Source organism: Enterococcus sp. AMC1086 (genome assembly GCF_058216575.1).
The window spans coordinates 807,399-865,069 of record NZ_CM177100.1 but is presented as its reverse complement, the minus strand read 5'-3'; the positions used below and the strand labels follow the sequence as shown (position 1 = coordinate 865,069).

Genomic DNA, 57,671 nt, shown 5'->3' with positions numbered 1-57,671 from the left:
AAGCCATCACGCAACCATTGAATAGCTGAACCAGCCACAAAAATGCTTCCTTCTAATGCGTAATATACTTTACCGTTGATCCCATAACCGATCGTTGTTAGTAAATTATTATCAGAAAGCTGAGGCTTTTCCCCTGTATTCATTACAATAAATGAACCTGTCCCATACGTATTTTTGACCATTCCAGGTTCAAATGCCATTTGTCCAAATAGTGCTGCTTGTTGATCACCAGCCATCCCTGAGATAGGAATTTCGCTACCATAAAAATGATAGTTCTTTGTTAATCCATAAACTTCAGAATTTGATGTTGCTCTTGGGAGCATCGCACGAGGAATATTTAAAATATCTAAAATATCTTGATCCCAATCCAACTCATGGATATTGAATAACATCGTACGACTTGCATTAGAATAATCCGTTACATGGGTTTCTCCGCCGGTCAATTTCCAAACAAGCCATGAATCAATTGTTCCAAACAATAACTCTCCCTTTTCAGCTCGTTCTTGTGCTCCTTCTACATGATCTAAAATCCAACGAATCTTCGTTGCGGAAAAATAAGCATCTACAACTAAACCCGTTTTTTCATGAATCATATCCCCGTGACCCTCTTCTTTTAATTGATCAGCAATTGGCGACGATTGACGAGATTGCCAAACGATTGCATTATAGATTGGCAAACCTGTTTGCTTATCCCAAACGACCGTTGTCTCACGTTGGTTCGTAATACCGATTCCTACAATATCTGAAGGTTTGACACTCGATTCGATCAAAGCACCTGCGATAACGGATTGAACTGAATTCCAAATTTCATTTGCATTATGCTCGACCCAACCTGCTTTAGGAAAAATTTGCGTAAATTCTTTTTGAGAACTACCGATGTTAGTGCCTTTTTTATCAAAAATAATTGCTCTTGAACTCGTTGTTCCTTGATCGATTGCCATAATGTACTTTTGTTCTGCCATTGTCGTTTCCTCCTTGTTTTAAAAGCGTAACGGGTCATTTAACCTCGACAGGAAAATAAAAAATGGACTGAGGTATTTTTCATCTCACTGCATTTTTATCATTTTTCGAGAATTAACCGTTTTTTTTGTAAACGCTTTATATCTTATGTGTTTATAATAATCGTAAATCATTTCAGAAAAACGTCATCTTTTTTTTAAATTCAAAAATAATTGAAAGTTTTTCGATAAAATCTTGTTCTGACAACAAAAAAAGACCCAAAGAAAAACAACTCTCGTTTTACTTTTGGACCTTTTTATTTAATTCATCTTTCCTTATGTAGTTCCCGGATCTTCATTCTAATTTGATTAATATCATAAGCTGAACCCAATTCTGATAAAACATAAACCTCTTTGACAGCACGATAAGCATTTGCTCTCATAACATTTGTGATCATCAAATCATACGTTTTTTTGGGATTATAAGGTTCGATCATTAACCCATTCAAATTTTTCAAACTCAAGACTAAGACCTGTGTCATTACCTCTTTATATAAATGGTCCATCTTCAAATCAATCCCAATTCGCGTTTCACCAACAATTTCAAAATCAATGATTGCCAACACACTGAGATATTTTACAAGCGACCATTCATATAAGCTATTGTTCGTTTCATAACGTTGCCCAAAACAGTCTAAACTTTTCTCTAAAAGCACACGAGAAAAATCCGCCAGTTGATGACTAGAAAGATTTTGTTCCTTTTGCCAAATATTCTCACGATCGAACAATTCCAGTTCACCTTTAAAAAAATACAATCGACTATGGATCTGTGAAAAATAATATAGAATCTTCTTTTCCAATTCAGGAAAAAATTTTTGCGGACGATAATATAAGATCACATGTTCCAAAACAAACGTATCAGCTAATGATGTAGGTGTACGTCTCCCTCGAATCAAATTATACTCAGCAAAATCCGATTCCGAAAAAACAGACATACTCATCAAAAAAATAAAATGCAGTAGACTTTCTTCTTCATCAATTTCAAGTGGATACCGACTAAAAAAACGTAAAACAAACGAACGTAATGTTTTGAAAAAAGGATCTTGTTCATACACCTGACTCTTGCGATATAATTCTTTAAACATTTTTGGTTGAACCGAAACTCTTTTCTTACTTATTGTCAACCATAAACTGATTTTTAATTTACTATGTTCTTCAAAAGAAAGAGCCAACGCTTTTTCCAATGCCTCGATGATCCTCGAATTTTGAACTATTAGTGTTTTCTCTTGATGGTTCTCATAGGGTGTTAAAAACCAATAAATTTGAAAATAAAAATAGCGGATTTGGATTTCTTCCCCTTTTAATTGACCATTGCTAATTTTCAGAGCAAATTCTTTTAATAGTTGATTCAGTTCTTTGATTTTTCGAAATAACGAAGACTCACTGATCATAAATTTAGTCGTCAATTGGGCAATAGTAAATTCACGATAACGAAATAAATAATCGATCAACTGAAACTTGATTGATGCTCGAATATAGTCATCTAACACTTTATTAATCGAAAACTGATCCGACATCTGAATGGCCAACCATCGTCCATCATAAAATAACGTACAATCTTGATCATAAGGCTTCAAGTAATAACTTAGCTCCTTTAAATCACTTTCAAAAGAAGCCTTTGAAACGCCTAAATAATCAATTAATTCAGTATCTTTAATACGACCTCCAGCTAAAATGACTTTCTTTAAAATCCTAACTTCTCTCGCTTCTTTTTTATCCAGCAATCCTTCAATTTTCATTTGCGACGCTCCATAGACCTTCAAAACCTAGCTGATTCGTGATCTCGATCACATTAGAATAATAAGGATGATATAAAAAGTCTTTTTGATAAAATTCCTCAAGCGTCTGCCCCATTTGAACTCCTAGCGCTAAGGTATTGATTTTCTCTAAGATATCAGCTTTTGAAACTAGCTGTGCGCCTAGAATTTTATGGCTTTCTTTTTCAAAAATAATTTTTCCGCAAATTTTTTCACATCCTGAAGACAAAGAACTTTTTTGCTGAACATGGGCGACAGAAATTGACTGTTCATGAAATGATCCTTCCGCTTCAGTCAAACCCGTGCTTGCCACATAATAATCAACAAGTTTTGTCCCAATCGTGCGAATCGACCCAGTAAATGGCGTAGTAGGCTCCACCAGATTTTGAGCTACAACTAATCCTGTTCTCACAGCATTATTCACCAGTGGGATGTAAAAGGATTCCTTCGATAAGCTATAGGGTACTTGGATGCAGTCGCCGATTGCAAAAATATCTGCTTGAGATGTCTGTAAATACTCATTTACAAACACAGTATGATCTGTGTGAGTCTGAATATTTTCATCTAAATAATCTAAATTTGGCCGAACATTCATTGCAAAAATAGCACTGTCACATAATAGTTGAGACTTTTTTGTTTCGATTAGAAGTCCTGCTTTTGTGTCTGTTACTTTTTCAACGGTCTCATCAAAATGGAAAACAACACCGCGAGAGACCATTTCAGCTTGCACAGGCTGGATCATCTCTTCATCAAAATACTTAAACAATAAATAGTCCATACGTTCAAAGAGATGCACTTCTTTTCCTTTTTTTAGCAAGGTATCTGCAGCTTCTCCACCAATTTGACCACCGCCGATCAACGCTACTTTATCACTATTTTTCAAACGTTCGATTGCGTTAAAAACGCCAGGTAAGAATTTATATTTTAAAACCTTTTCCGAATCACTTCCTAGAATCTTTTGCGACCATTGACTAGAACCCGTTGCCAATATCAGTTTATCAAAAGACATTAAAAATTCAGATTTTTTCTTTTCATATTTAATGATATGTTGTTTTGAATCCATACTAACCACTTTTGAATTCAACATCAAACAAATATCACGATCTATTAGATGTTGTTCTGACATAAACTGAGCCTTTTCGATAGGATCGATCGCTTCATTAAAGTAAAGATTGATGCCACCAGGTAGGTAACCAATTGTTTGCTGCTTCTCTATTAAATAAATTTTAGCAGTAGGGTATTTTTTTCTGATAGCCAAAGCAGCTGATACTCCAGCAAATGACGCACCAATGATCACAACTTTCACAGTAAAACCTTCCTTCTAAATGAATAAAACGTTTGCTTAAAGCATAGCACAAGCCTTGTCCATTCGTATAGAAATACACTAATTTTTTTGTACTAAAAAAATAACCCATACACTCCTCTAAAAGAGAATAGACAGGTTATTTTATTTATATAATCAAGTTTTAATTGGCTTTCAAAAACGCTTTGATCGCTTCAGCATTTTTTTGTTCATCCAGTTCGATTACGCTTCCTGATTCAGTATAATCATTAAAGTTCCATGAATCTTCGACAGGAACAGATAGTGATTCTAAAGGTTTTACCTTTCCAGTAAGGAAATCCTTCGCTAAATCAATCAATAAACTAGTTGGTACATTTGTATCGATTTTCCCTACCATCTTACCAGCCACTTGAGGTAATTCCCAAATTGGAATCAAATCTTTAGACTGTGCGATTAATGCATCCATCACTTGTTGCTGACGTCTGATACGTCCAAAATCGCCTTCTTCATCCATTCTAAAACGAGCGTATTGCAATAAGCTATTTCCGTGCAATGTTTGTTCTCCTTTAGGAATATCCACACCATCCAAATTAATATCTTTTTCAGAATCGATCTTAACTCCTTTTGGATAAAGTTCATCAATGATATCACTAAACTCTTTAAAATCCATAACAACATAATAATTGATTGGCAAATCAAAGTTCGTTTTCAGCACATCTTTTGTCATTTGCGCGCCACCATATGCGTACGCTGCATTTATTTTATCTTGTCCGCCATCAGGAAATGTTACATAACTGTCTCTCATGATCGATATCAATTTAGGCTGTTTTGATTTTCCATCATAGTGCGCCACCATCAACGTATCTGAACGTCCTTGATCTTCATCATCATCCCTCGAATCATTTCCTATGACCATAACCGTCAGCTCTTTATCACTCGTTTGTTCATCACCAGTAAAATTTTTATTTATTGTAGGAAGTTTTGATTCACTTTTTTCTTTTGCTGCTTGGAATGAGACTGCAGCATAGCAGGCTGCACTTACAATCACAAGAAGAATCGATAGTAAGGTAATCGTCACTATTTTCACAGATTTTTTCATTATTTGTTCCTTTCTAAACTTAAAATTGAATGGCTTGTTTCCAATTAGAGTATCGCTTATGAAACTGGGTAGCTCTTGAGTAAAAAGAAAAAATCCCTCACCAAGAATACTCAGCGAAGGGATTAGATTATAGGGACTAAGCACATGACACTGGTCATGGATTTCCAACGTATCTATATCTTCTCTTCGTTGAGTTTTAGCACTATATAACGTAAAAAGCATTACTTTTAGCTACTTTGAAAAACGCCTTAATTCGACGAAATTTGTCCTACCCATACCTGTCTTTCGACATTTTTGAGCAGTAGCTTGTGTTTATATAGGAGCCTCACCTAACAAGTATTTAATTCAGTATAAACTATAAGCGTATCGTATCACAAAGTCAAATGAAATTTTGGATAAATTAATCAAAGTCGTAACGCTGTTATTAAAAAAATCACTTTGTAGTCGCTCTTACAATGGAAAAAGGCGATAAAGACAACTATTTTCGAATAAAGAATCTTTACATTTTCTTAAAAAATAGTGATTTTTCTATAAAAATCAACTTTAGATAGACTTTCCCAGTGATATCTGTTTCAATGTTTAAAAGACAGAATACCTGGAGGGAACAAATGGAACACTTTTTAGAAAAACAACAAGAATTCTTTTTCAACTTTTTAACAGACAGCATCGAAAACTTTTTATTAGATCATTCTGATGAAACATTCTACGCATTTGCTTTAAACTGCAATATTCATGAAGAAGGTGAAATCAATCTTTGCTTTAATACTGTGGAACTTTGGCAAGAAACAACAAGCTATTATACAAGTAAAGGCCATAGTAAATCACAGTTAGAAGAAATAAAATACAATTCAAGCGATTGGGATGAGACACAACAGTTTGCTTCTCTCTATTTATTTGACGATTGGGTGGAAGACGAACAAGATATAGAAACTGTTCTTGAATGGCTTTGCCAGCAACTGATTCTCTTCATTGATAGTGAAACATTCAAACGTATCCCAAAAACAGAGGATTTCAAACTATTAGTCTGTGATCAAAACGAAAATCCTTCCGACTCACAAGAACGATTTGAAAAATTTGGAATGTCAGAAATTTTTCAAATAGAATAACTAAAAACATACCCTGTAATCTCAGTATGTTTTGTATAATTTTTTATAAACTAAAATCCAATTCTTCTACATAAAAAAGAGTGGATAAGATTTGATTCACTATCTTCACTAATTCTTTCTCATCCCTGATTTGATCTTTGGTTTCAATTTTAATTGTATCATTTGAATACGTCAGAAAATCATATTCTTCTTTAAGCGTGACTTGATGATCATTTTTTTTATACATCGTATAATCATCAATCACATCCATCTGGTACTCTCGTTTATAACCATTCTTTAAAACAATCGCTGTTATAAGTGCATTGACTGTCAATGATTCTATGGGGATCTTTTGCTCATCTATTGTCAACGTGTAATTTTCGTCCTCAATAATCCCGCAAGCATTACAGCCTCCGTCTAATAAATTAACCGTTTTAGTGATCGTTGCTTTTTTCATTGTTCCAAATCCTTTCCCTTCTTTTTGTTTCTTTACATATTATACCAAAAGTAATAGCACAATAAAGTGATTCTACTACTTTCAAACAAGCAAATTATAAATAAGTAATAAAAAAAAAATTCTCTGATTTTATTTCTAAAATAACAATAGATTTATCATTTAGTATATAATATCATAAAGAAAAATAGAGACGTTAATAAATTAAAAAAACTTTATAAACTAATTTTTTCTACTACCTTTCTCCATATTTTGATCTGCTATTTTTTTGTTAATAAGCCTATGAAAAAGATCAATTTTTCACAACTTATTTTAGAGAGGATGTACCATCGTGCATTTGAAATGAAACATCGTAATATTTTAGCTCGTTTTGATTGTTCACATCTAAATTAGAGTTAAGAATAGAGAATAAACTCAGCATAACCGGGTTTATCCTCTAATTTCAGTCAGATTCTTTAAATAATTTAACTCAAAAATTCCTTTTCAAAAAACTCAGCCACAACATCCATCATTTCGCCTTTGACTAGGTGCCCTTCGCCTTCACCAGTGATAAACTTACTACGGTCAGCATAAGGTTCTCCTTCGATCATTTGATAAAAATCGGCCATATCTTCATAAGGAATTTTAGGATCTTTAGTTCCGTGCCAAAATAATACTGGACGCTGTGCTAATTTTTCTGGCGCCTCTGAAAGATCATAATTCGCCACCCAACTAAGCAATAACGGTAAGTCCCTTGGCACAAAAAAGTCCATCTCAGCTGATCGGTCCATCACTCTCTCAATATAACGCTGCGGTGCTGGCGTTCCCATCATACAAGCTGCTATTTTTATTTCCGGATGTTGCGTCAATAATGCACAAGTTGTAATACCACCCATTGAAACACCACCAACGCCAATTTTTCCTGCTTCAATCAGCTGTTGTTTCTCAAAATGACGTATCAATTGAGCAAATTCAACAATATTATATTGAATACTTGACCAAAACGTCACTGATGGAATCGGAGATATCGGCCCTGTTTTTCGTTCCCCATGGTTCATCGCATCAGGTAAAATCACGCGCATTCCTTTTTTCGCTAATTTTCTAGCTTGAGTCAGTGATAATTCTTTCGCCGACTGCCATCCATGATAGTAAATGATTAAAGGCAAGGGATTATTCTTCTCTTCTTCTGGTACAATTTCCAGAACCGGAATCTTTTTGATATACCGATGCCTAATACTAACCTTCATCTTATTCACTCCTAAAAATAGTTTTTATTTATCAAGTATACACTTTTAGCTAAAATTCACTACTATAATATAAAGAAAAGAATAACTTGAAAATAATTATACTTTATGTCGTTTATTATTAAAGTTATTTATTCCTTACATTCATTTACATACCTAATCACTTTACTTTATAGCAACAATACTTTATATTTTATTTATAAATAAAATAACAAATTAAAAACAAAAGAATAATTAAACACTAAAATGAGGGATACCATGGAAACAAAAAATAAAGTAATACTTTACGATAAAGAGGTAAGAAATAAGCTACAAATTTTAGACATCTTAATAGAAAATAATTATACTGTCACAATAAACCACTTAAAGCACATTACTTCTTTTTCTGATATTACATTACGAAAATACATAGACTTGTTAAAGTTAGATATAGAGGCCTCTCAGCCTTCTGGTATGACTCTCTACTATGATAGTAAAGTTGTTACTTTTGAAATCGAAGATGCTAAACAATATATATTATTCAGAAATAGTCTAGTTCAAACATGTACATCCGTAAAATTGGGAATTCAACTTATTCTGGGATTCGAAATAAATGTAACAAACTTTTGTATCGAACATAACGTCAATCTAGCAACATTTCGTAGACGTTTAAAAGCGTTGAGAATGGAATTTTCTATCTATAATCTTAAAGTCATTTCAAGAAATGGCGTCTTACATTTAGCGGGGGATGAATCCACTATTCGAAAGTTAGCTTATTATTCTTTAACAGAAGTCTATTTAGGTCGTTTTTGGCCTTTTAAACAATATATCGATTATGACTTGCTAAAAAATGATGTTTATAATTTTTCAAAAATAACCATTGACGATGATATTTTTTTTAGGGAAATCATTTTTGATTTAGCTATTCAATTGATACGAATTCGAAACAATCGTCTGATAGAATTAGCTCCAGCTGTATTAACAGAAGGAAAGCAATTATTTCCTCATTTCTTTGAAAATAATAATTCGTCTAGACTTTTCTCAACTAATTATGAACATGAAGTTTCGTTCTTTTTATTCAATCTTTTGAGTTATGACTCATTTTATTATACTAAAGATGCGTCATTTACTTTTGAGATTATTCATACGCACAGTATCTATCTCTCACCACTAATAAAATCTGCTAGCATTGATTTTCTAGCATTAATTTCTAAAAAACAGGTTGATAATTTGACAAGATTAAAAGGGTATTTATATAGTATTTACTGTGAACAAATGATTTATCCCACTTGGTCTGATAAGTATATTGAAAAAAAATTGAACATTAATACACCCATTTTAGAGAAAAAAATAGCGTGTCTTTTAGAAAATGAACCTGATACTCCTCAAAAAGAAATTTTTTTTAATATCTCTCTACTCAAAAAGCGATACAAATTTCTTTTTGGTGAATACAGACCTTTCCCTTATTTTGAAAAAGAAATACGTATAAAAATTATAAATTTAAAGTCTGAATTAGAAAAATCAATGTTTGAAACGTTAATCGCTTATTCATTTCACTATTACTATAAATTCGTTTTTACTGGTCAAGATGCGGATATCACGATTAATACAAATTCAGATTTAATTTTTTCAACAAAAAAAACTGAAACAAAGCAAACGAGATTTATTTGTTACGTGAGTTCAGAACTAAACGGGCGTGATATAAAATTACTACATGATACATTTGAGAAATTCATTAAAATTAGTACCCTATAAAACTTAATTTCCAAGAATTTAAAGTAGCCGTTACTCATTAAAAAAAACAAAAAAAAGCTACCTCCTACTTAATGCATAATTAGCTGAAATTGATTTCGAACACTTTAGATTGTTCTTTCTATTTTGTAAATAACTTCCTCCAAGTTCATCATAGCGAGAATAATCGGAAAACAATCGATAAAAATGATCCGTAATAATAAATGAACAGTCGCAACAACCGATTTTTCATGTCCAACATTTCTTCTTATCTGAAAGAAAAATGCATGAATCCGATTACGTTTCACTTAGGAAATGACCAATATCCCTTATGCTAAGATCTTTTTAAATAAAAATTTTCTTTTCTTAAACGTTTACTTCGTGTCTTTCCGGTACTTTGATTGCCTCATGGACTCGCTCCTGTCCATGAAGCCAAATGTCCAGCTGAAGGGGATAAACAAACCTAACTATCCAAATTATGCGAGTACAACAGCCGCCGTTTCTTTGATAGATTCCCGTGATTACTTCTAAACGTTTGTCTATTCTTCATAAGGAACGAGATTGGGACAGGAGTTGCTTCAGCTCCCACCGTTTTTTCGAATTCCTTAAGGATGAGATGTGACTCGCAGAGTTATGTTCCAACCTCGGCTCAAAACTACTAAAGAATTTCCCTAGATATTTTCCCCTTAAACAGAAAGAATAGTACAAGTATCAATAACTTTTTGATGGATGTCTAATTCAGCACAACAAGAACGAAGTATATCTTCCATTTTCAACATTCCTTCTTGAAAGTAGTACCGAAGAGGCTACTCTACTTATAGAAACAATTTATTTTTATACACAGGTTCTAAGACCTAATGTTTGACACAAATAAGTAGAATTAGAATGATCTATTTTGTCCCTCAAGATTAAAACCTCAAAAAGCACAATCGACCTACAAGCCCCACTCTTGTCATCTATAAGTATGACAGAAAAAGCTTGTAGATCGATCACTTTCGTTTTCATTAGGTTTGGTGAGGGCAATAGCCCTCATAGGTGTTTGTTCCAACCTCAATTAACTATTTAGATTGTTATAACAGTTTATCAAATCAACCTGAATCAACCACTATTACCATCTAAATAATTTCTTCTATATTCTTATTCTTTATTAAATATATTATTGTGCTGCCTCACTAACTAATGACCAATTAATTGTCGTTTGATATTTTGTTTTAGTTTTAGCTGTTCCTCTAGGAATACGAATTGTTACTTTTGTCGGATCCCATTGGTAAGTACTAATATTTTTTCCAATACTATCATTACCGGTATCTCGTGCACCAAATAGTGTTGCACTTGTTCCAGAGAAAATTAAAGCTTCTTGGGCTATCATTTTCGAGTTCGAATCTTCTGTGTCGACAGATCCTGTCACTTCAGAATTATGGATAGTCCCCTTAGGAATAATCAATGTTGTTCCTTCTAACATATTTCCTTGATCATCTTCAAAGCCAGTTGTCTGCTCAGCTTTCACACTCCAACCATTCATATCTGAACGCTTATCTGATACTTGAATCCATTGTTTAACTAACGGTTTTCCTTCAGTATTGGTATTTGGCTTTGCTTGATATGTTGTATTAGAATAAGAGAATGATATGCTTCCAAAGTTGATAGAAGAAGGCGCATAATCCATTCTTAATACTCCTGTTGCACCTGTTCCACTATTCTCAGAACCACCAATCGGCGGTGTTCCAGATGCTGGATTATCTGGATCCACTGGATGTGTTGGACTTAAATCTCCAGCCTCAACAGTAACCTTCACTGACTTTGTCATGCCTCCAACTACTCCAGAATCTACTTGTGATAAAGTCATAGTGACATTATACTCACCTGCAATTTGATCTACAGTTGAAAAATCATAACTAATTTTATCTGTTAAGTCTGTGAAGTTGCCATCCATCAATGAATAAGCTGAAGCATCTATTTTTTGTTTTAGTAACGCTTCGAATTCAGTTTTAGATAATCCCTCAATCGTTACCATTTCTAGTGTGACATCTTGACCTGTCAAATCATGAGATTTATCTACAACGATCAATTTAGTAGGGAAAGTTGCTTCATTCCCTGCTTTATCAACTGCTCTTATCGTGATATCATATTCACCTATTGCTGAAAGATATTCACTTAATACCTCATTTGACTCTACATAATAAGCTTGAGGTTCTCCATTAGGATTGGAATCGGTTAAATTCTGAACAAAACGTTTAGCATCTGGAATAGCTGAATTCACCAATACTGTTTGTGGAATAGCAGTTGCTTTAGGGGCAGTAGTATCTGAAACAACTTTCTTAGCGGTGTCAGATTTGCCATCTAATAAAGCATAGGCCGTAATTATATTTCCAGCTACGAAAGGACTCTCACTACCATTTGGTACTTCAAATTCAAAATTACCTGATGGATCAGCCTGAGTCGTATAGTTTTTCCCTACACTGCCCGATAGGTTTTCTGCTGGATTAGGAATTTTATTGTTTTCTTCTGGAAAAGAGCTGTAGCCTCCAGCAATAACCTCATCCGTTAAACGAACATAGGCGCCTCCCTTGGTCGTTCCTCGTATAATTCTAGAATTTTCATCATTAGGATTATCTACTGGATTATTATCAATAGACACTGTCACATCTGGAATAAACTCAAAAACTAATCGCTGAAATCCATTTGTAGGACCTGTATTAAAATTCGTTTTAAAACTCTCAGCTATTCCTGGCGATGTAGATTTACCTTTAAGATTTGCAGTTGTTACCGTAGTGCCAGAATAGGGAATTTCAAGTCCGTACATAGGATTCCAATCAAAATCTGGTTTATCATCAACTAATGCTGAAGAACTTCTTTTCCAAGCTTTTATATGCTGAATATCAATTAAAAATTTCCCAGCACTTCCACTCATATTGATTAATGAACTTGACGGATCTGGTGTTTCAGTAAATCCAAAATCTGCAAATTTAGCATCAAAAAATTGAAACGTTGAATTTAAACCTACGGAAAATATATTTTTAGCTTTATTCGCAGACAATTTGAATGTTCCTAGTCGTTTAATTATAAATGTAGCATCGTTCCCTACCGAAACGACATTATTCACGCTATTTGTTCGTTTAGAAGAATCAATAGTTAAAGTAGCATCCTCACCAACCATAAAGAAAGTGTTAGCAGAGGCACTTCCAGCGCCTAAAGTGATTAGATTTGATTGATACCCTTTTGCTTGAATATCTAGAGTAGAACCCGAATTAACATTTAATTTTGATTGTCCACCAATATTTAGCAATGGGTTGGTTCCTGTCCCAGTATTTGTCATATTCAATTTCATTTTACTTTTATTTGCGATATTAAACTCAGAACCGATACTTGCTAAGCTAACAGCTGTTGCACCAGCATTTTTATCCTTGACATTCATTTCAATGGAACTACCACTATCTAAATTAAATATACCTTTTCCATAAAAATGGATCAATCCATTATTTCCTGAATGAGAATCTTTATTTACATACATTTTGGCGCCATCTTTCATGGTAAAGCTACTACCCTCTGATTGAAACCAAAGAATTCCAGTGTAATCCCTAACACCATTTCCGGGATCTTTATACATATAGGTTACTTCTGAATTCTTTTCCATAATAAACTTTGAAGCATACCTCGTACTAATAGCATATCCTTGAAACCCTTCTCCAGGATACGCATCTTTATTTGCTACACTTAAATGTAATTTAGCATTTTCTTCAACAATTACATTCCCAGCTGCAGTTAAATCAATGTTAGTACCATTATACGTTTCAAGAGTTGTTACAGAGTCGGCAAAGAACTCAATATTGGAAGATTCAAAGTTTTGCTGTCCACTATATTGTGTGGATACTGTGGTTCCATCAATTGGAGAAATATAACTTGTCGTTGAAAATCTACTAACAAAATCGCCAGATATTTGTACAGGTAATAACGCTGAACTAATTATTTGTGACCCATAATCATTCACATTATGAAACTTCAATACTGAAGTAGCTGCCGTTGGCAAGATTGCTCCATAATAATTTGCGTGATACATATTTAGATTTTGTATAGTTATATCTGAATTTTCTCCCCCAATGCTTGAAATACTAAGCCTAAAATCAATAAGCATCCCGTTACCTTCAAAAATAATTTTTCTATTGGCTCCTCCAAAATAGCTATTGTTTGAAACTGTAAAAGACTTCATAATACTAATTCCTTTGATGTTGGCATTACCAATAGCAGCGATAAATTCTGATTCATTTCTTACTAATGCAATTTCACTTGAATTCAATGTTCTTAAATCATTTTCTACAGATCTATATGCGCTTGTCACGCCTCCTTTTGGTAAATGAGGGTATGAATACTGTGCTAAATATTGTTCTAGCGTCATACTATCTGGAAAATCAGCAGATACAATCATCCCTTCAGCCAAAATAGCACCTGGATATAGACCTCTACTATTTTCTCCAGCTACTTCATTGACTTCTGTTTCTTCAGTCTCAGTATAGTTTGATTCTTCAGTTTCACTAGCAAAAGAATCATTCATTGTTTGGCTTTCAATATCTTCAGTCGTTTCAGTACCCAATTCTTCTGAAGTAGTTGATTCAGAGACCTCTTTTTTTTCAGCTGCTGTTAATGAAGAACTATCTGGCGTTTCTTGCGCAATTACAATCGAAATCGGCATTATAAATTGAATACTGATAAAAAGAAGTGTTAATAACAATGTAAAATTTTTTTTATTCATTTTATTACCTCATTTTTTGAAAAAACTAATCTTTTTCTACTGACCACAAAAAATAAAGCGAATATCAATAACGTAATTCCAGAATAGCGAAACAACAGATTTTGACTAGTATTTGTTTGGGGAAGTATCTTTCTTGTGCCAGTTCCTTCTGTATAGTCAGTTAAACTCGAACTCCCTTGAGGACCAGTCGGCATGTTAGATTCAATAGGCTCTTCTGCCCATCCATCTAGGATAAGGGAACCTTTTGTAGTTGCTGCAGTAGATTTTTCATTAGCTAATGTTTCGATTGGAAAATTTAGCGTAAAACCTCCTAATAGCATCATTGCAAATAATAAAGAAAGCATTCCTTTCATTTAATTCTTCCTTCCTTTCTGCTTATGGTCTGCATTTCTTTTTCTTTAGCTTGTTTGTTTTGCGTTGTTATTTTTCTGATTCTTTTTAAAGAACCATACTAGTCCAACGATAACAAGTAGTACTCCTAAAAGAATCAAACCATACAACCACCATAGAATTGGTTTTTCAGGGTCATTGATTGCCCCATCATTGATTTTTTTGACTTTATCAGATGTAATGGTAAAGTCTTTTGTCCATTCCCAAGTCTTAGACTCCCATTTAGGATCATCCGTTATCGCCGTCATTTTCAATGTGTAGTCTCCAGCCTTCATTTGCTGTTCACCTAAAAATATTGGGAAAGGAAAATTAGAATTTGGTGCCATAATCATATTTTTTGCATTATTCTTATATAAAACGTCAAACGTACCTTTTTTCATAACTTCAGCAGAAATTTCTATGTTAGAAACGATGGCCGGCTTGTTATTTTGTATATTTGCGTTGATAACTTTTCTGTAATTATTTAACCCTACCGTTACATTTAATAAATTAAGATTTGGTTCTTCAATTTCTTTATTTACAGTCAATTTCACTGCCATCGCATAGCTGTACTTATTTTTAATTACGATACCTTCATCGTCTTTATCTTTTTCTGCTTGCCCTAATTTTTCAAAGTACCAAGAACCTAAGATAACACCATCTGGTACATCTTTTGGAACTGCAATTGTAGCACTAATTATTTTATCCGAATTAGGAGAAATTGTTGTTTTAATATCTGAGGCAGTAATTTCACCAATATTTGAAAATTTGTATTTCAAACTTTTATCTGGTTTTTCTACCTCAGAAGTATAACTGATTTCACCATTTTGATTTGTCGACGTAGTAAAAAACTGGGACTCAATAGTTATTTCTTCATCGGAAGGATTAACTAACTTCGCTTCTATTGTAAATTCTTCCCCAGGCTTCACTGATAAATCATAAAATGAACTAGAACTATTCAATTCATTTTCAGGACTTATTTTTTGCACACTATAGCCAATAGAAGAATTTTTTTCCATCTCGTTTTGACTATCAGCGTATGCAATTGTTGCAGTTACTTGGACAAAGGAAAAAATGAACAATCCAAGCGCTATTAATTTATTTTTCCATCCGATCATATCTAACCATCCTTTTAATTGATAAAGTTATTTTACAGGTGTCGCATTTAATACCCAATTAATTGTTGAAGTAAACGTTCCTTTTTTCGCGCTACCAGCTGGAATAGAAAGTTTTTCATCTGATGCGTCCCAAGAATAAATAGTTGTGCCTTTACCAACTAAGTCTTCAATATTATCTGCAGCACTAAATAATGTACTTTCAGTTGTTGAAATTGAGTGCATTCCTTCAAAACCATTAACTTCACTAGTTTCACCTAACGTTATATTTGGATCAGCAATTGTTGAGCTAGCTGATAAGTTATTTCTAGCTATACCAGAAGGAATATAGAGTTGTGAACCGTTTAATGTATTTGCTCCATCTGTAAATTCTGTGCGACTCATACTAATTGACCAGCCACCTAAGTCATCACGATTATCTGTTACTTGAATATAATGCTTTATTCCAGCCGCTGCATTAGAATTATATATACCTTCTCCATAACTTATCACATGTGTTCCAAAGTTAAATTCATTAGGAACAACATCTAGAGAAAGTGGTCCATTAGCTCCAGTTGTTGTGTTATTTGAATCCGGTAAATTGGGATTAGGTTTTGTTGGATCTTCTGGATCTTTCGGGTCTGTCACACCAGTATTATCGGTAAATTCGATTGTAGCTGTTCCTTTTGCAGGATTTGCTTCTGTTCCAATTTCATCTGCTAATACTTGTTTTTCAAAGCTGGCTGTTAAAACACCTAACAAAGCTATACTAAAAAAAATATTTAATTTTTTCATGTTAATATCCCCTAATCACTATTTTTATTGAGAAACTTCTGCTGCCACAATCCAATTAATCGTTGAAGTAAATGTTCCTTGTTTTCCTGTATTAGCTGGAATGGTTAGTACCTCTTCTGACGCATCCCAAACGTATGTTGTAGTCTGTTTACCAACTGCTTCTTCACCTGTAGCTCCAACGACACTTACTGCTGAAGACTCACCTACTGGAATAGCAAACTTACCAGCTGTAAGTAACGTTCCATCTTCTTCAGAAGGTATTTCATTTAATGAGTTACGTGCGACACCCGCCGGAATCGTGAATGTTGAGCCTGTTAGTGCACTTGTTTCGTTTTCAAACTCCGAACGATACACTTTTACCATCCAGCCGTCCGCATTATCACGGTTATCCGTTATTTGTAAATAATGATTTCCTGACATATTAGATATATAATCTTTTTTACCCATTTCTACTTTATTAGAGCCAAAATCAAAACTACTTGGAGCAACATCTAAAGAAAGAGGTCCTTTTGCACCTGTAGTAGCATTATTTGGATCTGGCATCACAGGATTTGGTTTTGACGGATCTTTTGGGTCTTTGGCTTCCGTTGCATTATCATTTGCCTCAAACGTAACTGTTCCTGTTACCGATACGGAATTCCCTATATCCTCTGCAAATGCTGGAATTACAACACCTAAACTTAATGCTCCTAATATCACTGTACTAAATAATAAATTAATTTTTTTCATGTTATTTCCTCCTAAGTTTATCTAACTATTTACTATTCCATCCTTTTATTGAATTGTTTCTGCTGTTAATGTCCAAGTTATTGTATTCGTGTAATTACCTGCTTGAGCTGTATTAGCTGGAATTGTTAAACTAACATCTGCCGCTTTCCAAACGGAGGTACTTGTCGCTTTTCCACCTTTATTTGTTTCTTTAGCTGAAAATATTGTCTGTTCTGTCGTATCAATTTTTACAGCTTGCGTTGTCAATTTTAAATCTGGATCAGTCGCAGGAATATTCAACTCGTTACGTGGAATACCTTCGGGAATATTGATGGTTGTTCCCTTTAGCACTTTTTCTCCATCCGTTAGATAAGTATCTTGCTTAACCTTCACTACCCAACCATAAATACCCGCATCCCGATTATCTGTGATTTGTAAATATTGATTTTCTATCGGCTCACCTGTTACTGTCGATGCGTCTTCGTTTACAGCTAAATACGTATGTGCGGAGATATACATTTTTTGAGAACCAAAATCAAATTCTGCTGGTGCTACGTCAAGTGACAACGGCCCTTGATTCGACGTATTCATTCCTCCATTGTCAACTATACCTCCTGGTTTCGTTGGATCGTTTGGATCTCTAGATACTGTCTTATCATCATTTACTGTTAATTCAATTTGTCCTGGTGTTGTTGCAGTGGATTCTGCATCTACAAGTTGCTCTCCCACAAATAGAATTCCTCCAAAAAGGGTTATCGTTACAATTGTTAAATAAATATTTCCCCTCACTTTGATTCCTTCCTTTCTTAAAAGTTAGATTACTTCTATAAAATCCACCCTTTTCCATAGTTATTATATATATAAATCTCTCATTTCTTTTGTAACCAAAATATTATACGGTTAAAGAAATGTATAGAAAATGAGATTTCAAAAAAAAACAGAAAAATAATGTCAATATGAGCCTGTGACATAACTCAAAAAGTTTCTTTTTTAGGCTCTTAGTATCCGAATAAACGGCAGGCGCAGAAGCAAATCCTTCGGAAATAAACACTTTTGTCCCAACCTCTTTTTAATTGATAAGACACTGTAACTCTTTGAATAAAAAATCTTAGTCATTAATAATATTTACTGAATAACAATACAAAAAGTACTAACTACATTAATTATATATTTTTTATTTATATTATTGCGTTCTTTTTTTATCAAAAAAATAATAATAAAAGAACAGATTTTACATAAAAATTGAATTATCTCATATTTAGTCAAGAAATACCTATACAACTTTAAATAAGAATTATTTTTCACTTTTTACATAAACAAAAAAGGGCTCTATACTTTCTGATGTTGGTGAAAAATCACCGGCATCTTTTTTAATGCAAAATACTAGAAAAGACACCTTGATATCCTTTAGAATTAAGTCGTCTAAAACCATTCAAAAAGGAGGAAATCAAGATGCCCTATACAAATCTTATAAAAAATACCTTAGATATTCTAGACTTAAACATTACTTTTAATGAAAATTCTTTAAAAAGGAACGCATCAAAGGACGAATCTGCCACGTATTTTCTGGTACATTGGATTATTTCGCTCACTCCTGTCCTCATTGTGGTGCCAAAGAAGACGGCTCGATTATTCTTTGGAGCTTTACAACATGTCTTATTTTACTGAACGATGTGTCTGAATATCAAACGTATTTACGCTTGAAAAAGCGTCGCTTCTTCTGTCATTCCTGGGAAAAACCTTCGTCGCAGAAACTAGTCTGATTCAAAAATGTTGTTCGATTTCTAAGAAAGTAAAACTGTCTATTGCCGATCGGCTAAGAAAAGTCACGTCTATGAGTGAGATTGCGCGTCAAAAAAATGTTTCTGTTTCTTCTGTTTATCGCGTATTGAAACAATTTTATGAACCGAAAAAAATCAATCGCCTGACCTTGCCCGAAGTCCTTTGTTTTGATGAATTCAAATCGGTCAAACAGGTCGCGGCTTCCATGAGTTTCATCATGATGGATGGCCAATCAAAACAGTTGATTGATGTTGTTGAAAACCGACAGTTGCCCTTTTTAGAGCGCTATTTTTCACGCTTTTCTTTGGCTGTTCGTGAACGGGTGAAGTATGTTGTTTGTGATATGTACGCACCTTATTTCTCTTTAGTCAAAAAACTGTTTCCAATGGCTCAGATTATTCTTGATCGTTTTCATATTGTCCAACACATTGGACGAGCCTTCTTAAAACACCGGATTCAACGAATGAATACCTTTCTCCATCGAGGGTCTGTAGAGGCAAAAAAATATCGTCACTTGAAGAAATACTGGAAACTGCTTCAAAAAAATCAATCGAAACTTAATTTTGAAAAGCGTCTTTGACGTTCTTCGTTCCGTACCTATTTAACAGAAACGGAGCTCGTGGACCGGCTTCTTGCGTATGACGAGGAGTTAAAAGCTGGGTACACCTGTTATCAGGACGTGCTTTATGCCATACAATCAAAAGATTACGCAAGATTTCACACGGTAGTAGATCAAGAGTATTCCAGTCTTCCAGACTATTACCAAACAGTTTTTCCAACCTTTATGAAGGGTCAAAATGAAGTGAAAAACGCCCTAGAATTACCATATTCCAATGGTCCGTTGGAGTGCTTGAACAACCATATCAAAGTACTGAAAAGAAATGCCTACGGGTTTCGTAACTTTTATAACTTTAAATTGAGAATTGCTTTATGCTTTGGCGATGTCCTTTTTCAACCGAATAGAAAAGCCTAGAGGAAAATTCCTCTAGACCTTACAATAATTGAGTTAATTATTTAGAACTTTTTCACCAACATTAGTTGACAAAGAGCCATAATTATGATTATTATTTAGTTTCACGGTGTAAAGTAACTTTTCTTTCACGTGGGCAATATTTTTGCTTTTCTAAACGATCAGGATTGTTACGTTTATTTTTGCTTGTTAGGTAGTTACGTTCTTTACAAGAAGTACATTCTAAAGTAATGTTTACGCGCATGTGTTTCCCCTCCTATATCTAATTTCGTATTTCTAAGATATTTCTTAGCCTCAGATATCATATCATGTTTATTCAAGAATTTCTACCCTTTTAGTAAAATTTGTAAAGGAAAACTACTTTACAAATTTATTGTTGTTTATAATCTGCATAAGCATCTACGATCGCTTTAGCCATCATTTGGTTTGGTCGGGTACTTTCACTGGTTAAGTGAGGTAAAATCACACTGACAGCAATCTCTGGATCATTGTATGGTGCATAGGCAACGACATTACTATTATACGTGCTATGCTCCCCAACATTGGTCTCAGCAGTACCTGTTTTAGCGGCCATATCTAATTTTGCACCTTGCATAGATTGCCCTGTCGTAAAGGCACCACTTCCATGAACAACATCATAAAAACCATTTTGAATGATCTGCATTTGCTCCGTATTGATATCTACCTTATTCAATTCTTTCGGCTTTATTTCTTCTTTCAGTTCACCAAGTTTTCCATCTGTATTGTTATCATAAATTCCTTCAACCACATGTGGCGCATAACGAGTACCGCCATTTGCAACTGTTGAGGCATATTGTGCTAGTTGCATTGCTGTATACGTATCATATTGACCAAAAGACAAATCGAGTAACAGTCCTGGCATTGGCGCTTTATCTGAATCAAAATCTTTATTTGAAACGCCTGTTGATTCTCCTGGTAAATCAATTCCTGTGGAAACGCCCATTCCATATTCACCAAATGCTTTACGTAAAACATTAAACAAAGTTGGATCGCCTTGTTGGTATGGCAACTGCATATTATATTGATAATCAGTATTCATCATTTTTAGCACCAGCTTCATCATGTAAGCATTGGATGAGTATTCTAAAGCTTTTTCAGCACTAAGAGGAATTTGATTGCCCGGAATCCTATTAAAAACAGATGATTTCTGCTCACTGCCAAAAATTTGTAGCGGTTCATCGATCAATACATCATTTCCAGTAATCACACCTTGCTCATATCCAGCTGAAATCGTGGCACCTTTTACTACAGAACCGGGTTCAAAAGCACTGTTAATCGTAGCTAAGGGGTTAGATGTTAGTTCATTTGTCGCCAAATCACGATCCAATCCAACCATGGCCATAACTGCACCTGTCTTTGGATCCATAACAACAGCATAAGCACCATCTGAGTATGCTGCATTTCCTGTAGCTAATAGTTGCTGATACTGCTCTCTAACAACTTCTTCCACTTTTGCTTGGAAAGCCATGTCGATTGTTAATTTTAGATTCTCACCTTTTTCACCCTCAGTTACAGGTGTTTGGGTAACCGTTTTGCCTTTGCTATCCAGCGTTACTTCTGAAATTCCTTTTTTTCCTTGAAGAACATCTTCGTATTGTTTCTCTAAATAACTAGTTCCTACTCGATCATTTAGTTCATATCCTTTAGCGATATACTCATCGGCTTCTTCTGCCGGCAAACCAGCTTTTTGAGAAGATACTTTTCCTAAAAGACTCATTATATCTGTATCATTTGGATACTCTCGATCCCAGTCGACGCCAGTTGAAACACCCGCAATTTCTGAAGTATTCTCACCGATTATTGCGATTTCATCCTGTGTAACTCCTTCATTTTTAATGAAGGCTGTATTAAGTTCGCCTACGGAGTTCATTCGTTTAAAAATAGTAGCTGCCTGTAACGTATGTTCATCAAAATTGATTTCTTCTGGTGTTACTTTTTCCACCGTTTTAACATACAAGATTCCTTCATCCGTAATTTTATTGCCTTTTTCATCTAGTTTATCTTTATCAGTCAAACGTTTTTGCGCAGATTTTAAATTTTCAGGATCAGCTAACCAATAATCTTTTTTATCCCGCTCCGTCAATTCATCTGCTGGTACATGAATCAAATCATTGACTTTATTAGCGATCGGTACAAGATCTTTTGTTTGGACTTTTTTACCACGCGTGTACGTAATGGCTAAATTAGCCTTGTTCCCAGCTAGTAAGTTTCCTTTAGCATCATATATTTCTCCTCGTGGTGCACTACTTTTGATCTTTAATGCTGAATTTTCTTCAGCTTTTTTCGCATATTCCTGTCCCTCGGCTATTTGCAAATAGCCTAAACGAACAATCAATGCTACGAATAAACCAAATATCACAAAAAACAGTAAGTTTAAGCGGAACGGAATATGTGATTTTTTATTTTTTTGTGTCATTGGTTCTTCATTATCTTTTTTTAATTTATCTAAAAAGCTCATTTTTTTCATTTTATCATTCATCCTCCATATGAGAAAAGTCTCGCTCCTCTATTGTAACGAAAAAAATCAAAAAAAAATAGAGGGAATCCTCTTACTAAGAAAATATTTAATTTTTACTGCAGAAAAAAGGCTAGGATATAACCCGACGAGTCATATCCTAGCCTTAAGGAATCCAAATAAACGGTGAGAGCACAAGTAACTCTTTCAGAAATAAGGTGAACTTCACAGAAATTCGAAGAGCAATTTGCTTGAATTTCCTCTTATTTCTCGGAGTTAAACACTTCTGTATCAGTCTCCTTTTTATTATCTTCTACTATAATTTGCTACATCAGCGACCATACTATCTACAAAGATATTTAAATCGATCACTTCTGTTTCTTTGCTGCCGTAACGGCGAATATTAACTGTTGCATCATCCATCTCTTTATCCCCAACGACGATTTGATAAGGAATTTTTTGTGTTTGAGAGGCACGAATCTTGTAACCCATTTTCTCATTGCGGTCGTCTACCTCGATACGCAGACCTTGTTCTTGCAGTCGTTTTTTCACTTCATATGCATAGTCTGAATGAGCTTCAACTGATACTGGAATAATAGTTGCCTGAATCGGTGCCAACCAAGTTGGGAAAGCCCCTTTGTAGACCTCAGTCAAGTAAGCAACAAAACGTTCCATTGTTGAAACGATTCCTCTGTGGATAACCAATGGACGATGTGTATTTTCTCCATCTTCACCTACATAAGTCAAATCAAATCGTTCTGGTAATAACGCATCAATTTGAATTGTAGATAATGTTTCTTCCATTCCTAAAGCAGTTTTTACTTGAACATCCAGCTTAGGTCCGTAAAAGGCTGCTTCACCTTCCGCTTCAAAGTAATCAATTCCCGCTTCGTCAGCCGCTTCTTTGATCATTGTTTCTGATCTTTCCCACATTGCGTCATCATCAAAGTATTTCTCTTTGTTGTTAGGATCTCTTAAGCTTAAACGGAAACGATAATCTGTCACATCAAAATCAGCGTAAACTTCTACCATTAATTTTAATGTACGTAAAAATTCTTCTTTAATTTGATCTGGACGAACAAATGTATGTCCATCATTCAAAGTCATTTCACGAACACGTTGTAATCCAGATAGTGCGCCAGATTTTTCATAACGATGCATCATACCAAGTTCTGCAATTCTAATTGGTAATTCACGGTAGCTGTGGATATCATTTTTATAAACCATCATGTGGTGTGGACAGTTCATTGGACGAAGCACTAACATTTCGCCATCTCCCATATCCATTGGTGGGAACATGTCTTCATGGTAGTGGTCCCAATGTCCAGATCTCTTGTAAAATTCAACATTAGCCATGATTGGTGTATACACATGTTGATAACCTAAACTGATCTCTTTATCAGTAATGTAACGCTCAATTGTACGGCGGATTGTCGCACCTTTTGGCAACCAGAATGGCAATCCTGAACCCACATCAGGATTAAGCATAAATAAATCAAGCTCTTTACCTAATTTACGATGATCGCGTTCTTTAGCTTCTTCACGCATTTTAATGAACTCTTTTAAATCTTTTTTATCGAAAAAGGCAGTTCCATAAATACGTTGCATCATTTGGTTGTTGGAATTTCCTCTCCAATAAGCACCCGCAACTGATAGTAATTGGAATACTTGAATACGTCCAGTTGATGGTACATGTACACCGCGACATAGATCAACAAAATCTCCTTGATCATAAACAGTAATAACTTCATCTTCTGGAAGCTCCGAAATCAATTCCACTTTGTATGGATCGTCTGAAAATAGCTCTAATGCTTCATTTTTAGAAACAACTTTGCGAACGATTGGATTGTTTTCTTTTACGATTTTCATCATTTCTGCTTCAATTGCAGGTAAATCTTCAGCTGTTATCGGATTTTCACCATTATCAGTGTCATAGTAAAAACCAGAATCAATGGCTGGACCTACTCCAAATTTGATTTTTGGGAATAAACGACGTAAGGCATTCGCCATTAAATGAGCGGATGAATGGCGTAAAATACCTAATGCATCCTCATGATCCGGTGTCACGATTTCGATAGTACCATCCTCTTCTATTGGACGATCTAAATCTATTAATGTGCCATTGAATTTCCCTGCTAATGCTTTTTTAGCTAAACTATTGCTGATACTTTTAGCGATATCTAACGTTGACGAACCAGCCTCAAATTCTTTGACTGCGCCATCTGGAAAAGTAATGTTGATTGACATTTTTGTTTCCTCCTTTAATAAATTATGATTGAAAAGATTGATTGTTCACTTCATTTTGGTCTTTTTTCAAATTCTTAAAAAAAATGAAAAAAGTCCTAGCAACCGATACTAAAATCGGAATACTAGGACGAAAAGTTCGTGGTTCCACCTATTTTTAAACACAGCAAACTGCCATGTTCCTCAAGCGTGTTAACGGTACGACCGCCTCTGTTTCAACAAAGGTTGGAAAAAGTGGTCATTCCTTGTGCCAGTCTGGGAAATTTTCAGCCAAGATTTCCTTCTCTAAAAGACTGCATGCAAGTTCAGTTGTCTTTCTCATCAATCATTTATGAGTTAATTTAAACACTTCTTCAAATAAAAAGCAAGCATTTCTTAAAAATTGATTCCTTTTTACGTTGTCCGCCTTGCGCATGATGGTAGTTATTAATACATTGATTTTATTGTAAATTTTTTAGGATAGAAAAGTTGAATAATTAAAAGATAAATAAAAATTATCCTTCTTCGTCTAAAAATGACTATTTTGGGGAAGCTATCCAGTAAAATTTTTTTGTAAAACAATTGAACAATTGCAACTTTGTGAAGCTGCAATCGTTCAATTTCTATTTTGTAAATGACTTGTTGAACTTTATTTATTCAAACATTTTCTTTGCGGCTTTCAGCAACGTAGGAATATCCTTATCATATCTTGGCGTTTTTACTAATTTAGACATTGGCACACCTGAAAAGTGGAAAGCTGCAATTTCACCAGAACGAACGGCACTTTGTTCGGTAAAAATCATTTGATAGGGTTGTTCTACAAACTCTCCAGTAAATGCTAGGTTTGTTGAATGTTCTGGAATAACTTTCGGTCTGTCTATCTTTGCTCTATTATTAAATAAAGCTGAAGCATATGGCATGTATACCGGTATATTATTAATAACACTATCTAATATTTTATCTTCTTTTTCAGCAATATTGATTGGACCAGGATCTACTTTAGATAATTGACCAATCAATTCTTGTACCATTTCTTTACCGGTCATTTTAATGTATTCCTTCTCAACAAATTCACCTTGACGTCTAGGATACAAGAAATATCCCCAAATAACTGTTTCATTTGGTTTTTGTGTTGTAAAGTGTGGTTGATGATGAACCACGATAGACATATTGACATCTTTTTGTCCTAATGGTGTTATTGGTATAGTTGAAACAAATGAATTTAGCGCATTCCCCGGAGTTTGAGTCGTGATTCTGATGATTTCATTTAGTAATAAATGATCTTTAGAAGTCAATGTAAAGCTTACCCATTCACTTGCATCTCGATCGGCAAAAAATTTATCCGGATTACCTAAATTATAAAATTTTTCACTGATATTTTTCCAAAGTGAGGAAGCCGCGCCATAGTCCATATTTTCTGCTGCTGGCGTATCATAATCACCTAAGGTTGCTGAATCAGTGATCGAACCATTTGTGAAAATAACAGCTGTATCTTCATCGATCGACAAATAATGATGTTCATTTGTTACTGTATCGATCATTTTAATTCCCGTTACAGTTATTTCATCTTGCATTTGAGTTTCTTTAAAATCAAAATCGGTCACTAAACGATTCAAAATAATTTCGCACCCTTGATCTTTCAAGTAGTTAATCAATGGCAACATGATACTTTCAAATTGATTATATCTTGTGCGATTTACCCCTACTAAATGTTCGATTTGAGTGAATTCATAAATCATTTGGTGCATATACCGGCGAAATTCTTGTGCAGAACTTCTTGTTCTAAAAGCAAATGTAGTTTCCCACATAAACCAGAAGTTTGTTTCAAAAAAGTGCGGATCATCTTTAAAATATTCTGCAATTGTTATATTATCTAATTTTTCTTCTTCAGAGTCAGGCATGGAAATTAGTTTAGTCAATAGTGCTCGGTCAGTATTATTAAAACCTAATTTGCCACCATCGATGATTCCTTTTCCCCCTTCAAGTAAACGTGCTTTGTCGAATGTTCGATGTTTCGCATCAAAATCTCTGGTATCTTCTTCAGCCGTCATATTCGGTTCAGTTGCTGAAGGGATTCTACTCAATAAGTCCATCAAATCAACATACGTACGATAGTTCAACATTCGACCACCACGTGCAATATATCCTTTGGTATTTTCCATCGGATGATTTTCATTCCAATATTCATCAGTTACGGTATCAGTCGGTGCTCCATCATTTGATCCATGATCATCTAATGAATAAAATTTGATTTGAGAGCCGCTCCAACCTCCTTCTTGAATGAGATAAACGGCCGCAGCCATATTTGCGATTCCAGCACCGATCATTACAGCTTTATTTTTTCTCATAATATTTTCTCCTTCATATTTCGACTTTTACTTACTAGTATCATATTCATCATATAAATAATCATCATTTTCGAGCAAACCAGTTTTTTTACCTAAATACAGACTGCCAAGCGCTAATAAGCCGATTCCAATTCCCAGTACCATGAACTTATTTTTCATAAAATTACCTCTTTCTCTAATACATTATATTTGTTATTTGTATCCTATATCTGGACGTCTTTAATTACAAACTTAGTGACTTCCATTTCCTTTTTTTTTAGACACTCTTGTTAAACTGTTTAAAATTTGTTAGATAAAAGGATATTTGAATGTGTGATTAAGATGTTTTCTAAATGAAAATGTGTCCTACAAATTGACACACATCTCAAAACATTCATTTTTGATATATGAAAGGGATATATAGAATCTAGACTTCTTTCCTTCACTATTTCTATGGAAAATAATTACTTTACATTCTAAGTATAAAAAAATATCATTCTCCAGGATGATTAAATCACGACAAATAAACAACCAAGAGACCAACATTTTTTAAATAATGAAATTTATTTAAACTTATTTGGCTTAACAGTTGAAAAATGTTGACTATATAAATATTTTCGCAAATATAATGTGATTTTGTACTCTTTAAAAATAACGCATCTTTTTAAATATAACGTAAAATACTATCAATATTTATGAGTTTGATAGCTCAATGATCAATCTAAATGAAATTTCCTTTCAATCACTTCTTCTTGTATAATAAGAATAGAGGTGATGATAATGAAAATAGAATTTGAACAAAAATTGTCAGAAAAAGAATGGTTTGATTTTAACAAAATATATTTACATTTTAAAAATAAAAAATTACGGTTGTTTTTAATTGTAATGATAGTTTTTTCTGCAATTCTACTCTTGCTCTCATTATTTTTAATATGGTCTTTTTTTAGAGCACCCTCTTTTGTTTTTGTTCCCTTAACTATTAGTAATATAATACAATACTATCCATTAGGCTTTTTTATAACATTTTTATCTTTTTTGCTGGTAATTTCCTTTACTTTACGTTACCGATTTCAAATCGACATAGCTTTAAAAAAAATGTTAAAAGATCCTAGAAATAAGGATTTATTCCCACAACAATCTTTTTATTTAGACAATGAACATGTTCTAGTGTCTACTGACTTATCCTCTTCTACTATGCAATGGAAGGCTTTTGCTGAAGTGGTAGAAACTAAAGATCATATTGCTTTTTTTAAAAATTCTTCTAACATGGTTTTGCTAAGAAAAAAAGAGTTAATGCAGTATCAAATTAGGCAAATTGATACTGTTATAAAAAATGATTTATCTGATGTTTATCTTTCTTTGCAATAATTTAACTTGGTAATTCGTCCAAATTGCTTATCTTAAGTTTCAATTAATAAGAGTATAGAATAAAAATATGATTGGAAACGAATTCAAACCATATTTTTTGTTCATTCACTTAAATTTCACCTCTATGATATTCTAGTATTTTAACTTTATTATTATAGTGAGGTAAATTATTTATGTTCTGGATCTAATAAGCGACCTCTACTGGTAGAGGTCGCTTATTAGTAATTTTTACATCAATAGCTAAATGATGAGATTCCAGTTTTATATTCCTTATATTTAGAAAATCATTCATTCGATTTAAGTGCAGTAATCATATCTATTTTCTTTAGTCTACGGTGAGTAATGAACATTACAAGCAAAGAAAATAAAATAGTTAGACCAGCTGAAAAGAGATAACCAGAAATCGGGATCAACAGTGGGAAACTAATCATAGGTGATGCAGCGGTGGTAATAATAAACCAAGTTAGTATTTTCCCAACTCCAAAGCCTAATAAAATACCTAGCACGGTGAAAATAATTGTTTCTCTAACGATATACATAGTAACTTCCATATTAAAAAATCCTAGAACTTTGATAGTAGCCAATTCCCGTTCTCGCTCTGAAACATTTATATTTGTAAGATTAAACAAAACGACTAAAGCCAGCGTTCCTGATAACACGATGAAAATCAACACAACTGGTTGGAAATTAGTACTAGCGTAGGTCTGTTTCTCTATTTGCTGACTCATAAAAGTTGTTGCACGAACTTGTTTAGTCTCTTGTAATTTTTTAGATAAGCGATTTTGAGCTTCAACAGTCATGTTATTTGTTTTAACTAGAAACGAATTTGGTCTAATTCGCTCACCACTAATTTTTTCTAAATATCGTTGATTAACAAAAATATTATTACCTAAATAATTTTCTACAATCCCACTGACTTTGATTCTCAATTTTGTTCCATCAGCATTTTGCATCGTTAGCTCGTCGCCAACCTTTACGTTATATGCTTTTGCTAGCCCAATTGTGATAATCGCACCATTATCACCAAGTTCTATTAATGAATCATTATTTGCTTTTTTCAAAGTAAAATACTTATTAACTTGATTATTGTCTGAAAAGCTATAAATTGTTGCAGCTTGATCAGTCAAGCCGTCTTGCTTGAACTTAACTTGAGTCGTATACACAGGATAATTAGATTTGATTTCTTGCTCATTTTTCAAAACTGTATCAACTGTTTCTGTATCATTTACTGTTGCATTGTTGTCTACTATCACAATAGCTTGAAAATGATTTAGTTGATTAAATTGAACATCCGCCGCACCACCAATAGAATCCCTCAAACCAAAACCTGCTACCATTAAACCACAACATCCGGCTATTCCTGAAATTGTTAAAATCATTCGTGCTTTATAACGGAAAAGATTGCGGTAAGTAACTTTTTGATTAAAGCTTAAGCGCGTCCAAAGTGGCGTAATATATTCTAAAAGAATTCTTTTTCCAGGTTTTGGTGCTTTAGGCATTAAAAGTGCCATTGGTTTTTCTCGCAAATCCTTGATCAAAATATAGATAGTTGCCACAACTGTTGCGATCAAGGCACCACCAATAGCAATCAAGATAGGCCCGATCCAAAAGTTAGTCAGATACTCCGTGAATACATAGGAAGAACTTAGCATTTTAAACACTATTGGCGGAAGTAATTTTGTTCCCACAATCACACCAAGTACGGAACCGATACTGACAGTCAGTAGAGCGTAAACTAGATATTTTTGTGAAATTTCGCTATTTCGATAACCTAGAGCTTTCAATGATCCAATCACCTTACGATCCTCTTCCACCATTCGTGTAATTGTAGTAAATGTGATCAACGCACTAATCAAAAAGAAAAAGACAGGAAAAATATTACCGATTGCATCAATCCGCGTAGAAAGACTAGTCACTTCTTCAAAACCAGGATTAGCTTCACGCTCAGTTATAAAATAGTTAGGTGTATTCATGTCCGCTACTTCAGTTTTTGCCTCATCAATTTTTAGTTGTCCTGCTAAAATTTTCGTTTGATTTTTTGATAGTAACTCTTGTTGCTCCTCAAAATTTTTTTCTGCCTTTTCTATCTGTACTTCACCATCGGCAAAATTGCTAGCAGCCGTTTCACCATACATTTGAATTAGTTGCTCTTTTTGTGTAGTTACTTGATTCTTTTCTTGTTCCAATTGTTGCTTTGCAAAATCTAGTTGTTGTTGTCCTTCATCAAGCTTTTTTTGATTTTGAATTAGTTCAGTTTGATTCTTATTAATTTCAACTGTTGCCTGATCAACCAACTCTTGTTTCCGTTCCGCTTTTCTGATTTCAACTATTTTTTCTATTTGTTCCTTTTTTTTCATTAATGTAGTGGAATATTTTTTTGAAAAAATATTTTCATTCAATAAGTCATCAAAACGAAGATACAAAATCGAATAGGCATCATGATTAAAATCAACTTCATTTATATACGCATAGCCATCTATCGTTCCATTGCCAATAGAAGTAGCCCCTTTTTCTTCTTTATTCACGTAAATTGGTGATTCAACGTAACCCACTACTTTAAAATCATTTTTCATCAAACGATCGCTATCAATAATCATTTGACTATCCAAAGGGTACTCTTTCTCAAGTGCTGTATCTAACACGATCTCAGTTGATTTAGTAGGAAACCGCCCTTTGATTAATTTCAACTTATTCTGGATTGCTTTTTTATCATAAGAGTATAATTGCAGTGCCTTATCATGCGTTTCATCGGCATAAGGAAAACTATAGCCCAGCTCTGCTTCGACTCCTGAAATTGTTTCCACCGCTTTAAGGTCATTCTCTGTTAAACTTGCAGTGCCGACTATTTGAAGGTCGGAAACATTATTTTTCACAACATAATTTTGAATACTCGTTTCCAAATCTGGTCCTACTGACTTAATCCCAACAAATAACAAAACAGCCATGAAAATAATTAAAATGATGGCAATAAAACGCCCTAATGAGCTTCTAATATCACGGAACGTGCTACGAAGATATAAATTATTTTTCATTCTGTTCACCTACCACTCAATCTCTGTAATTGGTTTGGGGTGTTCGTTGATTTCTATAGACCGAACTTTTGCATCATTGATTCGAATTACTTGATCAGCAATCGGTGCAATTGCACTATTATGAGTAATCAAAAGAACTGTCCGACCCTGTTTTCGACAAACATCCTGTAATAGTTGCAGGACCTGCTTTCCCGTTTCATAATCAAGAGCTCCAGTCGGTTCATCACACAACAAAACTTTGGGATTTTTAGCTAATGCTCGCGCAATTGCAACACGCTGCTGTTCTCCACCTGATAGCTGTGCTGGAAAATTCGCCATTCGTTCACCTAAACCAACTTGCTCCAACGTCATTTCCACATCTAACGCATTTTTAGAAACAGCCGTTGCCAATTCAACATTTTCTTTTGCAGTTAAATTAGGAACTAAGTTATAAAATTGAAAAACAAAACCAACCTCAGTGCGCCGATATTCCGTCAATCGTTTCTCATTTAGCGGTGAAATATCTATCCCATTAATGACCACTTTTCCTTCACTAGGAGTGTCCATTCCTCCCAAGATATTTAAAACCGTTGATTTACCTGCACCACTCGGACCTAAAATTACTGCTAATTCTCCTTCTTCTACAGAAAAACTGATATCGTTATTGGCTACAATCGTCGTATCACCCATTCGATAGCGTTTAAATAAATTCTTTATCTCAATAAAACTCATTTTTTTCACCTCGTTATAATTTCAACAAACTGTTGCTTTAATGACTCTCAATAAGTATAATCAGTCTTAAAATGAATTACAATAAGCAAATTTAAACGATTTGTCATTTTTTGAACAGTAATAAAAAAAGTGTTGAAAGGAATGTTATCAATGGTTGGAATAAAAGATAATCGCCGCACACAATACACAAAAAAAGTGATTCAAGAAGCATTTATAGAATTACTAGCCGAAAAGAATTTACAAGATATTACAGTTACTGAAATCACTCATAAGGCTGATATCAATCGAGGAACCTTTTACAACTATTACCAAGATAGCATAGATTTATTTCAAGTGATTGAATCTGAGCTGACTGCAGAAATTCTTCCTTTGATCAAGTTACGTACCTCGGATAATTTAGTTGACTGGTTACAACGTTTTATTACGATTTTAGATAAAAATAAAGTGATCTCACTGACTTTACTAAAAAATAACACGACTAGTTATCTGTTAGAAACAATTTTCTCTGAAGTCCGCGACTTAGCTTTAGCGGAATTTCGTCGTATGTTTAAGGAAGAGGATCCGCGTCTTTTGGATTATTTCTTTACTTATTTTGTAAAAGGAACGATTGGGACTCTCGTAGAATGGATGAGCAACGAAGACGGTACGACCGCAGCAGATATTAGTCTTGTAATAGCAAAAGTGTTGCCTTCTATGGGACATTCGTATTTTAATGATTCGATTTAATACCGTGTAACCTCAGCCTGTAACAAAAATTGTATTTTGTATTAAATTAAAACTATTTGAAGTCTAAATGCTTAAGTAATTTAGATTTTTTTCCTTGTTAGTTGGAATTTATAAATGCAATAAAGGTCAGAGCATGACAACTCTGACCTAAAGCATTTATAATTCTTTTTTTGTTTTTTGTTTTTTCTCAATAACTGAAATTGGTTCAGGAAATACTACTTCAAAATCACTGCTTTTTTTCAAAAAGATAAAATCATTTTTCTCTTTTTGAACGTGGACAGTAGTAGCATTGGTATCTGTTGGAATTGGTACAGGTTTTGGAGAATCATAATCATTATTCATACAGGACCTCCTTTTTTACTTTACATAATTATATATCATAATTCCTTTATAAAACAAAGGAATACATTCTGATTAACGCCTTAAAAAGAAATGCTTAAAATGAGATTTCATTGATTGATTATAACCCTTGTTTTGAACACAAAAAAATAGCAATCAACACTTATATGTTTTGGTGGTAGATCATGCAAAAAAAGGCAGTACGAGTATCCCATACTGCCTTTCTACATTATTATTTAACTAAATTTTGATGCAAAATTAACAAATTGTTTTCCAACACCTTCTAAAAAGTCTTCAGTTCCTTTATTAGTAGGTTCTAAGTTTTCATCAAATAAATTATTTGAGTTGGCAATATAGACTTCTGGCTGTTGCATAGTTGGCATATTTAAGAAAGTCAGAGATTGTCGTAACACATGATTAGCCAAAACTCCAGATATTCCAGAAATAGATTGTGATGCTACAAGCGCTGGCTTACCATCCCACACATTTTCTCCCCATGGACGAGATGCAACATCTAAAGCATTTTTTAATGCTGCCGGAATACTACGGTTATGTTCAGGTGTTACAAAAATAATTGCATCTTGTTGACTTACTTCTGCTCTAAAGCGAGTGTACTCTTTTGGAGAATTTTCATCTAAATCTTGATTATACAATGGTAAATCTCCGATAGTTATAAAGGTAACTTCTGCATTTTCTGGAAGTCCCTTCACAATTGCTTTTGCAACTGCTTCTGAATATGAATTTTTTCTAGTTGAACCTACGATCACACCATATTTTGTCATTATATATCCCTCTTTCTTCTTACTTAAAGTAAGTATACTACTTTAGAATTTATTTTACAATAGAAAGGCAAAATTATTATTATATCTATTTTAGTAGTTATTAATTAGTTCCAGTCAAAAGAAGGATCACACCAATTAAAGTTCAAATACCAACATACTAATCATGTGCCAATAACGAATGTTTTTTAGAAAACATGTTAAATTATTCTAAAAAAAGTCGAGACCTAAAGCTTCGACTTTTTCTAATTTAAATATTCACGCTAAAGTTAATCCTCAGAGCGCTCTAAAATTTTTCCTGTCTGTGCATCAAGCTTAATTTCGTACTCTTTAGTCTTCTCTATTACTTTTACTTCCCAATAGGTTGTTGCTAATTCACGCTCAAGTTTCCATTCTGTTGCTGTTCCTGTTCCCACTTCTTTTTCTGCTAAGACACTCACTTCTTTGATAGGCAATACATTTTTTATATCAATGGCCTCCTGTTTCTTCTTAAGTCCATCTTGCTCATCTTTATCAAGTACTTCTTCTCGTTCCTTCTTAACTTCTCCAGTATTTGCTTGTATGTTTAGGCCATATTGATTATGATCATCTACACCTTCAATTGTGTAATAGTATTCTCCAAAACTTTGATCTAGTTCTACTGATGTTAGTTCTGTATTAGGGTAGACTTCCTTATATTTGTTAAATGCTTCTTGTAATGAAATCGAAAATTCATTACTTTGAGAAGAATCAAGTTCTTTAGTAGAATTTTCTGTAATTCTATTACTGGTTGTCTGGTTTGATTTTTCACCAGATATGTTGTTTGTATTTATTTTCTGATTACAACCGCTCATTAGAATACCTACTGTCAGAATTGCTGCACCCGCGACTATTTTTTTCATATTCCACCTCGTAATTTCCTATTTATATCCTCTATATTACTTGAAAAAAGAGCATTCTACATCAAACTAAAGTCTCATTTTATAAACGAGACCAGTTTTATGAGAGAATCTATAAATTCTTTTTGGCATATGCTAATTAGCAACAAAAAACGACTTCTCAATGAGACAGCCCTTTTTATTGGAAGCACTTTAATAGTCGGTTGTTCTTCTTTCGTTACTGGTTGAAATTCAACTAAGTTTAATTTCTATTTAAAAATCTCCGATAAGCTAATTCGCAAAACTATCTAATTTCTTTTCTTGCTTATCAAAAGCTTCTTTTACTGATTTTCCAAATTGTCCTTTGATTGATCCTTCTAAAGATTTTGTTGTCTTTGAAAGAGAAGTTTTCGCTTCTTCTAGAATAACCTTTCCTTTTTTTTCAGCACTATTTTGTACGCCAGCCATTCCTATTGCTCGAACAGCTGATTCTTGATATCTTTTCCACATTTTTTTCAATAATTCATCTAATAATCCATTCATATAGACTCTCCTATATCTTATAGTTCTTCTTTAAGTTTTTTTAATTGAGAACGATAAGTATTTTCAGCTTCGTCCTCTTTTTTCATCAACTTACGTTTTTCTTTTTCTAATTCATCCAAAAAATAATGATTTTCTTGTTCCATTTCTCGCCTTGCTTGATTAAACGGCTCGCCATCCAATGCCAAATCTTTTAAGACATAGGACAACTGTTCTAAAGAATCTTCTAAGAAATATTCGCCTTTTTTTCGTACAGCCTTTAGTTCGTTCTCTTGCTCTTCTACCTGTTTGCGTATTGCTTGATATGCTTTTATAATTGCTTCTTCATTCAAAGAATTATCCTCCAATATAATTAAAACTGAAGCTGTCGTGCTAAATCTTGATCTTGTTGAACAACTGCAATGATCTTACTATTTATTTCTGAAACTAAACTTTCAAATGTTTCACCAACTTTTTTCGCTTCTTGTATCTTCTGTTGGCATTTTTCATTTGGCGTATTACGATTCGTGCTTTAATAAATCCCACTGAAGATAATTAACTCTCCATTTCGGCTTCGGATAAGTCAGAAGAAGCACCTCTTGCACTCGTTAAAATCTTATTCCATAATTCTTCTGTTTTATCTATTTCTCCCTGATAATGTACAATGATTTTGCTCATGGCCACTTTTAGCAAACTAGACGCTGTTGTTACAATCGATTTAGCACGTGTGGCATCTAAATAAATCTCTTCTGTACCTGAAAGTCCACCACCACTGGCATTTAATTTGGCCTCTAACGATTTTAATAAATACATACTCGTTACAAATTTACTCATTAAGTTTTGTTCTAATTGTTGTCCATCCATTAATGCGTATGTATTGTCAGGAACTCTTAATCGTCCATCTTCGTCAAATTTCCATAAAGTTAAAGCATGCGCATCTAGAGGATTGCCGGGACTTCCTTTAGTATAGCCAATCATAATTTCTGCACCTGTTCCGTTCCACATCAAGTTTCCTATTAAATCTGCGAAATTACGATAATTTGTCAGCATACCAGGATTATCTTTAATCCATTTTTTAGCGTCTGTAGATAATATACCGTATGGATCTGGTCCGTTGAAGCCAACGTTGCGCCATTTATTTTCAGCTGCAATCATAAGTGCTAAGTGTTCACCTAATGAATGACCAGTTGTTGTAACGACTGCATGGGGATAGGTCAAGTTGATCCAATCCGCAAATTCTTGTGCAGAATTAGCTTGACCTGGTTTCCACCCAAGTTGTTTCAATCTCAATCCGACAGTTTGAGCATCTGTTGCAACATCTCGCCAGTCCCCGCCAAAATTGGTTCCTGCAAAGGCAGCTGTTAATTGAGTCATATCTGGATAACCATTTGAATCTAAAGAAGCTATCGCCATAGCTTGCATGCCATTACTCGGTTCTGATTTGATTTTTAATATCTGGTATTTTTTTCCACCTACATTTTGGAGACTTCCCGCAGTAATCAATGGATCATAATAAGGATGCTTAGGGTCTAAGCGATAAACCAAATCACTTAAAGCGTTATATTCTTTTTCAGATGTCATTAAATGATTTCCTCACTTCCATTTGAAAAAAATACTTTTATTTTAGACTTTGTTTCACCATTTGTTTGTACTTCCTCATCGCTAATACCGTAGCTGTCAATCTCATCTCTTTCTTTAGAAAAAATATAACTGAACTTTGCTGACTTATTATTGTCGCTTATCAATTCAATAAAAATACTAAATGAACCAGTAGAAGGATTACGTCCAGCTTTTTCTATATTAACTTCTTTGATATTACTAAAAGTTTGTTTCAATGCAACTATTGATTTTCTCTCTACTTCAATTAACTTTTTATCTTGTTCAACTTTTTTCTCATCCATGTAATATTTCCCTCCAAATCCTATTAACGCTAGTAAACACAATCCTATAATGATCATGCTATTTCCTTTCTTAATTTTCTTCTCCTTTAGTAATAATAAATTAACTATAACATACAATTGCGATACAATACATTAGTGAAAATACAATTATTCAATGTGTATGTTAGATAGACTAGTTGCTTGCTATATGCGCTTATAAAAATAGATGAGCTTCAAAAAAAACTCTAAAAGCATGAGAAGACAGCATGATTTTCATCATGTTATCTTCTCATGCTTTTAGAGTTGGACATTATTCCTATAATTTACAATTGGTTTATATTCAATGTTTACAATAAAAAACTAGTAGTATCCGCTCTAGATAAAGTCAATTTTGATTATACTCTAACTTTACATAGTAAGAATATCTACCTCCATGCTTTCAAACTAAACATCGAAGCATCTTGTTTCATAAATAATTTCTCACCATAATAAAATGTCTCACTAGAGACTGAATTAAACCCAATTTCTTCCATTTGTTTTTTTAGTTTGGCTTGTGAAAAACCATTATGCACTTTCTCATGACTAATTTTTTTGTTTTTATCAAAATCAACAATTAAAATCTGTCCCTTTGAATTTAACGCTTGAAACAATGCTTTTAGTATATCAAGTGTATCAGGAACATGTAAAAGAACTAAGGAAACGATAATTATATCTGCTCTTATCCCTAACGTGTCCCCTTTAGAAAAACTTCCTACTATTGTTTTAGCATTTACTTGATTTTTTTGCTCAACTTTTTGATCGACAATACGGATCATTTCTTTAGACGGATCAACAAATAGTATTTCCTTAAAGTCATCTGCCATTTGTAATCCGATCAATCCTGTACCACAGCCATAGTCTAATGCAATTTTATCAGAAGTATTCCCTAACTTTGACTTGATTTCATTTTTGATAATCGTTGCCAATTCTAATTGTTTCGGTGAATCGTAATGCTCGGCGATTCGATCAAAGACATTCATAAGCAATTCCCTCCTCTTAGCTTTTCTGACGTTTATCTATTGAATGTTTGCTGAAGTTTCTTACAAATATCATAATCAAAAGGAGTAAATCGATCTTTTAATTTATATTTTTTTATCTCATTAAAACACATAAACTGGGCTGCTATCACTTCGTCTTCTTGAAGAGATAGGAAAGAAAGTTCAGACTCTTCTACTATAATGCCTAATTCTTCATGTAATTCCCATATAGCCGCTTCTTTCCTTTTTTCATTTGGTTCAACAGCTCCACCTGGAATTTCCCAGTATAGTCCCATTTGCTTTTTAGGGCGCCTTTGGGTAACTAAAAATTCTCTATTCGAATTCAATGCCGCTAATTGAAATTCGCCATCTCAGAGTGCTTTTTCTCGCTCAATCACTTTTCCAATTCTCACGCGATTTGTATCATAAATATCAGGCACACGCACTACCTTTTTTTCTTTATGAATTTACCTATTTCATTATCAAAAGAGGCTAGGACATAACTCTGCGAGTTATATCCTAGCCTTAAGGAATCCGAATAAACGGTGGGAGCAAAAGCAAATCCTTCTGAAATAAGTTAAACGCTTCTGTCCCAAATTTCCATTATTTTTTAAGCTGGCTCACCATAATCAACTGGTTTATCGAATTCTCCTGGCGCATCATCATAGATATGTCCGTAAACGATAACAGGCATTCCAGCATAAGCACCGTTGAAGATTTGAGCAACAGCATCCCCAGGAGTATTAATACAACCGTTACTACCAAAGTTTGTTTTATATGTTTCTTTATTTCCAAAATATTCTGCTTTGTAGTCTGCATCATGAATCCCGATCTGCGTCACTACACCGCCAAAACTCTTCAATGGCATCCAATATTTTACTGGTACACTATATTTTGAACCATCTAACATTTCGCCTTCTAATTTTGTATCCGTATCTTTGTACAAAATAGTATGGAACCCAGGAACCGTTGCAGTCCCTTTATTATAACGACCAGTAATCACATCCGTTTCAACGACCTTAACACCGTTTTTAAAGAAATACATTTTTTGATCGTTTAAATCAATTTCCACATAATCTTTGTCAACGATGGGAGATTGATTGACATCGCCATCGATTGGTACTGTAATTTCTTCTGTATCTTTATCACTATTGATTGCTTGAACAATTAAATCTCTTGTTTGCGGCATATTAATATCCCAACCATAACTGCCATTGTTTTTATATTTTGTTGTGACACCATGAACATTTTTGAAAATGATTGGTTTGAAGATTGAACCATATTTTTGATTCGTCTGTTCCACCCAAGCGTATACTTTGTTAGGATCAATATCTCCTTTTTCATTCATAAATGACTGTAATTCTTCTTTGGTAAGAGTCAATTTTTCACCATTGATATCAAGTGTGATTGCTTTATTTTCTTTTTTAGACATTAATGCTAATTTTTCTTGTAAACCTTTATCCTCTTTTGTCACTGTCGGTTTTTGATAAAATGCTGTGACATCGTACACGTAGTTGCCTTTATTCTCATCAACATCTTTTATTACTTGGTTCATCAATGCTTCTTTGTCAACAGCCGTCCCAACTTGTTCGGGTACAATTTGATAATTACCATCAACTTTTTCAATACGAGCGTCTTGACTTGGTGTCCCTTCTTCAAAGGTAAGTTCATTTAATTTATTTTTCAATTCTGTTTTATAATCTTCATTAATAGGTAATTTTATTGAACGATCCCCAATATTTTGTTTCAAATACTCTTCTGTAATTTCATATTTTTTAGGTAATTCAATTTTTTCTTCTTTACCATTCACTTTGATTACAACGGATTCATCTTTATTTAGTTCTTCTAACTTTTTCTTCGCATCTTTTGCGTTTAGTAAACTGATATCAACCCCATTTGCCTTTGCCGAGATAAAGAAATGCGATTGAAAATATACAAGTCCGCCAGTAAATACCAATGCTAAACAAATCAGCACACCAACTAACGGCACTAACCATTTCTTTGATTTCTTATTTGGATGAGGATTATTTTTAGGTGCCTTTGCATTTTTTGCTGAGCGGCTAACTGATTCTTCATTTTCCATTATGCTATCTTCCTTTTTTTATGATTTATATGCTTACTTCAATTTAATGACTTTTCCTGCTTTAGAAATAAAATAAAAGGAAATAACCCTTCCTACTATGATTACCTTAATTTTTTTCTATTCTTACTATAGATATTTTCATTTTAAAGCTAGTTTAGTTAAATTCCTCTCAATCTTCAATTTATTTGCTTACATATGAGAAAAATTTCATGTTTTTATGTATAAATGCTGAATTTTAAATTTTCTATCAACAGGAAATGACAATCATCAAAATTTCATACAGTGTAATTACCATTCTACCACATATCAGGGAAAGGAAAAAAGGCTATTTGGCAATATCTTTGGTAAAATTCTAATTAATTTACAATAAACTTAAAAATATACCCCAAATTGTGCTCAATTTGTCTCAACGTCTTATTTATTTTAGTGGCTCATACTAAAATCTGCCGTATACTGCATCACTTTTTTAGCCACTTTTTGATCATAAATTAGATTATTCTTTTGTGAAAACTTATATGCAATTTGATCAAACTGTTTTTGCAATGAAATTAACGCTTTCCACGCTAAAGAAACACTAGACAAATTCATTGTTTTTATAACTGCCTCATATTGTTCAACTGTTAAATAATTAGGTAAGTATTTATAATTTTTCCCGACACTGAAAGTAAAACCATACTCTGATCCCACTTGCCACGCTAATAAACGTAACAGCTCTTTTCGACAGTATTCATTTAAATGATCTGTTGCGTAAAACAATTCCCCACGACACAATCCTTTGACAACATATGTGCTGATCCACCAAAATTGATTACAACAATCGGAAAATTCTTCTTGATTAGGACATTTGGTCCAGTAATTTTGATCAGTCGCTGCTGATAACTTAGGTAATAATGCCCCCTTATCCAATAAAATTTCAGCTAAACGATCCCCTTCATTCCAAGTGTTCGCCTGCTCTTTTGGACAGAGAGTCAAATCGATTCGATTCCCATCTTTAAACAACATTAAGTATGTAAACTTTCCATTCCCAGTCGGTGAAAATAACGTCATATCTTCTGGTGTTTGCATAATCAAACGAGAGCCAAATCTATCAATCCAAGATTGATCTTTTACGAAAGCATCTAACGATTCTACAATATAAACAATATCATAATCCTGAAACGAATCTTTTGGTATATTTTTATTTGTCCGTGAACCGTTCATCCCAGCAGCCAAAACGTTAGGATCTTTTATTGCTGTATCTAAAATCAATCGAAACATTTCTTCTTCTGTTCTCATAAATACCTCCATTTTTTTATTTTACTATAGAGTATAATAATAAATTATCAGTCATACTATACTTTCTCTTAAAATCGTTAAAAAAACTTTAAATAAGAAGACATCAATACTATTGTCTCTATTTATCTACTACACTAGTTAAGAAAGGTTGTGGTGTTATGAAATGGGTGAAACGAATCATGTTGATTATTATAGGTTTAGGAATTATATATGTTGGTCTCATTCTTTTCCTAATTTTAAGTGGGACAAAAGATCAGCCAACAGCATCACCTGACACTGTGCTTATTTTAGGTGCACAAGTAAAAGGGTCTTCAAAAGACAATGCCTATCCAAGTACTGTTTTAAAAGAAAGATTGGATGCCGCCATTCCTTATCTGAAAGAACATCCTAAAGCAACAGTCATCGTTTGCGGTGGTCAAGGTTCTGATGAACCTGATAGTGAAGCAAATGTGATGGCAGAATATCTAAGAGTTAATGGAATTTCACAAAAACAAATTCTGACGGAAGATACCTCAACGCGTACCAAAGAAAATATTCAAAATGCTCAAAAGAAGCAAGTTTTAGGAAATACCGTCATAGTTACTAGTGATTTTCATATGTATCGCTCAAAATTATTAGCAAAACGTTTAGGGATTTCTGAGCTTAGCGGACTTCCAGCTGTTTCAAAATCTTCTGCTACCTTTAAAACATATATTAGAGAAATTGGTGCATTAGGTTATGGTTTACTTTTTGATCATTGATTTTGAGTGCGCTTCTCTTGGTATCACGTGCCCATCGTTTGCTCTATAATCGCTGATTAAATTGCATCATCTACTCTGATGAGGTTGGGACAGAAGTGTTTAGCTCCGAGAAATAAGAGGAAACTCACGAAAATTGCTCTTCAAATTTTTGTGAATTTCAACTTATTTCCGAAGGAGTTGCTTCTGCTCCCACCGTTTATTCGGATTTATTAAGGCTAGGGTATAACTCGTAGAGTTATGTCCTAGCCTCTTTTCTGGGATAAGAAAAATACCCGACCTTTGGGGAAGGACGGGAAAGGAGTTAAAAATGAAAAAGTGTTTTATTAGGGTTGTTGTTGGTATGCTTATATACTACTAGTTAATTGTGAAGAAAATATGATATTTTTTTATTTATTTTATAAAAATTATTGATTAGGAGTTGAATTTTTTAACACTTCATTTTGACTATACAACTAGACAAAATCTCATGACTCCGGTTTATCTAGTTTCTTTTTTAGTTTCTGATATTTTTTCTGTTGTCTTTTCCGTTCTTTTTTAATTTTTTGATTAAAATAATAGATGATCCCTAAAATTACGGCTAGAGTTACGACTATTATGATAACAATAATAGTCCATGGCACTTTTTTCTTTTGGTCAGGAGGTAGATTACTGGCAATCGCATTATATTCTTTTGCTTCTTTTTCTCTTATAGTGAGTTTTCTTTCCCAAGTCCAATCTTTATAACCATCATTTGCTTTAATTTTAACGGTATAATTTCCCGCAACGAAAGGTTGGTCATTTAAGTCTATTTTATAATTAAAATTCGTGTTTGGCGCCATTTTTAAAGATTCTTGATGATTTTCATAGCGAGGCTTTGTTTCATCTTCATAATAAAGTTTAGCATCTACCTGCAGTTCTTTGATCATTGCAGCTTCTTTATTTTGAATGTTCATAATAACCGCATTTTTACCATTTAATTGAGTCGCCTTCACATCATTCAGTGCTAATTCTGGTCGGACTTCCTTATCTGTCTCACTCAATAGTACACCCACAACATAAGAAAAACGATTACCAACGGCTAAAGCTCCTTCATTTTTAGCCTCTTTAGCTTCTTTTTGCTCAAAATAAAGGCCACCTAAAACATAGCCATCAAAGGAATCTTTAGGTATATCAATTGTACATTCGACTATTTTGTTTGATTTTTTTGGTAAAATAATTTCTTTTGGAATTGAAGCAATTTCACTAAATGTAAAAATGGCTGATGAATCTTTTTTTGTCTCTTTATAAGAGTAGTCAACGATCCCATTATCATTTGTAATTGCCGAATTTGCTGAAGCATATACTGTAATTTCTTTTTCTGTATCGTTTGTCAGTTCTATGCTAATTTTCTGAGTTTCTCCTGCCACAACTCTTAAATCAAAATAACTAATTTCCTTGCTTCGCTGACTCTCCGGTAAAATAGCTTTAACACTGAAATCAATTTCACTAGCATGACCGACTAATCCAATCGTCACTGAAGCGAATAAAATAATAGCAAACAAAAAATGAGTAAACTTCTTTTTCATAGTTAAAACTCCTTTATAACAATTTATAATGACACTGAAAAGAACACTATTCACAGAGAAATAGGTTCTTTTCAGTAAATCAGCTATAAAATCACGTTACACTAATTCATAAAATCATATAGCATTTCTATTAAATCGGACTATCATTCAACGTCCAAGTAAGCGTCGTCTTGTATTGATCATTTGCAACTTTTGTTGTTGCGTTAGGTACGGTCAATTTAACCCCTTGTGCTGCCCCAGCACCCGATCCAAATGCAAGCGTCCAAGTTCCTATCCCTGTAGAAAGTGCTGCGGTAGCTACTGGAGAAGACGCTGCACCTGAAGGATCTAATACTACTGGCACTGTTACCGGTGCCAGTGCAATCAACTGAGTAGAATTTGGTGTTGCAGCGACTAAGCTCATCTGAGCATTCGTTAAAACAACTGGTGTACTAGCCCCAGTTTTAAACTGACCATTTTGTTTCACTGTAAGTTTCCAACCAAGGTTTAGACCACGTTTATCCGTTACTTGAACATAGTTAGGCACACTGATCAAGGTAGTCGTTGCATTTTGAACCTGATCTAGTTGAGCATAGTAGGTGGCATCTGACGTTTGAATCGCTTTAGTCCCAAAATGGAAATTAGATACATAATCCAAACTCAGTGGTCCACCTGTTCCTGGTTGGTGGGGATCATTTGGATTAGGGGTAACTGGCGAAGTGGGATCTGCTGGATTGACGGGCTGTGTTATTGTTGTATCTTGAGAAAAACTAATATCTGCATTTGAATTTAAAGATCCTACGCTAACCGCTTCCACAACTGTTCCTCCGACAATACCACATGAAATAAGTACAGCAACAGTAGATAAAGAACCTAAAATCTTTTTCATTTGTACTTCCTTCTTTCTATTTTTATTTTTATTTTAACTTCCTATTTTGTAAGAAGTAACACCCAGATTATAAAGGAGCATCCGATAAAATCCATTGTAATTGCGCAGTATACGATTCATTTACATTGATATTTACACTAGGAGTGAGGTTTAAAAATACACCATTTTGCTGATTCCAAGGAATAGCGACATTATTATTATCAGGAGAAGTGTAAGCATAAGCTTCTGAAGCAATTGTCGTGATTGACGTATCCTGTCCATTTTTTCGATAAACAAACGCTTGATTGATTACCTTTTCTGTCGTTGTGGATTTCATCGGCTGACTTTCTCTAACAAGTAAGTGCCATTGATTTTTGGCCACTCGTCCATCAGCAACCATCAATGAAGTATCCACTACACTAGGACTATAAGTTGTTGTTTTCGATGGTACAGGTATATTTTTAAACGAAATTTGCTTAGGGGACTGAACAAAACGCAAGGCTCCATCTTCAACTAAGACTGAGTTTGCATTATTTTGCGGCGTAATTGCTTCTCCCCCACCGTCAACTCCACCAATAATACTAGAAAAAGACAATGATTGTCCGACTGTACTCTGAGCTGCTACTCCTGTGTACTGCAACTTAAAAGTCGTATTTGGCTGTGTAAAATTATTTATAGGAAGCGTATTTTGATAATACCAATATTGCTGATTTAAATTAGAGTCTGTTAAGAGCCGTGTTCCTAATATTGGGGTTTGTACACCAGTACTTGAGATTTTTATCAGAGTTACTGAACTTAATTGAGCTATTCCATTTGGAATATAAGCCTTTAACATCTGCTGACTCCAAGTTGCTGGCTGATTGGTCAACGTTGTTGTTAATGTGTAGCGAATTGTTTGACCCGTAACAACAGATGATGCTGTTTCCCAATTTCCTTGTGCATTCAGTCTTTCCATCATCTGTGTGACGGAAATGTTTGGCTTTAAATAGGGAATCGTTTGATTGTAACTTGTGCTCGTTACTAAAATAGATCCAGTCCGGTTACTTAGTCCTTGCACTGACAAATTGACCGTTTCCCCACCATTAAACATCGGCAAATTAGAAAACTGAAAAGTGCCATTTGCGTTAAGTGGTGTGGTATATATTGTTCCTCCATTTATTTGCAACGCTACTTGGTAAGTCCCAGCACTTGTTTGCACTGCAGTTCCCGAAAGTTGAGTCGTTCCTGGTGTTGCGGTGCTGGCTGTTACTGGCTTGATTGACCAACTAACAGCCTGTATAGCAGAAGATGGACTTTGAATATAATTACTTGATGTTTTTGATTGCGCGATAATGAATGCTGAAATACTATCTCCATATTGTAAAGGGGATGCTAAAACGGTACTAAAGTTTCCAGATGCATCGACTGGTATCTTACTAACTATGATTGGTGCCGATGTTCCATCCGATCGAGTAATCGTGAGCTGAACAGTATAAGTATATGCACTATTTTGTATTTGTTGGATATTACCGCTTACAGTTGTTTGTAAATTTAAAATGGGACTATTTAAAATGGGTGCTGTAACATTAGGAACACCATTCCCTATTGACATAGAAGGCAATGCTATAACAGCGGATTGCGAAACATTTCCTAAAACTAAATTTATAATATTTAACCCATCCGTTGATGAACCGAATACGCCTTTGATGGGATAGTTTATACCATTACTTGCTGGTGGTATCGTGATGCCATTTTGATACAAAGCTGCTACGTCAAAACTGAAGCTAACTGCCCAACGGCTAAGACCTAACAAACTGACAATGTTAGTGGGAAATGTGACATAAACTGAATTATAGGCACTACTATACGCTAAGGTAAATCCACGCGTCGTATCTTGAATGTTATAGCTGACACTTCCAATTAATGCTGCAGGAAGCGTCACTGTTCCATAAAGTAAGGATAAAAAACTTTGTTGCTTTGTCGTACTTCCATTGATTTGACTGGCTATTTCCGTAGGCAATTTTAATATTATCAACGGTTGACCACCTAATGATAAATCTAGAGTAGGTGTATAAGTATATGACATAGTAATAATCGACTGGCTCGTGCTACCGGTTGTGTAAGTTCCGCTAAGCGCGCCTGATCCTACAGTAACCAAGCGTTCTTGTTTTTCCTTTACTAACTTAGGCTTTTCATTTTTCATTTCAGGCTGCTCATACACTACTTCATCTTCTGCATAAACTTGATGCACATCAATTAATAGAACACTCAATATCGATCCTACTAAAAATAGAAATAACCATTTCCGTTTCACACTAACGCCTCCTCATTGATTAATGATTTATTAGCCGATTAGCTTTAAACATTCTGAAATTATACAAAAATATTATTTAAATATTATTTTATAAAAAAAAGATAAATTTATTTATTACCTTAATTCTATACTACGATTGAAATAAAGTAAAATATTTCTCTTTACTATTTTAAAAATTTATTAAAAAATATTAAATTAAAAATAAAATATATATATAATTTTTACACACTTAAAATTCTCAATTTTTTATATGAAATTCGAAATATTTGAGAATTTTAACTATAGATGCTATTATACTATTGTTCTTAGTTTTTCATATTGTGTTTCCCTTCATATAGTGTGTGTATGAAGGGTTTTTTGTATAAAAAAAAGAATCCTTAATAAATAAGGATCCCGATATTATTACTCACCTAAATCAACATTATGATACACTTTTTGAACATCATCAAGGTCTTCTAAAACATCGATCATTTGTTCAAATTTTTCTAAATCTTCCCCAGTTAATTCTACATCGTTTTGTGCAATCATTTCTAATTCTGCTACTGAAAATGCTTCGATTCCCTTTTCTTTGAGCGCTTCTTGCACTGCATGTAAATCTTCTGGTTCAGTATAGACAATGATTTGACCTTCTTCTTCTGTAACATCACGAACATCAATGTCTTTTTCCATCAGATATTCAAGAATTTCATCTGCATCATTACCTTCAAAGCCAATGACACCTGTATGATCGAACATATAAGCTACTGCACCACTAACACCCATATTTCCACCATTTTTCCCGAATGCTGCACGAACATCTGACGCAGTACGGTTTACATTATTCGTCAACGCATCAACGATGACCATTGAGCCATTTGGTCCAAATCCTTCATAACGCAATTCAGAATATTGTTCATCGCCGGAACCTTTAGCTTTTTCTATTGCTCGGTCGATGATATGTTTTGGAACATTATATGTTTTTGCGCGCTCGATAACAAACCGTAATTTTTGATTTGCTTGAGGGTCAGGATCACCCGATTTCGCTGCTACGTATATCTCAATTCCGAATTTTGCATAAACTCGGCTGTTGGTTGCGTCTTTGGCAGCTTTTTTCTCTTTAATATTTGCCCACTTACGACCCATATTCTCACTTCGCTTTCATTCATTATTATTTTTTTGATTATAGTGCCTTTCTCATTATACTTGGCAAACGGACTTTTGTTAAGTGTTTTTTTCTTTTAAAGAATACGAATCGGAAAACGACCAAAACTTTGTTCTAAAATATTGGAATTCCCTAACTGATAAAGCATATTACTACGAATATCAAGTGCTAACTGAGAGCCCAAATTCTTGGAAATTTTTGTGATCAGTGGTAATTTTAGTTTCTTTTTTTCTTCTCGTAAAAAACGTTGCCCTTGTTCTGTAAAGCCAAGAACTTGCAAGTGACTATACTTCCATGCATTTTCTATTTCCTGTTGTTTCACATTATTTAAAATGTAAGTTGCTAAACGTTGCAGACGTGTCCACGTATAACGTTTTGTTTTGGCTTGTTCCATAAACTTCTGAAAAGAGTCCGAAGTCTTAGCCGCTTCTTGCAATCGATATTCAATGCCTTCTTTCATTTGATAAATCGTTTGTAATTCTGCAATTGAACTGCTGATTAATTTATATTTTAATAAAGGCCAATAATCTTCCCAAGAAACTGTAGGTGTACTCACCAAATCTACTATAACTTGTTTTGGTACTACTTGGTTGATTTGATCTAATTCCTCTGAGAAAATGGCTTTCCTTATCGCCGTTGCACTGGCAAATTCTTGATGTATTTTGGTATCATGATAACCTGCTTTTTCTCTTGGTAAAGGATATAAAGTCATTGGCTTTTCATACGCGGCATTTTCTTTTGCGTAACTTAATCCTAAAATATGATTAGGTGAAGAAAAATCTAAGCCGCTATTTGGATAAAGTTTACGAAAAACTTCTGTCATTTGCTGAGGATAACTCATACCATTATTTTTAATGATCTGATAGGTGTGATTGATTTCTTTCTGATGCTTGTAAACAAAATTACCAAACTGCTCATAATCCATATCTTTTTGATTATCGGTACCAAAACATAATGCATCACAATGGAATGCCTGAAGCAATTTTACTCCACCAGCAGCAAAATAATCAGCTGATTGTACAGCATAAGCAAATGGCAATTCAACAACAAGATCAACACCATGACTTAAGGCTTCATTGGCTCGTGTCCATTTATCGATAATCGCAGGTTCCCCTCGTTGTAAGAAATTCCCACTCATCACAGCTATGACAACTTCTGCTCCACTTAGCTCCCGCGCCATTTTTGCATGGTACTGATGTCCATTATGAAAAGGATTGTATTCAACAATAATGCCACAACTTTTCATCTGTATTCTCCTTTGCCCAGATCATTTCTATTAGAACTCTATCATACCATTTTTATTTTACTACTGAAACAAAATAAAAAGGCTCTATACTTTTTGATGTTGGTGAACAATCACCGGCATCTTTTTTAATGCAAAATAATAGAAAAGACACCCTGATATCCTTTAGAATTAAGTCGTCTAAAACCAATCAAAAGGGGAAATCAAGATGTCCTATACAAATCTTATCAAAGAAACCTTAGATATTCTAGACTTAAACATTACTTTTAATGAAAATTCTTTAAAAAAAGAACGCATTAAAGGACGGATCTGCCAGGAGTTTTCTGGTACGTTGGACTATTTAACGCACTCCTGTCCTCATTGTGGTGCCCATGAAGACGGATTGATTATTCGTTGGAGCTTTACAACCTGTCTGATTTTACTGAATGATGTTTCTGAATACCAAACATACTTACGCTTGAAGAAACGCCGTTTTTTCTGTCATTCTTGTGATAGAACCTTTGTCGCTGAAACAAGTCTTATCGAAAAGTGTTGCTCGATCTCTAAGAAAGTTAAGCTTTCGATTGCCGAGCGTCTACGAAACACTTCGTCTATGACCGAAATTGCCCGTCAAAAGAAGGTCTCTGTTTCCTCTGTTTATCGCGTATTGAAACAGTTTTACGAACCCCTAAAAATCAATCGACTCATCTTGCCAGAAGTTCTTTGTTTTGATGAATTTAAATCAGTGAAACAAGTCGCTGCCTCTATGAGTTTCATTATGATGGATGGACAAACAACGCAATTACTCGATGTCGTTGAAAACCGCCAGTTGCCTTTTTTAGAACGCTATTTCTCACGATTTTCTTTATCTGTTCGTGAAGGTGTAAAATACATTGTTTGCGATATGTACGCGCCTTATTTTTCTTTAGTTAAGAAACTATTTCCCATAGCTCAGATTGTTCTTGACCGCTTCCATATTGTGCAACACATTGGGCGAACATTCTTAAAACACCGGATTCAACGGATGAATACCTTTCTCCATCAAGGATCTGTAGAGACAAAAAAATACCGTCACTTGAAGAAATACTGGAAACTGCTTCAAAAGAATCAATCGAAGCTTAAGTTTGAAAAACGCCCTTGGCGTCCTTCCTTCCGTGCCTATTTAACAGAAACAGAACTCGTGGATCGGTTACTTCCTATTATGAAGAATTAAAAGCTGGCTATACCTTTTATCAGGATTTTCTCTATGCCATACAAACAAGAGATTATACACGGTTTCACGCGTTATTAGAACAAGATTATTCTAGGCTTCCAGCTTATTATCAAACAACTATTACTACCTTTAAAAAGTGCAAGCTGGCATTAAAAATACGTTGGATTTGCCTTATTCCAACGGTCCTTTAGAATGCTTGAATAACCATATCAAAGTATTAAAGAGAAATGCCTACGGCTTCCGTAACTTCTATAATTTTAAATTGAGAATTACTTTATGCTTTGGGTCTGTTCTTTTTCAACCAAATAGAAAAACCTAGAGGCATTTCCCTCTAGGCTTCATCATTGATTTAATTCTTTGGATTTTCTTCACCAACATTAGTTGACAAAGAGCCAATAAAAAACGAGCGTTCGAAACTTCGAAAAGTTCTTCCCCACTCATTTTTATTATTTTTTACAAACAAAAAACCAACGTTTGCTTTCATCATTAGGTACTTCATCGGTAAAATCTGCATATACTTCGACACTCACAAAGCCGGCACTTTCAAGCATCATTAAATAGTTTTCCATTGTATAAGTACGTTCTTGATGCAGTTCATCTTGACGAATAAAAACTTCATCATTCTCATGCTCTTTTACAAAAAATGTTAGAAAATGCTCAATGCTATGCTCTTTTTCGCCAGGATAGCTATCCCACAAAAAAGCGAATTCTTCTGTTTGATAATGATAACTATACTCTGGAAATACTTTGTCTACTTGATGAATCGAATGAACATCAAAAATAAAGATTCCTTCGTCTTCTAAGGCTTGATAAACATCGTCAAATACTTGTTGAACTTCTTGACGATTTGCCATATAACACAGTGAATCAGAAAAACAAGTGATTGCATTGTATTGGCCCATTTCAGATAAATCCATCATATTCCCTTGGACAAACTGAACATGGACATCTTCCTCAGCTGCTCGTTTACTTGCCATCATCAGCATTTCTTCCGATAAATCTAACGCAGTTACAGTAAATCCTGCTTTGGCAAAATTCACAGCCAGCGCCCCAGTACCACAAGCCATTTCTAAAACATCCATTTTTCCTTCTGGTAAATGGCGTTTTGAAAACTCCAACCACTGATCATACAAGCTATCGTCCATTACTTCATCGTAAACAAAAGCAAATGTTTCGTAGGCCATATTATTCGACCCAAACGTGCAGATCGACCATTGGCGCATCTGACCAAAGTTTTTCTAAATTGTAAAATCCACGTTCTGCGGATTGGAATACATGAACGATGATATCGCCTAAATCGATCAATACCCATTTACCGCCATCTTTTCCTTCGATACGTTTTACTTCTACGTCTGCTTCTTCTTCTTTTTCAATAATTTCTTCCACGATTGCATTAATTTGACGTTCACTTGTTGCTTGGCAAATCATAAAGTAATCTGCTAAAAGTGAGATCTCCTGCACATCTAAAGCGACAATTTCCTCGGCTCGTTTTGAATCAGCTGCTTTTACAGCGATTTCTAAAATCTGTTGACTATCTATGATGGTTTCCTCCCATTATTTAATGTAAATTTTTGTTTTCTTTGTAACTTAAAACTAAATACTTTGTTCAGCTTTTCCCTGATCTAGCTTCAAAAAACAACTCTTGAGGAAATTAGATAATCTTCTTGTGGAAAAACATTCCATATTCAGATTCCTAAATTTCTAAAGAGCTAAACGTTTTGTTCAGCTTTTCCTACTACCCAATAATTATACGTCTCAATTGTTTTGGGATAAATTTTTTGTTCTTGTTCAATAAGATGCAGCAATGTATGTTTTGTTTCAAATGCAACTGCTTCATCCAAATCGACTAAGGCTAATTTTCGTGCTTCTTTTACGCCTGGAAAGTTCCGACCAGGTTCGATGTAATCAGCAACATAAATGATCTTATCCAGCAGACTCATTTTGGCAGCACCTGTCGTATGCAGACGAATCGCTTCTAAGATCTCTTCGTCATCAATGCCTAATTCCCTTTGAACCATACTGGCGCCAACAAGTCCGTGCCAAATTGCATTATCATAATTCAGTAAATCATGATCATAGCCATCCCGCTTGATAATTAGCTCAAACTCTTCATCTGGACGTTCTTTTGCATAATCATGAGTCAATGCCGCAATACTTGCCTTTTCCTTGGAAGCTCCGTATTTAGCCGCTAAAGCTATCGCCGTCTCCTCTACACCTAAAACATGTTGAAACCGCCGTTCACTCATATGCATCTGAACTTCTTGCATCAATTCTTCCCGTTTAAGCGACGTATATTTTCCGCTAAAATCCATCTACATACAGCTCCATCTCTTCTATATAGTGTATCACACTATCAGGCAATAAGTAGCGTGTAGAACAACCATTCTTGATCTTTTCCCGAATCAATGTTGAACTAATATCCATTTGAGGAACATCCACCCAAATAATCGGATAAGATGTGATTGTGCCATAATTGGGACGGCGAATCCCCACAAAATTGGTTAAAGTAAGTAATTCGTCAATTTTATACCACTTTGGTAAATATTCTACCATGTCTCCGCCAATGATAAAATAGTAATCTGTATCAGGGTTATTTTGAGTTAAAGCTTTCATTGTGTCATAGGTATAACTTTTACCCTTACGTAACAATTCGATAGGCTCCACAGCTAAATTTTTATTATCCGCAATCGCTAGTTCCAACATTGCCAAACGATGTTTGCTATCGATCGTTTCTTTTTCATCTACATGAGGCGGTAAATAAGTAGGCATCAAATAGACTTTATCAAGGCCAAGCTGCTGCTGTACTTGGTCAGCCATCACTAAATGAGCCACATGAATTGGATTAAAATTCCCGCCTAATATTCCTACCTGTTTACGCTTTTGAAAAAGCTCAGCTTCTTCCACAATTACTTCTGCTTTTAATGCTGCATTCGTATTTGTCCCCATTTTCTTACCTCCAAGTTTTAAATTGCTTTAACTTCTTTAGAGATTTTTTGATATTTTTCGTTAGATGATGGTTTAAACAAAACTAATACGCGACCAATGATTTGAACGATATCGCAACGAATGTCTGCTTTTAACGCTTCTGCTACATCTTCAGCAATCTCATCAGTATTTTGTAGTAACGTGACTTTTATCAATTCACGTTTTTCCAAAGCTTCATTGATCTGTACCACCATCGCAGAATTCAAGCCGCCTTTCCCAATTTGAAAAATTGGTTGTAAATGGTGGGCTTGGCTACGTAAAAAACGTTTTTGTTTTCCTCTTAAATCCACTAAATTTCCTTCTTTCTATTCTAACATATGATTAAATCAAAGCTTTTCTTCTTAAAACATCTACGCCTTTTGGTGCCCATCCGGCAACGACACAAGGTTCTGTTACCGTGATCCAGCCAAGTCCTGCAAAGACAATATCTGTTTTTTCTTTGATCGAAAATTCAAAACGAACCAACTCTGGAAAATCTGCTACTTCATCCGGACGAGGTGGTTGTAATAAACCACCTACATGTTTGTCATAGAAATCATCTGCTGTTGCTAATTTTGTGCGGTGAATCGATAAATCATTCGACACATAGGCAATAAATGAACTACGTTCCCCTTGAATAAAATCAAAACGGGCTAAACCGCCTAAAAATAAGGTTTGCTCTGGATTCAGCTGATATACTTTTGGTTTTATTTCTTTTTGTGGCGCGATGATTTTCAGGTCTTTTTTACCAAGGTAATGCGCCATTTGATGACGATGAATGATTCCGGGCGTATCAATCAGGAAATGTCCGTCATCCAGCGGAATTTCTATTTTATCTAATGTTGTTCCTGGAAATTGCGACGTTGTGATGACATCTTGAACGCCAGCAGTCTGCTTGATGATTTGATTGATCAAGGTTGATTTCCCAACATTTGTTACCCCAACCACATAAACGTCTTTACCATCACGATATTTTTCGATCGTCTCAAGCAAGTTTTCCATTTCCTGAGGTTTCTTAGCACTAGTTAATAAAACATCGACAGGACGTAAGCCTTCTTCATGAGCACGCTCTCTCATCCATTGAATCATTTTGGGTTTCTTTAATGATTTTGATAGAATATCGACTTTGTTTCCTACCATCAATACTGGATTATCTCCAATAAAACGATGTAGTCCTGGAATCAATGAACCATTGAAATCAAAAATATCAACAACATTCACGATTAAAGCATCTTCTTTACCCAATCCATTTAACAAACGTAAAAAATCATCATCAGTCAATTGAACATCTTGAATGTCATTGTAATGTCGTAATCGAAAACAGCGTTGGCAATAAACTTCCCCTGTCTCCATACCTTTCTCAAAAGCAGCCTTTGGCGTAAACCCAAGTTCATCTGGCTGTTCTGTTTGAATGACTGCACCACAACCGATGCACTGAATTGCTTCATTCTCACTCATTCTAGTCCGCCTTTCCATATCATATCTGGATGTTTCTTCGCTAAATGTTTCATGATTTTTCGTTCAAAAAAGCGATTAATCTTTGTATTCCATCCATCAGTATCAACGATTGGACGAACTAAAATATTTCTAATGCCAGCTGCATTGGCACCTCGAATATCTGTCATGATCTGATCACCGACCATAACTAATTCTTCTGGTTTCATATTTAGTTTTTTCTCAGCTTCTCTGAATCCTCTTGTTGAAGGTTTCAACGCTCTAGATACATATTCTAAATCAAATTTTTCTACTACTCGTTTGATACGGCTAGATTTATTATTTGAAACGACTACAACTGGAATCTCGGCATTTTTCATTTCAAGAATCCACGTCAATAATTCTTCAGTTCCGTCTGGATTGTCCCAAGCGATCAACGTATTATCCAAATCGGTCAACACAGCTTTGATTCCTAATTTTTTTAATTGGTTCGGTGTGATTTTATAAATCGCATCGACCATCCAAGTTGGTTTAAATTTTGAAAACATAGTAACTCCTCTCATCTCCACGATGAACTTTCTCATAGTGAAAGGAGTACTAAGCTAGCACTCCTCCAATTTGTATTATACTGTATTTTACGGAAAAATTCTATAAATGCTCATCATAAGTTTTTATAAGTTTAGATGATAATAAAAAAACACACACGCTTTATTTATATTCAAAAAGGAGCAAACCTCACTCGGCCTGCTCCATTTTTTTATTTTCTTAATATTTGCGGAATCGCTGATAGCGTTTTTCCAGCAACATATCTATATCTAATTGCGAAAGCTCAGAAAACTTACTTATAAGTGCTTTTTGAATCATTCTATTGATTTTCGGTTGTTCCAACGCTTCACCATTCATTTCTTCAGGAATTACTCGATCAATGATCGTTAATTCTTTTAATTCTGTCGCCGTAATTTTCATTAACTCTGCTGCTTCTTTGGCCCGACTGCCGTCCTTCCACAAAATCGACGCAAAGCCTTCTGGCGAAAGCACAGCATAAATTGTATGTTCCAACATCCAAACTTCATCGGCTACCGCAAGCGCTAATGCTCCACCGCTTCCACCTTCGCCAACAATAATGGCAATGATCGGAACACTTAGATCAGACATTTCTATCAAATTTCTAGCAATTGCCTCACCTTCACCACGTTCTTCTGCTTCAATACCACAATAAGCTCCAGCTGTATTGATAAATGTAACAACTGGACGGCCAAATTTTTCAGCCTGTTTCATTAAGCGTAATGCTTTACGATAGCCCTCAGGATGTGGCGCACCAAAATTTCGTTCAATATTTTCAGGTAAGTTACGCCCCTTTTGAATTCCAACAACTGTCACAGGTTTATTTTCTAAGGTTGCAACACCACCTACAACAGCCAAATCATCTCCAAAATAACGATCACCATGAAACTCCATAAAATCATCAAAGATTGCAGCAATATACTCTAATGTAGTATAACGATCCTGTGCTCTGGCAAGGGTGACAATATCATTGGCATTTTTTTCCATCGCTATTTCCACCCTTTCATCGTATGAATCTTTATTAATTTACTTAGTGTTTCTTGTAATTGATTTCTCGGGACAATTTTATCGACAAATCCATGATCTAATAAAAATTCAGCTTTTTGAAAATCATCTGGTAATTCTTGTCGAATCGTTTGCTCAATCACTCGACGCCCAGCAAAGCCAATCAAACTTTGTGGCTCGGCTATTATAACATCACCATCCATGGCAAAACTAGCAGTAACACCGCCAGTTGTTGGATCAGTTAAGACAGTGACATAAAGTAGTCCTGCATTGCTATGACGTTTAAGCGCACCAGAAATCTTAGCCATTTGCATCAAGGAAAAAATCCCCTCTTGCATTCTTGCTCCACCAGAGGCAGTAAAAATAATCACTGGTAATTGTTGTTCTGTTGCTCGTTCAAAAAGACGAGTAATTTTCTCACCTACAACAGTTCCCATGCTTCCCATGATAAAATTGGCATCCATTACGCCGATCCCGATCTCTTGATCATCAATTTTAGCTTTCCCAGTTAAAACCGCTTCATGCAGTTCAGTTTTTTCCTGCATCTTAGCAATTTTTTCCAAATAATCAGGAAAATCTAATGGATCTTTTGTGACTAAATCTGTATCCCATTCTTCAAAACTCTTCTCATCTATCGTTAAAGCAAGACGTTCCCAAGCACCGATTCTAAAGCTATAACCACAATAAGGGCAGACTTTTTCTGCCCCCATATCTTTTGTGTATAACGTACGTTTACAACAAGGACATTTCGCCCACATATTATCTGGAACTGCAGGTTTTTTTACAGAAGCTTGGTCGCTTGCGCGATTCGGATTGATTCGAATGTAGTTTTTCTTTTTAAATAAAGCCATACACCTGCTCCTTTTTAATTATCGCTATCTGGTTCCCAATTTGGTAAGAATGTTTCTTGTAAAAAACTTGTATCATAATCGCCAGCCAGCACATTTTCATGCGTGATCAAATCTAGCTGAAATTCTGAATTCGTGATGATTCCCTCTGTTACGATCTCCTGTAAGGCCC

51 protein-coding genes, 2 pseudogenes and 1 riboswitch (2 of these 54 cut by a window edge) are annotated in these 57,671 nt (G+C 34.4%); of the genes and pseudogenes, 7 read left to right on the top strand and 46 right to left on the bottom strand.

Going from position 1 to position 57,671, the window contains the following annotated elements; translation table 11 throughout:
• The 4 genes from glpK to AC4BC4_RS04095 form a co-directional block, all read right to left on the bottom strand.
• Positions 1-962: the 5' portion of a glycerol kinase GlpK gene (gene glpK, locus AC4BC4_RS04110; RefSeq protein ID WP_490476864.1), read on the bottom strand. 547 nt of this gene lie to the left of the window's left edge; 962 of the gene's 1,509 nt are visible here — the first part of the coding sequence; it begins with the start codon at positions 960-962; its stop codon lies off the left edge, out of view.
• 302 nt (positions 963-1,264) lie between these two features.
• Positions 1,265-2,737 carry a helix-turn-helix domain-containing protein gene (locus AC4BC4_RS04105; RefSeq protein ID WP_490476863.1) on the bottom strand — a complete coding sequence of 491 codons (1,473 nt, stop codon included), beginning with the start codon at positions 2,735-2,737 and terminating at the stop codon, positions 1,265-1,267.
• Positions 2,727-4,061: an FAD-dependent oxidoreductase gene (locus AC4BC4_RS04100; RefSeq protein ID WP_438758491.1), complete on the bottom strand. Its 1,335-nt coding sequence runs from the start codon at positions 4,059-4,061 to the stop codon at positions 2,727-2,729. Before AC4BC4_RS04100 ends, AC4BC4_RS04105 begins: the two co-directional genes overlap by 11 nt.
• A gap of 160 nt (positions 4,062-4,221) precedes the next feature.
• Positions 4,222-5,136 (bottom strand): LCP family protein, encoded by a 915-nt coding sequence (locus AC4BC4_RS04095; protein ID WP_438758490.1) that lies wholly within the window; start codon positions 5,134-5,136, stop codon positions 4,222-4,224.
• A 175-nt stretch (positions 5,137-5,311) separates the two neighbouring features.
• Positions 5,312-5,480, bottom strand: a riboswitch (M-box (ykoK) riboswitch).
• A 264-nt stretch (positions 5,481-5,744) separates the two neighbouring features.
• Between AC4BC4_RS04095 and AC4BC4_RS04090 the strand changes: the two genes are divergently transcribed.
• Positions 5,745-6,242, top strand: a complete 498-nt coding sequence (locus AC4BC4_RS04090; protein WP_490476862.1) for a DUF4303 domain-containing protein — start codon at positions 5,745-5,747, stop codon at positions 6,240-6,242.
• A 43-nt stretch (positions 6,243-6,285) separates the two neighbouring features.
• Here AC4BC4_RS04090 and AC4BC4_RS04085 read toward each other — a convergent pair whose 3' ends face one another.
• Positions 6,286-6,678 (bottom strand): DUF4809 family protein, encoded by a 393-nt coding sequence (locus AC4BC4_RS04085; protein WP_438758488.1) that lies wholly within the window; start codon positions 6,676-6,678, stop codon positions 6,286-6,288.
• A gap of 461 nt (positions 6,679-7,139) precedes the next feature.
• Entirely contained in the window at positions 7,140-7,901 is a 762-nt protein-coding gene (locus AC4BC4_RS04080; protein ID WP_490476861.1) for an alpha/beta fold hydrolase, read from the bottom strand.
• A gap of 255 nt (positions 7,902-8,156) precedes the next feature.
• On the opposite strand from AC4BC4_RS04080, the gene AC4BC4_RS04075 reads away from it, so the two are divergent.
• Positions 8,157-9,632 carry a hypothetical protein gene (locus tag AC4BC4_RS04075; RefSeq protein ID WP_490476860.1) on the top strand — a complete coding sequence of 492 codons (1,476 nt, stop codon included), beginning with the start codon at positions 8,157-8,159 and terminating at the stop codon, positions 9,630-9,632.
• 104 nt (positions 9,633-9,736) lie between these two features.
• On the opposite strand, the gene AC4BC4_RS04070 is transcribed toward AC4BC4_RS04075, so the two are convergent.
• From AC4BC4_RS04070 to AC4BC4_RS04040, 7 genes are all read right to left on the bottom strand, one after another.
• Complete coding sequence (locus tag AC4BC4_RS04070; RefSeq protein ID WP_490476859.1) at positions 9,737-9,916, bottom strand: hypothetical protein; 180 nt, start codon at positions 9,914-9,916, stop codon at positions 9,737-9,739.
• Positions 9,917-10,764: 848 nt separating this feature from the next.
• On the bottom strand, positions 10,765-14,355 hold the full coding sequence (locus AC4BC4_RS04065) for a WxL domain-containing protein (protein WP_490476858.1): 3,591 nt from the start codon (positions 14,353-14,355) through the stop codon (positions 10,765-10,767).
• Positions 14,352-14,708 (bottom strand): LPXTG cell wall anchor domain-containing protein, encoded by a 357-nt coding sequence (locus AC4BC4_RS04060; RefSeq protein WP_490476857.1) that lies wholly within the window; start codon positions 14,706-14,708, stop codon positions 14,352-14,354. The genes AC4BC4_RS04065 and AC4BC4_RS04060 overlap by 4 nt, the downstream gene beginning before the upstream one ends.
• 45 nt (positions 14,709-14,753) lie before the next feature.
• Complete coding sequence (locus tag AC4BC4_RS04055; RefSeq protein WP_490476856.1) at positions 14,754-15,842, bottom strand: WxLIP family cell surface protein; 1,089 nt, start codon at positions 15,840-15,842, stop codon at positions 14,754-14,756.
• A gap of 27 nt (positions 15,843-15,869) precedes the next feature.
• Positions 15,870-16,613 (bottom strand): WxL domain-containing protein, encoded by a 744-nt coding sequence (locus AC4BC4_RS04050; protein ID WP_490476855.1) that lies wholly within the window; start codon positions 16,611-16,613, stop codon positions 15,870-15,872.
• A gap of 24 nt (positions 16,614-16,637) precedes the next feature.
• Positions 16,638-17,342: a WxL domain-containing protein gene (locus AC4BC4_RS04045; protein ID WP_490476854.1), complete on the bottom strand. Its 705-nt coding sequence runs from the start codon at positions 17,340-17,342 to the stop codon at positions 16,638-16,640.
• Between the two features lie 45 nt (positions 17,343-17,387).
• Positions 17,388-18,110 carry a WxL domain-containing protein gene (locus AC4BC4_RS04040; RefSeq protein WP_490476853.1) on the bottom strand — a complete coding sequence of 241 codons (723 nt, stop codon included), beginning with the start codon at positions 18,108-18,110 and terminating at the stop codon, positions 17,388-17,390.
• A 663-nt stretch (positions 18,111-18,773) separates the two neighbouring features.
• On the opposite strand from AC4BC4_RS04040, the pseudogene AC4BC4_RS04035 reads away from it, so the two are divergent.
• Positions 18,774-20,076 (top strand): annotated as a pseudogene (locus AC4BC4_RS04035) (ISL3 family transposase).
• Between the two features lie 91 nt (positions 20,077-20,167).
• Here AC4BC4_RS04035 and rpmG read toward each other — a convergent pair.
• The 5 genes from rpmG to AC4BC4_RS04010 all read right to left on the bottom strand — a co-directional run bounded on the left by rpmG (position 20,168) and on the right by AC4BC4_RS04010 (position 27,279).
• Entirely contained in the window at positions 20,168-20,317 is a 150-nt protein-coding gene (gene rpmG, locus AC4BC4_RS04030) for a 50S ribosomal protein L33 (protein WP_002296119.1), read from the bottom strand.
• 126 nt (positions 20,318-20,443) lie between these two features.
• A complete protein-coding gene (locus tag AC4BC4_RS04025) occupies positions 20,444-22,561 on the bottom strand; it encodes a penicillin-binding transpeptidase domain-containing protein (protein WP_438758485.1) in 2,118 nt (705 codons plus the stop codon).
• Between the two features lie 294 nt (positions 22,562-22,855).
• Positions 22,856-24,796 carry a threonine--tRNA ligase gene (gene thrS / locus AC4BC4_RS04020; RefSeq protein WP_438758484.1) on the bottom strand — a complete coding sequence of 647 codons (1,941 nt, stop codon included), beginning with the start codon at positions 24,794-24,796 and terminating at the stop codon, positions 22,856-22,858.
• A gap of 629 nt (positions 24,797-25,425) precedes the next feature.
• Entirely contained in the window at positions 25,426-27,120 is a 1,695-nt protein-coding gene (locus AC4BC4_RS04015; RefSeq protein ID WP_490476852.1) for an oleate hydratase, read from the bottom strand.
• 27 nt (positions 27,121-27,147) lie between these two features.
• The gene (locus AC4BC4_RS04010) at positions 27,148-27,279 is read right to left on the bottom strand and encodes a methanol dehydrogenase (RefSeq protein WP_438758482.1); all 132 of its coding nucleotides are present in this window, start codon (positions 27,277-27,279) and stop codon (positions 27,148-27,150) included.
• A 600-nt stretch (positions 27,280-27,879) separates the two neighbouring features.
• Here AC4BC4_RS04010 and AC4BC4_RS04005 point away from each other — a divergent pair.
• The gene (locus AC4BC4_RS04005) at positions 27,880-28,467 is read left to right on the top strand and encodes a YcxB family protein (protein ID WP_438758481.1); all 588 of its coding nucleotides are present in this window, start codon (positions 27,880-27,882) and stop codon (positions 28,465-28,467) included.
• A gap of 284 nt (positions 28,468-28,751) precedes the next feature.
• On the opposite strand, the gene AC4BC4_RS04000 is transcribed toward AC4BC4_RS04005, so the two are convergent.
• Positions 28,752-31,499 carry an FtsX-like permease family protein gene (locus AC4BC4_RS04000; RefSeq protein WP_490476851.1) on the bottom strand — a complete coding sequence of 916 codons (2,748 nt, stop codon included), beginning with the start codon at positions 31,497-31,499 and terminating at the stop codon, positions 28,752-28,754.
• 9 nt (positions 31,500-31,508) lie between these two features.
• The gene (locus AC4BC4_RS03995) at positions 31,509-32,210 is read right to left on the bottom strand and encodes an ABC transporter ATP-binding protein (RefSeq protein WP_490476850.1); all 702 of its coding nucleotides are present in this window, start codon (positions 32,208-32,210) and stop codon (positions 31,509-31,511) included.
• Positions 32,211-32,360: 150 nt separating this feature from the next.
• Here AC4BC4_RS03995 and AC4BC4_RS03990 point away from each other — a divergent pair, with 150 nt between their 5' ends.
• A complete protein-coding gene (locus AC4BC4_RS03990) occupies positions 32,361-32,936 on the top strand; it encodes a TetR/AcrR family transcriptional regulator (RefSeq protein ID WP_490476849.1) in 576 nt (191 codons plus the stop codon).
• Between the two features lie 156 nt (positions 32,937-33,092).
• On the opposite strand, the gene AC4BC4_RS03985 is transcribed toward AC4BC4_RS03990, so the two are convergent.
• From AC4BC4_RS03985 to AC4BC4_RS03935, 11 genes are all read right to left on the bottom strand, one after another.
• Positions 33,093-33,278 carry a hypothetical protein gene (locus AC4BC4_RS03985; protein ID WP_438758477.1) on the bottom strand — a complete coding sequence of 62 codons (186 nt, stop codon included), beginning with the start codon at positions 33,276-33,278 and terminating at the stop codon, positions 33,093-33,095.
• Between the two features lie 233 nt (positions 33,279-33,511).
• Entirely contained in the window at positions 33,512-34,057 is a 546-nt protein-coding gene (locus AC4BC4_RS03980; RefSeq protein WP_490476848.1) for an NADPH-dependent FMN reductase, read from the bottom strand.
• A 266-nt stretch (positions 34,058-34,323) separates the two neighbouring features.
• Positions 34,324-34,935, bottom strand: coding sequence for a PepSY domain-containing protein (locus AC4BC4_RS03975; RefSeq protein ID WP_490476847.1), 612 nt, complete (start codon positions 34,933-34,935; stop codon positions 34,324-34,326).
• 267 nt (positions 34,936-35,202) lie between these two features.
• Positions 35,203-35,454: a hypothetical protein gene (locus AC4BC4_RS03970; protein ID WP_490476846.1), complete on the bottom strand. Its 252-nt coding sequence runs from the start codon at positions 35,452-35,454 to the stop codon at positions 35,203-35,205.
• A gap of 17 nt (positions 35,455-35,471) precedes the next feature.
• Positions 35,472-35,783 carry a hypothetical protein gene (locus AC4BC4_RS03965; RefSeq protein WP_490476845.1) on the bottom strand — a complete coding sequence of 104 codons (312 nt, stop codon included), beginning with the start codon at positions 35,781-35,783 and terminating at the stop codon, positions 35,472-35,474.
• Positions 35,784-35,985: 202 nt separating this feature from the next.
• Positions 35,986-37,011: a lipase gene (locus AC4BC4_RS03960; RefSeq protein ID WP_490476844.1), complete on the bottom strand. Its 1,026-nt coding sequence runs from the start codon at positions 37,009-37,011 to the stop codon at positions 35,986-35,988.
• Entirely contained in the window at positions 37,011-37,331 is a 321-nt protein-coding gene (locus AC4BC4_RS03955; protein ID WP_490476843.1) for a hypothetical protein, read from the bottom strand. The genes AC4BC4_RS03960 and AC4BC4_RS03955 overlap by 1 nt, the downstream gene beginning before the upstream one ends.
• Before the next feature lie 404 nt (positions 37,332-37,735).
• Positions 37,736-38,329, bottom strand: a complete 594-nt coding sequence (locus AC4BC4_RS03950; protein WP_490476842.1) for a class I SAM-dependent methyltransferase — start codon at positions 38,327-38,329, stop codon at positions 37,736-37,738.
• Between the two features lie 32 nt (positions 38,330-38,361).
• Positions 38,362-38,673, bottom strand: a complete 312-nt coding sequence (locus tag AC4BC4_RS03945; RefSeq protein ID WP_490476841.1) for an NUDIX domain-containing protein — start codon at positions 38,671-38,673, stop codon at positions 38,362-38,364.
• A gap of 263 nt (positions 38,674-38,936) precedes the next feature.
• Positions 38,937-40,409, bottom strand: coding sequence for a L,D-transpeptidase (locus AC4BC4_RS03940; RefSeq protein ID WP_490476840.1), 1,473 nt, complete (start codon positions 40,407-40,409; stop codon positions 38,937-38,939).
• Positions 40,410-40,832: 423 nt separating this feature from the next.
• Positions 40,833-41,684, bottom strand: coding sequence for an aminoglycoside 6-adenylyltransferase (locus tag AC4BC4_RS03935; protein ID WP_490476839.1), 852 nt, complete (start codon positions 41,682-41,684; stop codon positions 40,833-40,835).
• A 158-nt stretch (positions 41,685-41,842) separates the two neighbouring features.
• Here AC4BC4_RS03935 and AC4BC4_RS03930 point away from each other — a divergent pair, with 158 nt between their 5' ends.
• Positions 41,843-42,424, top strand: coding sequence for a YdcF family protein (locus AC4BC4_RS03930; RefSeq protein ID WP_490476838.1), 582 nt, complete (start codon positions 41,843-41,845; stop codon positions 42,422-42,424).
• 464 nt (positions 42,425-42,888) lie between these two features.
• On the opposite strand, the gene AC4BC4_RS03925 is transcribed toward AC4BC4_RS03930, so the two are convergent.
• The 5 genes from AC4BC4_RS03925 to AC4BC4_RS03905 form a co-directional block, all read right to left on the bottom strand.
• Complete coding sequence (locus AC4BC4_RS03925; RefSeq protein ID WP_490476837.1) at positions 42,889-43,968, bottom strand: WxLIP family cell surface protein; 1,080 nt, start codon at positions 43,966-43,968, stop codon at positions 42,889-42,891.
• A 130-nt stretch (positions 43,969-44,098) separates the two neighbouring features.
• Complete coding sequence (locus tag AC4BC4_RS03920; protein WP_490476836.1) at positions 44,099-44,836, bottom strand: WxL domain-containing protein; 738 nt, start codon at positions 44,834-44,836, stop codon at positions 44,099-44,101.
• 67 nt (positions 44,837-44,903) lie between these two features.
• Positions 44,904-47,108 (bottom strand): hypothetical protein, encoded by a 2,205-nt coding sequence (locus AC4BC4_RS03915; protein ID WP_490476835.1) that lies wholly within the window; start codon positions 47,106-47,108, stop codon positions 44,904-44,906.
• 402 nt (positions 47,109-47,510) lie between these two features.
• Entirely contained in the window at positions 47,511-48,230 is a 720-nt protein-coding gene (locus AC4BC4_RS03910; protein ID WP_438757114.1) for a YebC/PmpR family DNA-binding transcriptional regulator, read from the bottom strand.
• A gap of 95 nt (positions 48,231-48,325) precedes the next feature.
• On the bottom strand, positions 48,326-49,495 hold the full coding sequence (locus tag AC4BC4_RS03905) for a nucleotidyltransferase (RefSeq protein WP_490476834.1): 1,170 nt from the start codon (positions 49,493-49,495) through the stop codon (positions 48,326-48,328).
• A gap of 205 nt (positions 49,496-49,700) precedes the next feature.
• Here AC4BC4_RS03905 and AC4BC4_RS03900 point away from each other — a divergent pair.
• A pseudogene (locus tag AC4BC4_RS03900) lies at positions 49,701-51,003 on the top strand (ISL3 family transposase).
• 127 nt (positions 51,004-51,130) lie between these two features.
• Here the strand turns inward: AC4BC4_RS03900 and AC4BC4_RS03895 are convergent.
• From AC4BC4_RS03895 to AC4BC4_RS03850, 10 genes are all read right to left on the bottom strand, one after another.
• On the bottom strand, positions 51,131-51,868 hold the full coding sequence (locus AC4BC4_RS03895; protein ID WP_490476833.1) for a class I SAM-dependent DNA methyltransferase: 738 nt from the start codon (positions 51,866-51,868) through the stop codon (positions 51,131-51,133).
• A 1-nt stretch (position 51,869) separates the two neighbouring features.
• Entirely contained in the window at positions 51,870-52,208 is a 339-nt protein-coding gene (rsfS, locus tag AC4BC4_RS03890; protein ID WP_490477344.1) for a ribosome silencing factor, read from the bottom strand.
• Positions 52,209-52,393: 185 nt separating this feature from the next.
• Entirely contained in the window at positions 52,394-52,996 is a 603-nt protein-coding gene (gene yqeK / locus AC4BC4_RS03885) for a bis(5'-nucleosyl)-tetraphosphatase (symmetrical) YqeK (protein WP_490476832.1), read from the bottom strand.
• Entirely contained in the window at positions 52,986-53,630 is a 645-nt protein-coding gene (locus AC4BC4_RS03880) for a nicotinate-nucleotide adenylyltransferase (RefSeq protein WP_438757118.1), read from the bottom strand. The genes yqeK and AC4BC4_RS03880 overlap by 11 nt, the downstream gene beginning before the upstream one ends.
• A 17-nt stretch (positions 53,631-53,647) precedes the next feature.
• Positions 53,648-53,959 carry a ribosome assembly RNA-binding protein YhbY gene (gene yhbY / locus AC4BC4_RS03875; protein ID WP_438757119.1) on the bottom strand — a complete coding sequence of 104 codons (312 nt, stop codon included), beginning with the start codon at positions 53,957-53,959 and terminating at the stop codon, positions 53,648-53,650.
• A 31-nt stretch (positions 53,960-53,990) separates the two neighbouring features.
• Positions 53,991-55,106 carry a ribosome biogenesis GTPase YqeH gene (gene yqeH / locus AC4BC4_RS03870; protein WP_490476831.1) on the bottom strand — a complete coding sequence of 372 codons (1,116 nt, stop codon included), beginning with the start codon at positions 55,104-55,106 and terminating at the stop codon, positions 53,991-53,993.
• Complete coding sequence (locus tag AC4BC4_RS03865) at positions 55,103-55,630, bottom strand: YqeG family HAD IIIA-type phosphatase (protein WP_490476830.1); 528 nt, start codon at positions 55,628-55,630, stop codon at positions 55,103-55,105. Before AC4BC4_RS03865 ends, yqeH begins: the two co-directional genes overlap by 4 nt.
• 217 nt (positions 55,631-55,847) lie before the next feature.
• Complete coding sequence (locus AC4BC4_RS03860) at positions 55,848-56,633, bottom strand: acetyl-CoA carboxylase carboxyl transferase subunit alpha (protein WP_490476829.1); 786 nt, start codon at positions 56,631-56,633, stop codon at positions 55,848-55,850.
• Positions 56,634-56,635: 2 nt separating this feature from the next.
• Entirely contained in the window at positions 56,636-57,502 is an 867-nt protein-coding gene (gene accD / locus AC4BC4_RS03855; protein WP_490476828.1) for an acetyl-CoA carboxylase, carboxyltransferase subunit beta, read from the bottom strand.
• 14 nt (positions 57,503-57,516) lie between these two features.
• On the bottom strand, positions 57,517-57,671 hold the 3' end of the coding sequence (locus AC4BC4_RS03850) for an acetyl-CoA carboxylase biotin carboxylase subunit (protein WP_490476827.1). 1,216 nt of this gene lie beyond the right edge of the window; 155 of the gene's 1,371 nt are visible here — the last part of the coding sequence; the start codon falls outside the window, past its right edge; the stop codon is at positions 57,517-57,519.

What these genes read in the sequence shown, in the direction of transcription:
- AC4BC4_RS04105 (WP_490476863.1), bottom strand. Translation starts at nt 2,737, where the DNA reads ATGAAAATTGAAGGATTGCTGGATAAAAAAGAAGCGAGAGAAGTTAGG.
- AC4BC4_RS04095 (WP_438758490.1), bottom strand. Translation starts at nt 5,136, where the DNA reads ATGAAAAAATCTGTGAAAATAGTGACGATTACCTTACTATCGATTCTT.
- AC4BC4_RS04090 (WP_490476862.1), top strand. Translation starts at nt 5,745, where the DNA reads ATGGAACACTTTTTAGAAAAACAACAAGAATTCTTTTTCAACTTTTTA.
- AC4BC4_RS04085 (WP_438758488.1), bottom strand. Translation starts at nt 6,678, where the DNA reads ATGAAAAAAGCAACGATCACTAAAACGGTTAATTTATTAGACGGAGGC.
- AC4BC4_RS04080 (WP_490476861.1), bottom strand. Translation starts at nt 7,901, where the DNA reads ATGAAGGTTAGTATTAGGCATCGGTATATCAAAAAGATTCCGGTTCTG.
- AC4BC4_RS04075 (WP_490476860.1), top strand. Translation starts at nt 8,157, where the DNA reads ATGGAAACAAAAAATAAAGTAATACTTTACGATAAAGAGGTAAGAAAT.
- AC4BC4_RS04065 (WP_490476858.1), bottom strand. Translation starts at nt 14,355, where the DNA reads ATGAATAAAAAAAATTTTACATTGTTATTAACACTTCTTTTTATCAGT.
- AC4BC4_RS04060 (WP_490476857.1), bottom strand. Translation starts at nt 14,708, where the DNA reads ATGAAAGGAATGCTTTCTTTATTATTTGCAATGATGCTATTAGGAGGT.
- AC4BC4_RS04055 (WP_490476856.1), bottom strand. Translation starts at nt 15,842, where the DNA reads ATGATCGGATGGAAAAATAAATTAATAGCGCTTGGATTGTTCATTTTT.
- AC4BC4_RS04050 (WP_490476855.1), bottom strand. Translation starts at nt 16,613, where the DNA reads ATGAAAAAATTAAATATTTTTTTTAGTATAGCTTTGTTAGGTGTTTTA.
- AC4BC4_RS04045 (WP_490476854.1), bottom strand. Translation starts at nt 17,342, where the DNA reads ATGAAAAAAATTAATTTATTATTTAGTACAGTGATATTAGGAGCATTA.
- rpmG (WP_002296119.1), bottom strand. Translation starts at nt 20,317, where the DNA reads ATGCGCGTAAACATTACTTTAGAATGTACTTCTTGTAAAGAACGTAAC.
- AC4BC4_RS04025 (WP_438758485.1), bottom strand. Translation starts at nt 22,561, where the DNA reads ATGAAAAAAATGAGCTTTTTAGATAAATTAAAAAAAGATAATGAAGAA.
- thrS (WP_438758484.1), bottom strand. Translation starts at nt 24,796, where the DNA reads ATGTCAATCAACATTACTTTTCCAGATGGCGCAGTCAAAGAATTTGAG.
- AC4BC4_RS04015 (WP_490476852.1), bottom strand. Translation starts at nt 27,120, where the DNA reads ATGAGAAAAAATAAAGCTGTAATGATCGGTGCTGGAATCGCAAATATG.
- AC4BC4_RS04010 (WP_438758482.1), bottom strand. Translation starts at nt 27,279, where the DNA reads ATGAAAAATAAGTTCATGGTACTGGGAATTGGAATCGGCTTATTAGCG.
- AC4BC4_RS04005 (WP_438758481.1), top strand. Translation starts at nt 27,880, where the DNA reads ATGAAAATAGAATTTGAACAAAAATTGTCAGAAAAAGAATGGTTTGAT.
- AC4BC4_RS04000 (WP_490476851.1), bottom strand. Translation starts at nt 31,499, where the DNA reads ATGAAAAATAATTTATATCTTCGTAGCACGTTCCGTGATATTAGAAGC.
- AC4BC4_RS03995 (WP_490476850.1), bottom strand. Translation starts at nt 32,210, where the DNA reads ATGAGTTTTATTGAGATAAAGAATTTATTTAAACGCTATCGAATGGGT.
- AC4BC4_RS03990 (WP_490476849.1), top strand. Translation starts at nt 32,361, where the DNA reads ATGGTTGGAATAAAAGATAATCGCCGCACACAATACACAAAAAAAGTG.
- AC4BC4_RS03985 (WP_438758477.1), bottom strand. Translation starts at nt 33,278, where the DNA reads ATGAATAATGATTATGATTCTCCAAAACCTGTACCAATTCCAACAGAT.
- AC4BC4_RS03980 (WP_490476848.1), bottom strand. Translation starts at nt 34,057, where the DNA reads ATGACAAAATATGGTGTGATCGTAGGTTCAACTAGAAAAAATTCATAT.
- AC4BC4_RS03975 (WP_490476847.1), bottom strand. Translation starts at nt 34,935, where the DNA reads ATGAAAAAAATAGTCGCGGGTGCAGCAATTCTGACAGTAGGTATTCTA.
- AC4BC4_RS03970 (WP_490476846.1), bottom strand. Translation starts at nt 35,454, where the DNA reads ATGAATGGATTATTAGATGAATTATTGAAAAAAATGTGGAAAAGATAT.
- AC4BC4_RS03960 (WP_490476844.1), bottom strand. Translation starts at nt 37,011, where the DNA reads ATGACATCTGAAAAAGAATATAACGCTTTAAGTGATTTGGTTTATCGC.
- AC4BC4_RS03955 (WP_490476843.1), bottom strand. Translation starts at nt 37,331, where the DNA reads ATGGATGAGAAAAAAGTTGAACAAGATAAAAAGTTAATTGAAGTAGAG.
- AC4BC4_RS03950 (WP_490476842.1), bottom strand. Translation starts at nt 38,329, where the DNA reads ATGAATGTCTTTGATCGAATCGCCGAGCATTACGATTCACCGAAACAA.
- AC4BC4_RS03940 (WP_490476840.1), bottom strand. Translation starts at nt 40,409, where the DNA reads ATGGAAAATGAAGAATCAGTTAGCCGCTCAGCAAAAAATGCAAAGGCA.
- AC4BC4_RS03935 (WP_490476839.1), bottom strand. Translation starts at nt 41,684, where the DNA reads ATGAGAACAGAAGAAGAAATGTTTCGATTGATTTTAGATACAGCAATA.
- AC4BC4_RS03930 (WP_490476838.1), top strand. Translation starts at nt 41,843, where the DNA reads ATGAAATGGGTGAAACGAATCATGTTGATTATTATAGGTTTAGGAATT.
- AC4BC4_RS03925 (WP_490476837.1), bottom strand. Translation starts at nt 43,968, where the DNA reads ATGAAAAAGAAGTTTACTCATTTTTTGTTTGCTATTATTTTATTCGCT.
- AC4BC4_RS03920 (WP_490476836.1), bottom strand. Translation starts at nt 44,836, where the DNA reads ATGAAAAAGATTTTAGGTTCTTTATCTACTGTTGCTGTACTTATTTCA.
- AC4BC4_RS03910 (WP_438757114.1), bottom strand. Translation starts at nt 48,230, where the DNA reads ATGGGTCGTAAGTGGGCAAATATTAAAGAGAAAAAAGCTGCCAAAGAC.
- AC4BC4_RS03905 (WP_490476834.1), bottom strand. Translation starts at nt 49,495, where the DNA reads ATGAAAAGTTGTGGCATTATTGTTGAATACAATCCTTTTCATAATGGA.
- AC4BC4_RS03895 (WP_490476833.1), bottom strand. Translation starts at nt 51,868, where the DNA reads ATGGCCTACGAAACATTTGCTTTTGTTTACGATGAAGTAATGGACGAT.
- yqeK (WP_490476832.1), bottom strand. Translation starts at nt 52,996, where the DNA reads ATGGATTTTAGCGGAAAATATACGTCGCTTAAACGGGAAGAATTGATG.
- AC4BC4_RS03880 (WP_438757118.1), bottom strand. Translation starts at nt 53,630, where the DNA reads ATGGGGACAAATACGAATGCAGCATTAAAAGCAGAAGTAATTGTGGAA.
- yqeH (WP_490476831.1), bottom strand. Translation starts at nt 55,106, where the DNA reads ATGAGTGAGAATGAAGCAATTCAGTGCATCGGTTGTGGTGCAGTCATT.
- AC4BC4_RS03865 (WP_490476830.1), bottom strand. Translation starts at nt 55,630, where the DNA reads ATGTTTTCAAAATTTAAACCAACTTGGATGGTCGATGCGATTTATAAA.
- AC4BC4_RS03860 (WP_490476829.1), bottom strand. Translation starts at nt 56,633, where the DNA reads ATGGAAAAAAATGCCAATGATATTGTCACCCTTGCCAGAGCACAGGAT.
- accD (WP_490476828.1), bottom strand. Translation starts at nt 57,502, where the DNA reads ATGGCTTTATTTAAAAAGAAAAACTACATTCGAATCAATCCGAATCGC.